The sequence below is a fragment of the Streptomyces sp. NPDC043908 genome, assembly GCF_056435525.1.
The window spans coordinates 442,291-496,973 of record NZ_JBWKEI010000003.1; the positions used below are offsets into that span (position 1 = coordinate 442,291).

Here is a 54,683-nt window from a genome sequence, read left to right on the forward strand (position 1 = left end):
CGCGAGGGGGGGTCTCGAGGGACTCTTTGTTGCGCTCGACATGTTTGGGGGTGGGGACCGGGTTGTTCTCGGTGGGGGCGGGCGGCCCCCCGCCCGGCCCCCCGCCGGGGTCCGCGTCGGGGAGCGAGGGGACGAAGTCGTCGCGGTCGAGTACGGTCTCCAGCGCGTCCCGGACCAGCGGATCGCCCCGGCCCATGAGGTCCAGGAGCGCGGTGCGGCTCGCGGGCGAGGCCAGGCGCCGGGTGACGTCGACGAAGAGCCTTCCCCCGGCCTCCTGCATCGTCGCCATGGCCGTCCGCCGCCACACCGAGAGCCCCAGCGGCGTCATGGGATCGGTCATCATCTGCTGATGTCCGACCGAGACGTAGAGGTGGTTGTCCTCGTCGTCGGCCTCGGGGATGGGGAACAGGGTCGTGATCGGGCGGCTCTGGACGACGAGGAAGTCGTCGTCGGCCAGGCACCACTCGATGTCCTGCGGGCAGCCGAAGTGCGCTTCGATCCGCCGCCCGAGCTGGACGAGCCGCAGGGCCTGAGCATCCGTCAGCGCGGGTTGCTCCTGCTGCCGGGAGTCGAGGACGACTTCCTGGGTACCGCCGGCCGGCAGGGCGTACAGGGCGCGCTGTTTGGCGGCGATCGTCCTGGCGATGATTTCGCCGTCGCGCACCGTGAAGACGTCCGGGTTCACCAGACCGGAGACCAGCGCCTCACCGAGGCCGAAGCCGGCGTCGACGGTGGCGACCTTCCGGTTGCCCGTGACGGGATCGGCCGTGAACAGGATGCCCGACGCGTCCGGGAAGACCATCCGCTGCACGACGACGGCCATGTGGACCGTGCGGTGGTCGATGCCGTTGCGCTGGCGGTAGACGACGGCCCGCTCGGTGAACAGGGAGGCCCAGCACCGGCTGATGTGCTGGAGGACCGCCTCCGGTCCCACGACGTTCAGGTACGTGTCCTGCTGGCCGGCGAAAGAGGCCGTCGGCAGGTCCTCGGCCGTCGCGCTGGACCGTACGGCGTACGCGGACTGCTCGCCGAACCGCGCGAGCGCGCCGGTGACCTCCGCCGCGAGATCGCCGGGGATGGTGACGCCCTCGATGGTCCGGCGGAGCTCCGCGCTGAGCGTACGGGTCGCCTCCCGGTCGTCCGGGCCCAGGTGCGACAACTGCTCAAGCCGCTCCGCGATCGACGGCGCCTCCGTCATGATCCGGCGGAAGGCGTCCGTCGTCACGCAGAAGCCCCCGGGCACACGGATGCCTTCGAGCCGCGAGAGCCCGCCCAGATGCGCCCCCTTGCCGCCGACGATCGCGCCCTGTGTCTCGTCGGCCGCTCGGAGATCCCACACGTACTGCTCGTTCATCGCGATACCTTCCAGGCAGCCGTGCCGCGTCGTCCCGCACGGGCCGATCCAACCACCGGTGTTTGCGGATCTGTCGTATTCCTTGTCAGGCACGTTCTCGTTCCGGGCTGCCCGTCCCGCGGCCGTCCGGCCGGTCCCACCCTTGCTCCGACGTCACCGGGTCCGCCGGACCTCGACAACAACACACGCACGTCGTGCCCTCAATTCCGCAGGTTGTGGCCTTGGCCGACGATTGTGCGATACGCCCTGGGCCTTGCGGCAAGCCCCCTGACGCGCTATATCTTGATAGTGGCAAGGAGATACATCGCTCCTTGCCTTTGTCGTTTCCCGGCCGTGGAGTTGCCGACGAGCCCGGTGGTGAGCGCGCCCACCGGACGCCGCAGGCCCCCGACCGGGCGATCCGGTCGGGGGCCTGCGCGCAGCGGGCGTGCCTGGTGCCGTGGCTCTGCGGACGGCCGCGGCGATCAGCCGAGTCGCAGCACACTCATCGTGCGCTCGGCCATGCGCCGCTCTCCCAGCGCGTTGGGGTGCACGGGCACGATGTTCTGTCCGAACAGGAGCGGCTCGATCCAGCGGGTGCCGGCGGCCTTGCAGGCGTCGTGCCCCTCGGACACCTCGGTGAAGTCCACATAGGTGGCCCCGGTCTCCTGGGCCGCGCGCCGCACGGCGTCGTTGAGGTGCTGCTGGATGTCGCGCAGGTACGGCACGTCCCCGGCGGCGATCGGGAGCTTCACGAAGCAGGACGGATCGGCGGTGGCGGGCATGATCCAGGGGTAGCCCAGCGCCGCCACGCGTGCCCCGGGCGACTTGGCGCGGATGTTCTGCAAGGCCTTCTTCAGCGCGGGATAGGTGTTCGCGTCGATCTGGTCCTGGAAGGCGGTGCCGTTCTTGTCCTTGCAGGGGCTGCCCTTCCCCCCGCTGAGGATGCCGGCCGTTCCGCAGGCCGTCACGGCGTTGATGAAGGTGTTGTTGTCGTTGCCGCCCATCGTGAAGGTCACCAGATCGGTGTCGGCGCTCAGCGCGTCCAACTGGGGTGCCACGCCCGGGTATTGGGAGGCGGTGAAGTCCTTGGTCTGGGCCGCGCCGCAGGTCACGTCCTTGAGGTGGCTGCCGGTCCGGGAGGCGAGGACGTGGGGGTAGTTCGCGGTGGAGCGCAGACACAGGAGGTTGCCGGCGTCGATGGGCAGGACGCCCGAACCGGCGCTGTAGCTGTCACCCAGGGCGACGTAGTCGAGCGGCGAGGCGGCGTGGGCGGTGGCACCGGTGAAAGCGGCGGCGAGTGCGCCTGCCATGGCTGACGCAGTCATGACAGAAACGAGCTTGGTCATGTGCTCTCTCTTCTCAGGAGCGGTGCGAGTGGGGGAGGCCGCGCCGAACGCGGCCGGGCTTCATGAGAAAGAAGCGGCTTGAGCAAGCGGAGCAGGGGGGGTGGGCGGGGCGGCCGGGCCGTGGTGTGTACGCCGACGGCAGGGCAGTAGCGGAGGCGGGATTACCGCCGGTTACTACTGATAGGTAATGTGGGCCATCGTCGGCTCGGGGTCAACACGCGTGACAGCGGTTTCTGTGGCCCGGCCGTTACGCCGCCCGCTGAGTCCTGGGCGACGGGGCGGGCCTCGGCCTGCCCGGCACCGGCCCGGACGGGGCGGACGGGTGATTCAAGCGCGAGCCCCCGGGCACCCTCAATTCCATGACCACGAGGGCCGGTTGACCCCCGCCCTTTGGCCCCGACGGCGCGCGGTCGGATCCTTCATCGCGGGAGAACCGCCACCTGATCTACGGCGCGCCGGTCCCCGGAGCAGAGCACGACGCCGCGTCACCGCGCGGATGCCGTGCCGCGCACCGGGCCCTGCTGCACCGACTCGGCACACCGAAGGGGCAGCGCGAAGTCCCCGGCCACCGGGGGGCGGGTGTGGTCCGGTCAGGCGCCGGAACGTGCTGCTTCAGGCAGTGTTCGGGGCGTGCGGGCAGGGTGTGAGGGAGGTGGTGGCGGGGATGCGCATGCGGAGCAGGAGATCGCGCGTGACGCCAGAGTCCGATGTGCTGTGCCAGGCGACATCCGGGTTGCGTGCCCGCAGATGCGAGAGCGCCCGAGTGTCCAGTCCCGTGTTGTCGAACGGCTCGTTGATGGCGACGGCGGTGATGACACCCTGCGCGCAGGGGGAGCAGATCCGGTAGCGGACCTGCCCGACGACCTGGCGGACATGGACGAGGAGCAGGCACTCTTCGTCGGAGTCCGCCGTGCCGGGGATGTGGGTGGACAGGAAATCGATCGCGCTGTAGGCGAGGATCCGGCGTTGCAGCCGGGCGGTGAGCCGGCTGGGGCGCGCGTGCTTGGCGCCAGACGGACCGGACGGCGAGGAGTGAGCCGTTCCGGCCGAACCGAACAGGGTGCTCGTGGGACGCGCGTGTCGCTGCATGGAGTTCGTGTGCCCAGACCTCACCGACGTACCCCTCCGGGTCCTGGCCGGGAATCGATCCTCAGCGTATTCGCCTGCCCGGGTGCTCGCCGTCGAGGTGAAGGTGGAGCGACCTGAGCCTGTCCCAGCACTGTTCGGGATGAGCGTCGGCTTCTCGCCGCCCGGGGTCATCGAAGAGGGCGGATGGCTGGATCAGTCTCGCCGGAGCAGCCTCCCCGCGACGCCGCGGGGAGGCTGCTCCGGCGAGAGACCGCGGCCTACGGCCGGGCTGGTGGCGGCCGCTGCTGACCCCTCCCGACGACCGGCCGCGGTCCTAGAACAGCCAGTGGCGCAGGACCACCCGCAGGGAGCGGCGGGTCGCCCAGGCGCTGGCCAGCCCGACCGCCGCCCCGGCGACCACGTCGCTGGGGTAGTGGGCGCCGCTCTGCACCCGCTCGACCGCCACCAGGGCGGCGGGCACCGCGCACGCCGCGCCGACGGCGGGCCACCGGGGTGCCACGGCGGCGGTGAACGCCACCGCGGCGGCGGTGTGGCCGGAGGGGAAGGACGAGGAGTCGGGGCGGTCGTGGACCTCGTCGTGCGGGAACCAGTCCTTGGGCGGCCGGGGCCGGCCCGCCACCTGCTTGCACACGCCGTTCGAGACCAGCTGTGCCACCACCAGGGCGGTCAGACCGGCGGCCGCCGCCCTGCGGCCGCGCCATCCGCCCAGCGCCGCCATCGCCACGGCGGTGCCGCACCACAGCTTCGTACTCTCCGCGGTCTCCTCCACCACGGAGAGCATCTTGCCGACGCGGGGAGGAATGCCGGTGGCCGTCTTCTTGGTCAGCGATCGCTCAGCGTCGCGCAACCCCACGAAATACCTCATGAACGACAAGTATCCCGAGGTCATCGACGTACACCCCAAGATCACCGATTGGCGGGTCACGCCTCGCCGAGGCGGCGACGGTCCTCCTCGTCCCACGTGCGGGTGTCGCGGGGTTCCGTGTACGGCTCGGCCTCGGGCGGCAGGCCGCCGGCGATGGCCCGCTGACGGGCGGTCTCGGCGTCGAACTCCAGCCCCAGCAGGATGGCCAGATTGGTGATCCACAGCCAGAGGAGGAAGACGATGACACCGGCCATGGTGCCGTAGGTCTTGTTGTAGCTGGCGAAGTTGGCGACGTAGAACGCGAACCCGGCGGAGGCGATCATCCAGATGACCAGGGCGAGGAAGCTGCCCGGAGTGATCCACTTGAGCCCCCTCACCTTCGCGTTCGGGGTGGCCCAGTACAGGATCGCGATCATGATGGTGACCAGGAGGACGAGCACGGGCCACTTGGCGATCGACCACGCCGTCAGCGCGGAGTCCCCGATGCCCAGCGCGGTGCCCGCCTGGTGGGCCACGCCGCCGGTGAACACGACGATCAGCGCGCTGGCGACGGCCAGCACCATCAGCACGACCGTCACTCCGACCCGGATCGGCAGGATCTTCCACACCGGGCGGCCCTCGGGCATGTCGTAGACGGCGTTCGCGGCGCGGATGAACGCGGCCACATAGCCGGAGGCCGACCACACCGCCAGGACGAGACCGACGATCGCCATGAGGGAGCCGACACCGGCGTTGCCCTGCAACTGCACCACGGCCTGGGTGATGATGTCCCTGGCCGAGCCGGGCGCGAACTTCTTGATGTTCTCGAGCACCGAGTCGGTCGCCGACTTGCCGGTGATGCCCAGCAGCGACACGAGGACCAGCAGCGCCGGGAACAGCGACAGCACGCCGTAGTACGTCAGGGCCGCCGCGCGGTCGCTCAGCTCATCGTCCTTGAACTCCCGCAGCGCGCCCTTGAGTACCGCACCCCAGGCCCGCTTGGGGAGCTTCGTCGGCGTGTCCGGCGCGCGACGCTCCACCTCCGGTCCGGGCCCGGCCTCCTCGGGCGTGATGTCGTGTTCTTTCGTCGCGTCGCTGTCGTGGCGCGCTTTCCGCCCGGGGAGATGGAGCTTCGTCATGGGCCCCGGATACCCCTCCGCGCCCTGCTCATGTCATCACTGTCCCGGCGCGCGGGGTCACGTCCCGGTGCGCGTCGTCAGGCGTCGACGGCCTCGCGGACGGTGGAGTAGCAGTCGATGATCGTGTCGAGTCCGACGAGTTGCAGGGTGCGCAGGACGGATCCGGTGGCACCGGCCAGACGCAGCCAGCCGTTCGCGCCGCAGATCGCGGAGCGCGCGGAGATGAGGATGTTGATGCCGCTGGAGTCCATGAACGTCACCCCGCTGAGATCCACCACCATCCGTGGTGCGCCCGTGCTCGCGGGGAAGCGGAGAGCCTGGCGGAGGAACTCGCAGGTGTGGTAATCGATCTCCCCGCTGACGGTGATGACCTCGACGTCGTCGACGGTCGCGGAGGTGATCGCCAAGCTGTCCGGCTCCACGATGTCCTTCTTGTCGGTCACGCTGGTCTCCACAACGCTCGGTGGCTTCGGTCGGTGACCTCGTCGGCGGCTGCCTGTCGGCCTGGTCTGGATCCTACGGGGACGTCCTCGACGGCGTTCCTGTGCCGACGGGAGGTTACAGGTGTACAAAGAGGGGTTGCGGGTACGCGCGGGCCTATGGACGGGGGACACAAGTGGTGGGGGTGGAGTCGGTCCCTCTCGGCGGGGAGGGTCCCATAGTGCGGCATCCGGAGCCTTGGCAGGTCTCGGCGGCGCTGGAGGGCGACGGTGCCTGTATCGCCGAAGCCCGCCACTTCGCGGCGGACTTCCTCGCCCGGCTCCGGAGCGAGCAGGGGATCCCCGTCTCGGCGCGCGCGATGGACCTCACGCAGCTCGTCGTCAGCGAACTCGTCACCAACGCCCGCAAGTACGCTCCCGGCCCGGTGCTCCTCGATCTGCGCGTCACCGGCACGGTGGTGGAGGTCGTGGTCTGGGACAGCGACCCGGTGCTGCCGGTGGCCCGGGCCGCCGACGCCGGCCGGGTGGGCCAGCACGGCTTGGAGATCGTCATGGCGGTGGCCCAGGGCTTCGAGGCGCGGCGCGAGCCGGTCGGCAAGCGCGTCACCGCCAGCGTGGCGCTCCTAGACGATCCGGACGGCGGCGCGGCCGGCCCCCGCGGGGCCTGACTCCGGCCGAACTCCGGCCGACTCGGCCGTCCCACGCGAAGGTCCGGTGACGGCATGGCCTGCCTGCATCGGTTCAGGTCAGCAGGCCTTTGCCCTCCGGGAAGCATGGAATGCGGCGGCCGAAGCATGCGAGAGGGCATGGAATGCGTGATCTATCAGGAGCAGACGGGTGAGTGCGAGCAGCTGGACTGCCGACAGGCGGACACGGGATGCGAGGCCGTCCTCGACCGCCTTGCCGCGCTGAAGCCGCGGGAGTTCGCCTGGATACGCATGGACGAGCCCCGCGAGGAGGAGCTGGAGCGGCTCGGCCACTCTCTGAAGCTGCACCCTCTGGCCGTCGAGGACGCGGTCCAGGCCCACCAGCATCCCAAGCAGGAGCGCTACGGTGATGTGCTGGCGGTCGCGGTGAAGACGCTGTGGTTTGTCGAGCGGACCGCGGACGTGGAGACCGGCGAGGTGATGATCTTCATCGGGCCGTCCTTCGCGCTGACCGTACGGCACGGGGCGAGCGACCCCACCGAGGAGGCGGCGCGCAGGCTCGCGGAGCAGCCCCGTATGCGGGAGTTCGGGCCGGTCAGCGTCCTGCACGCGGTGACCGATGTGATCGTCGACGCCTACGCCGAGGCCGCCGCCCAAGTACGCACGGATCTGACCGAGTTGGAGCGGTGCGTCTTCTCGCCGGCCCGCGACGACCTGACGGAGCGGATCTACTCGCTCAAGCGTGAAGTGGTGGAGTTCCGCGACGCGATCCAGCCGCTCGTCCCGGTGGTACGGCCCTTCCTCACGGCACGGGAGGAGTGGCCGCCGCAGATCGTGCCGTACTTCCGTGACGTGGTCGACCACCTCACCCGCACCGACACCGAAGTGCGCGCCCTGGACGACCTGCTCGCCTCCGTCCTGGACGCCCATCTGGCCAAGGTGGGCACCTGGCAGAACGACGACATGCGCCGCATCAGCGCGTGGGCGGCCATCCTCGCCATCCCCACCATGGTGGCCGGTATCTACGGCATGAACTTCGCCCACATGCCCGAACTGGACTGGCGCTACGGCTACCCGTCCGCGCTCGCCCTGATGGCCGTGGGAGCGGGGTTGCTGTACCGGGCCTTCCGCCGCAACGGCTGGCTGTGATGGTCGCGGGCGACCGGCGCCGGCGGTCCGTACAGGCGCCGTCAGAGGGGGAGGGTGGCGGGCCCTCCCTGTCGGCTGTGCACCGCTGGCTCCGGCCGTCACCCGTACCGGCGTACGGGTTCAGACGCGGGCCAGTTCGGCGGCGCCGAAGGACACGTCGAAGCGGTCGCACCAGATGGTGACACTGCGGTACCGGTCCAGGTCGAGGTCGGCGGGGAGCGTGTAGTTCTGGTCGCCCTTGTTGCCCTTGAGCTTGCCGAGGCTGACGTGCCGGCCGTCGTCGAAGACGCGCCAGCCGTCCTTGCCCGGCTTCACCTCCGCGTCGGTGAGCCAGACCCGCAGATCGGGCCCGTTGCTCGTGTCCAGGTCCATCAACCGCAGGATGCGGGTCCCGTCCGGGAGGCGCAGGACGCGCACCGCCCCGCTCGTCTCGTGCTCGTGGCTGACAAGCTCCCCCTTGGCCAGGTCCTGCGGCTTGCTCGGCGCGCGGATTTCGCCGGCGACCGGCGTCGAGGGCGGCGCGGAGGCGGCGAGGGGGATCTGCTCGCGCACGGTCTCGTCCACCCACAGCTTCCACGGCTGGAACCAGAAGAGCCCCGCGCCCACCGCGACCACTCCGAAGAGCAGGACGGTGATGAACCACGGCCTGTCAAACGCCTTGCGTACGCGTTCCATGTCATGCCTCCACCTCGCCGATGTGTCCCTGCCCCCATAGGACGGCTGGACGGAGGCGCGGCGCTCCCGGATCCGTATGACGAAAGTCTTACGGCCACCGAGTCACCCCTCCCGCGCGCCACGGCCCTGACGGCGTGATCAGGCGGTGTCGGGAAGCGGGGTCTCCTCGGGGCGCCCCTGTGTCCCGTCGGCCGTGTGGTCGGCCGTGTGGTGGGCAGGGCGGCGGGTGCGTTCCGCCCATGCGGCCACCGGCGGGCCCGCCGCGCCCAGCGCCATGAAGAACACGCCGAGCAGCAGCCACCCCGCGTGCCCCAGGCCCAGGACCGCCGTCGTGAGGACGACCGGGGCCAGGGCCTGCCCGGCGTCGAAGCCGACGCCGAACAGGCCCTGGTACTGGCCCTGGGCGTGGTCGGGGGCGAGACCGAAGCCGAGGGCGTAGCCGCCCGAGGACTCCCACACCTCTCCGAGGCTGTGCACGGCGACGGCGAGGACGGCGAGGCCCGGTGCGATCCAGGCCGGGACGTCGGCGGTCAGCGCCATCAAGGGGCAGCTGACCAGGAAGAACAACCCCGCGAGACGGAACGCCCGGCCGCCTTGGCGCGCTGTCTCCACCCGGGAGCCGATCCTGCTCTGGAGCAGCACGCACACGCCGCTGTTGACCGCGTACACCGCAGCCACGGTCCAGCGGGGCGCGTCGGTGTGGGCGGAGAGCCAGATCGGCAGCAGCAGCGACACGGTCTGGTACTGCAAGCCCATCGCGCCGTAGAGCGCGACGAAGGTGACGTACGGCCGGTCGGACAGCACGGCCACGCGGTGGTGCTCCGTGGGCCGGGGGAGTGGTCGGTAATCGGGGACGCCGGCCAGGGCGATCAGACCGGCACACGCGAAGCTGGCGGCGTTGGCGAGGATGAGCACGGTGTAGGCCGAGCGCGTGTCGACCGAGACGGCGAAGGCGGCGCCCAGGGTGCCCAGAACGACGCCGAGGTTGACGAATGTACGGAGTTTCGCCCGGAAGGCGGCCGGGCGTTCACCGCCGGCGCGGGCGACGAGCGCACCGCCCGCGGCGCCGCTCGCGGTCGCCGCCAGCCGGTCCAGGGTGGCGATGAGCGTGAACGTGAGCCAGCCGTGGATGAAGACGAACGCGGCCATCGTCACAGCCTGCATCGCGAGGGCCGCCAGCCAGACCGTGCGCGGCCCGTACCGGTCGGCCAGGTTCCCCGCCGGGATCCCGGCCACCAGCCCGACCAGCCCGGCGATCGTCAGACCGGCGCCGACCCGCGCGGCGGGCAGGTGCACCACCAGCGTGAAGTAGAGCACCGCGGCGGTGTTGAACAGCCCGTTGCCCACCCGGCTGACGAAGGCGGCGACGATGAGAGCGCGCTGGGGACCCTCGGGCGCCGGCAGACGGGATATCCGTGGCGCGCCGCTCTTCTCGATCATGCGGTGAGGCTAACAGCGGCCCCGCCGGACCCTTCCGTGTTGGTCCGGGTGGCCGTTCACGCGCCGACGCGCAGCCACCAAGTGCCGGTCAACCTCCAAAGGATGTACCGATTTCCCTGCAGAGTACGGCCCCGCCGGTGGTCCGGCGGGGCCGCACGGGATCGCAGGGGCTGGGCCCTGACGGCCTCGGTGACGGTGTCTCAGGTGCAGGCGCTTCCGTTGAGGGTGAAGCCGGTGGGGGACGGGTTGGTTCCGGTGTACGTCCCCTGGACTCCGAAGCTCGCCGTGGCGCCGGGTGCGATCGTCCGGTTCCAGCCGGCGTCGCGGGCGCTGACGGAGGTACCGTTCTGGGTGACGGTCGCGTTCCAGGCGCCCGTGGTCCGCTGGCCGGCCGGGTAGGTCCAGGTGAGCTGCCAGCCGTTCACGGCGGCCGGGGCCGTGTTCTTGACGGTGACCGTCGCCGTGAAACCGGTGTTCCACACGCTGTCCACCTTGTACGTCACGGCGCAGGCCGCGGTGGGCGGTTCACCGGAGGAGTCCCCCTCGGCGGCGTAGGCGGCGAGCCAGGCCAGCGGGGCGTTCCAGTTGACCGCCACCTCGTTGGTGGAGTACGAGCCGATGTCGTCGATGTAGCACGCGGCGGGCGCGCAGCCCGGGAGTTTCGCCTGGGCCACCGGGTCCTGGAGCGCGCTGTCGGGACCACCCGCGAGCGACCCGGCCGGGGGGTGCGGCAGCGAGGCGTCCAACTGGTGCGCCCAGAAGCGGTGGTGCTGGTTCTGCGAGGACGTCTCGCCGTAGCCGGAGACGTAGGACTGGCCGAGCGCGTTGCGGCCGAGCAGGTAGTCCATCGCCTCCAGCGCGCCGGTGCGGTAGCGGGCGTCGCCCGTCAGCTCCCCGGCGACGGCCAGGATGATCGCGTTGTCCGCGACCTCGCTGTTCGAGCCCCAGAAGTACCCGTCCGCCGGGACCGGCACCGCGTAACCCTGGGCACCCATCCTGGACAGGTGGCTGTCGGCGGCCGCGGTCACCGACGCACGTACGCGGGCCAGATCCGAGGCGGGCAGCCCGTTGGGCACCGTGGCCAGGGTGAGGCGGCCGAGCGCGGCGGTGTCCGCCCAGCCGAAGCCGTAGGGCGAGAAGGCGGCGGCCGAGGTGTGCCAGGACGAGGACGTCACCGCGTCCCGGAATGTGCTCTCGCCGGTCGTCGCGTACAGCTCGGCGGCCGCCCAGTAGAACTCGTCGCCTACCTGCGCGTCGCCGTAGGCGCCACCTCCCGTACTGTCCGAATCCGGGGCGAGCAGGGCCGGGTTGGCCTGTGCGGCGGCCCAGGCGCGGCGGGCCGCGGAGAGGCAGCGGTCGGCGAACGCGGCGTCGTAGGGCCGGAAGACCCGGGCGCACTGCGCCCCGGCCGCCGCCAGGTTCAGGGTCGCCGCGGTGGACGGCCGGTGCAGCTCGCGGGGCTGGGTGTCCTGGTCGGGCCTGGTCGGCATCCCGGTCCAGGCCGCGTCATGGACCTTGTGGAACGCCATGCCCGCGTACGGCTTGCCCGCGGGTACCTGCATCCGCATCAGGAAGTCGAGCTCCCAGCGCGCCTCGTCCAGGACGTCCGGAACACTGTTGCCGCGCTCGGGGACGCGCAGGGTCGAGTCGCCCAGTGCCGCATCCGTGCCCGCCCGCTTGGCGCGCTCGAAGGAGCCGACGACCAGCCAGGTGGAAATACCGCCGTTGACCACGTACTTGCCGTGGTCGCCCGCGTCGTACCAGCCGCCCCTGACGTCCTGGGTGTAGTCGCACACCCCCGCTTGGCAGGGGACCGAGACATCGCCCTTGTTGGGCGCCACGTTCAGGTGCCCGGCCGGGCGCGCGTAGGAGGAGCCCACCAGGGAGGCGTCGATGGCGACGCCGCTGCGCTGGTGGTAGAAGAAGGCCATCGAGTCGGAGCGCAGCCCGTCGTAGAGGCCGGCGCGGACGTCGAAGGGCACGCTGCTGCTGCCGTCCACCGACAGGACGTATCCCGAGCCCGTCCCCTGGTACGAGGAGAAGTCGGCCACGTGGACGGACTGCCCGGAGGGGGCGTCCGCGCCGCGCGGGGCGGTGGCTCCGGAGGCGACCACGGTCCCGGACGCGTCGCGCAGTTGCCAGGTGAGGGGCTGGGTCGCGGTGGTGACGACGGTGGCGCGCTTGGGTCCGTCCGGCAGGTAGCCGACCTGGTTGACGCGGACGGCCGTCGTAGCGGCCGCCGAGGGGGCCGACGCGGCGGGTGTGGCCAGGACGCCGCCGCCGAGGAGGCAGCCTGCCAGCAGGGCGGCGGCGAGGCTTCTGGCCCGGCCGGGCGACGGGGTGGGGGGCATGAGCGGCTCCTGGGAGGTCGGTGGGAGGTCAGACGGGTGGAGTGGGCCGGGTGAGCGGGGCCGTGCGCCGGGGGAGGTGACGTGACGTCGGCACGGTCCGCGGAGGGTCCTTTCCGGGAGGGCACGGAGCGGGAGCGCTCCCACGCGGCGAAATATCGAACATCGGTCGATGGTTCGGGATTTCGAGGCGGACAGTAATGAGGCGAGGGGCAGTCGTCAACAGGTGAGGATATGTACGCGAGTTGAGGAGCGGTACGGCCGGGACCCGTGCGAGCGGCCGCACTTGTGCCGTTGCCCGCCCCCGGGAGGCTTCCGGAGGCGGGCAACGGCACAAGCGGTCAGGGCGGGGCGTCGGTCGTCGTACACCACGGACGGGCACGCGAGCGCGTCACGGCGGCCCCGATCCCCGAGCGGACGGCGGAACCAGCCGGGTTCAGTCGGCGCACGCGCACCCGGCGGCGCTCTTCGCCTCGGCGGGAGTCCGGGCCGGGTCGAGGGCCTGCTCGCCGGGGGTGCAGCAGGCGGTGGTGCCGCAGCAGGCGTCCGGGGCGGTGCCGGCCTTCTCGCGGGTGTCGACGTCGGCCTTGACGACATAGACCTCCCACGGCTCCTTGCCGGGACCGGTGACCCACACCTTGTCCTGCACGGCGTAGCAGCAGGAGGTGTCGTTCTCCTCGAAGGTCGCCAGGCCCGTGTCCTTGAGCCGCCCGGCAGCCGCGGTGACCTCGTCGGTCGACGTCACCTCGACGCCGAGGTGGTCCAGGCGGGTGTCCTCGCCCCTCTCGCCCTCGATGAGGACGAGCTTGAGCGGGGGTTCGGCGATGGCGAAGTTGGCGTATCCCTCGCGGCGCTTGGCCGGGGCGGTCCCGAAGAGCTTGGAGTAGAAGGCGACCGAGCCTTCCAGGTCGGCGACGCGGAGGGCGAGCTGAACACGGGACATGGCGGATTCCCATCCGTGAGAACTGCTTGTATCGACGGCTGTCGATACAAGCGAGGTTGTCACCGGATTAGATGGCTGTCAACATAGAGGCATGTCGAAACAAGCTGGTCTGCCGATGCTCGGGCAGGACGACGAGGCGTGCTGCGCCCCGATGGTGCGCGAGCCACTGGGGGAGGAGACCGCGGCCGAGCTGTCGCGGATGTTCAAGGCGCTGTCGGACCCGATCCGGCTGCGGCTGCTGTCACTGATCGCCTCCCATGAGGGCGGCGAGGCCTGCGTGTGCGACCTCGTGGGCCCGTTCGACGTGTCCCAGCCGACGATCTCCCACCATCTGAAGGTGCTCCGCGAGGCCGGCCTGGTCGGCTCCGAGCGGCGGGGGACCTGGGTGTACTACTGGGTGCTGCCCGAGGCCCTGGCGAAGCTGTCCGCCCTGCTCCAGATCCCCGTCGCGTCCTCGGCGGTTCCGGCGTGAGCGTGCCCGCGCCGCTGGTGCGGCGGGTGGCCGCCGAGGCGCTCGGCACGGCAGCGCTGGTCGCGGTGGTGGTCGGCTCCGGGATCCAGGCCACCGCGCTGACCCACGACATCGGGGTGCGACTGCTGGCCAACTCCCTCGCCACCGTCTTCGGCCTCGGAGTGCTGATCGCCCTGCTCGGGCCGGTGTCGGGAGCGCACTTCAACCCGGTGGTCAGCCTCGCGGCCTGGTTCACCGGTCGCCGTGCCGGGGGCGAGGCCACTCCTCTGCGCGACGTCATCGCCTACGTACCCGCCCAGATCGCCGGGGCGGTCGCCGGTGCGATGCTGGCCGACGCCATGTTCGCCGAGCCGCTGGTGCGTTTCTCCACCCACGACCGGTCGGCCGGACACCTCTGGCTGGGCGAGGTCGTGGCCACCGCCGGGCTGGTCTGGCTCGTCTTCGGCCTGGCCCGCGCGGGCCGCGCACACCAGGCGCCGCTGCTGGTCGCCTCGTACATCGGAGCGGCGTACTGGTTCACGTCCTCCACGAGCTTCGCCAACCCGGCCGTGACGGTCGGCAGGGCGTTCACCGACACCTTCGCCGGCATCGCCCCCGCGTCCGTGCTGCCGTTCCTCGCCGCCCAACTCGTCGGAGCCGCCGTCGGTCTGGGCCTGGTCGCGCTCTGCTTCGGCCGCCCGGCTCCCGCGAGCGAGGACGAGGTGGTCGTCCCCCACGACGGACGGCAGACCTCCATCCCCACCCCCTCCGCCGAAGAAAGCGCACTGACGTGATGAGCACCTCCGACGTACCTTCCGTGCTGTTCGTGTGCGTGCACAACGCCGGACGGTCCCAGATGGCCGCCGCCTTCCTCGCCCACCTCGGCGCGGACCGCGTCCAGGTCCGCTCCGCCGGATCCGCCCCCGCCGACGCGGTGAACCCGGCCGTGCTGGAGGCCATGAAGGAGGTCGGCATCGATCTGTCGGACCGGACCCCCAAGGTCCTCACCACCGAGGCGGTGCGGTCCTCGGACGTGGTGATCACCATGGGCTGCGGCGACGCCTGCCCGTACTTCCCCGGCAAGCGGTACCTCGACTGGCAGCTCGACGACCCGGCCGGCCAGGGCGTCGCGGCGGTCCGCCCGATCCGCGACGAGATCGAGCGGCGCGTCCGCGTCCTCCTCACGGAACTCGGCATCAGGGCGACGGCGTGACGAGGACTGACCCCGGCCTACGCATCGCTCCGCTGCGGCCGGAACACGCTGAGCAGGTCCTGGCGGTCTACCAGTTGGGTCTCGACGAAGGCCAGGCCTCCTTCGAGACCACGGCCCCCACCTGGGAGGCGTTCGACGCGGCCAAACTCCCCGCCCACCGCCTGGTCGCCCTCGCCGGGGACCGGGTCCTCGGCTGGGCGGCGGTGGTGCCGGTCTCGGACCGCTGTGCGTACGCCGGTGTCGTCGAGCACTCCGTCTACGTCCACCCCGACGCGCGCGGTCGCGGAGTCGGCATGGCCCTGCTGAACGCCTTGCTGGCCTCCACCGACGCCGCCGGGATCTGGACGGTGCAGTCCGGCGTCTTCCCGGAGAACACCGCGAGCCTTGCCCTGCACGGGCGGGCCGGGTTCCGGGTCGTCGGCACGCGTGAGCGCATCGGCCGCCATCACGGCGTATGGCGCGACGTTGTCCTCGTGGAGCGCCGCAGCCCCACGATCACCTGATCCGGCCGAGGCGCCCGCCCCGATTGCGAGCCTCGATCGCTCTTCCGGGGCTCAGGACGGCCATGGGCTCATGGATGTGCAGGCTCATGGATGTGCGGAGCCGACCTGGGGGCGGCCGAAGAGAAGGTCGTAGCCGGCCGGCAACTGGAGCAGGATCTGCTCCATGAGCTGGTCGCCCGCCGCGTCGGCGGCGGTGCTGAGGACGGCGCTGACGTCCCAGGTGGCGGTCGTCTCGGTAGCCCCTTCGATCCAGGCCGCCGTGGCGCGTACGAATCGTTCGGGCGAGAGCGGTTCGGCGCTCTGCAAGGGGTTGAGGAGGATCAGGGCGAAGGCTTCCGGCAGACACGCGGCCAGCTCGGCACGGACCCGGCCGACCAGGTGGGCCCCGAGCAGGGCGAGAACGACGCGGGCCGCCCGTTCGGCTTCCTGGACGTTCTTGTACTCGCCGCGTTCCTTCACCTGGTCGAGGAACGCTTCCCTTCGCAGGGACACGTCAGCCACCGCCTCTCTGGACTGAGGAGAGCGCAGGACGGGCGGAGGGGGGGAGATCAGGGGCCCGTCCTGCGCCGCTGTTTCGGCTCAGGTCGCCGTGTTCAGCTGGAGATCTCCTTGCGGGAGGAGTCCCCGCTGATGGTGATCTTGCGGGGCTTGGCGCGCTCGGCGATCGGGATGCGCAGGGTCAGCACGCCGGCCTCGTAGTCCGCCTTGATGCGTTCGGTGTCGAGCGTGTCGGCCAGCACGAGCTGACGGGAGAAGACACCCAGCGGCCGTTCCGACAGTTCCATCTGTACGTTCTCGGCCTTGGCGACGGGGCGGCGCTCGGCCTTGACGGTCAGCATGTTCCGCTCGACGTCGATGTCGATCGCCTCCGCGCTGACGCCCGGAAGGTCGAAGGCCACCACGTACTCGTCGCCCTCGCGGTAGGCGTCCATCGCCATCGCGGCAGGTCGCGTCCAGGTACCGGTGCCTGTGCCGGTCAGCTGCTGGGCGAGGCGGTCGAGTTCACGGAAGGGGTCGGTGCGCATCAACATCGTGAAACACCTCCAGAAGGTTCGGGCTGTACCCGCCAATGCGCTTCAACACGTCCGTTGTAGCACGTCATCCAATGGATGACAAACATGTCGTCGTCGAAAGGACGACGGTGTGGGAGGCCGGGACGGTGCCGCTGATCAGCACGAGGCCCTGCTGTGTTCGAGGCCGATAGCTCCCCTGTCGAACGCAAGAAAATCTATGTCGGCCGGAGTAGACATTGGGTGCTGGTGTGGCTATGGTTTCTCTTGTAGCTCAGATCGACAAGGCCCGGCAGAGACGAACTGCCGGGCAGCAGTAGCCGCAGTTCGCAGGACGGTGCGGTGGTGGAGTTCCGAAGCCAGAGCAGGTGCAGGACGGTGACGGGACTGACCATCGGACCGGGTGGCCCGCAGTGATCAGGGGCCGCCACAGCAGTACCGCAGTGAGCAGTACCAGCAGTACGCAAGTGATTGATCCCAGAGGGAAGGACGGAGGAGCCCAGCGCCATCAGGATCGCCCGGGCGGATGGCTGAGCCCGGGTACCGCAGGACATCGATAGTGAGGTGGTCTCCGGTCAAGCAACCGCGATCCCCGCATCTCCGACAGCAACCGGGTCGGAACGGCGGAAACAGAAGGCCGGCGCAGTACCAGGGCCGGCAGATGGTGTAGCAGTTCCTTCGGGGCCCTGGTGCCATATGGCACCAGGGCCCCTCAACGCGTGCCACAGAGAGGTGCAAATGACAGTAGAGGACTCCAACAGTCGTCTCGACGACGACGACTATCCGGCCTACACCATGGGCCGGGCCGCCGAGATGATCGGCACCACCCAGGGCTTCCTCCGCGCCATCGGCGAAGCCCGGCTCATCACGCCGCTCCGCTCCGCCGGCGGCCACCGCCGCTACTCCCGCTACCAGCTGCGCATCGCGGCCCGCGCGCGTGAACTCGTCGACCAGGGCACGCCCATCGAGGCCGCCTGTCGCATCGTCATCCTTGAGGACCAGCTCGAAGAAGCCCAGCGCATCAACGCCGAATACCGTCGCGCCGCCGAATCGACGAACCCGTAGGCAGGTCCGGTGCCACGACGCTGAAGAGCTTTCCCCGGCGCCGGGCCGGGCGGGTCACGCCCCGCCGAGGCGGCCGGGGTGCCCGGTGGTTGTCGCCGCCGCCGGGACTTCGAAGACGACCGTGAGTCCGTCGCCTTCGTCTCCCTGCTCACCGACGCGTGTGAAGCCGAACCCCGCGATGGTGGCCAGGGAAGCCGCGTTGTCGGAGCCGATCCTGGCGCGCACGGTCGTGACACCGGGTTCGGCGGCCGCCCGCTGGAGCAGCGCCGTCAGCATGGCCCGGGCATAGCCCCGGCGCCGGAACCCGGGCACCACGGTGTAGCCGACCTCGACCATTCCGGCCGCGTCCGGCGGACCGTGGAACCCGGCGTCGCCGACGACGACCCCGTCCGGCTCGGACACCACGGCACGGGTGATCCACGGCGCGGCGGAGGGTTCCCTGACGAGTTGGTCGGCGCGGTAGCCGAAGATCGAGCGGGCCCGGTCGCTGATGAAGTGCTCGTCGAGGGCGACCCCGGCCTCGGCGTCGGCGGCGGGGAGGTCCCCGTCCGCAAGCGCGCGCAGTGCCTTGGCGTTGAGCTCGACGAAGCGGAGGCGCTTGGGGCCGGGAAGAGGTTGGTTGTTCATCGCGGGAGATGCTCGCCCAGCGCTGGACGACTGTCCACTGCTTTAACGGTCGCGGCGGACACGGGTATCGACCCCGGTGAGGTCGCCGCTTGACCGTCCCTGGGGGTGCGCCTAAATTTAGAGGGCTCTCTAACTTCCCAGGAGAGGGGCGCGCGTATGCAGCCAGTCGAAGGGGGACTGCGCGAGCACCACAAGGCCCAGCGACGGATCCGCATCCTCGAGGCGACGCGCCGGCTCCTGCGCGAGAGCCCCGAGTCGGCGCTCAGTACGGAGCGGATCGCCGAGCGAGCGGGGGTCGCCCCGGCCACGGTGTACAACCTCATCGGCCCCCGCGACAAGGTCTGGGAGGCACTCGCCACCGGGTTCATGGACGAACTGGAGCGCTGTCTGGGGGAGTTGGCGAACTGCGGCCCGCAGGACGTCGTCCGGTCGACCGTCCAACTCTTCGTGGCCGACCCCGTCGTATCGCGTCGCCTGGTGCGCGAATGGGAGGCAAGCGGCCTCGTGTTCGCCCGCAGCCCGCTGACCCAGCTCCGCCGGGCCCTGGCGGACGCGCGGTCGCAGGGCCTCCTCCGCGCCGACATCGACACCGACGGCCTGGCCACCGTCGTCGCCACCGCGTGCGTCGGCGCGCTGCACCAGTGGGTGGCGGCCCTGATCGACGATGACCGGTTCCTGGCGCGTGCCCTGTTCGCGCTGGACGTCGCACTCGCCGCGGCGGCCGCGGATCCCCATCGCGAGCAGTTGCTCACGCCGCTGCGCGACCGGGGCGCGGTATGACCGCCGACGCTCTGCCACGCCAGCGCGGCTTCCTCGGCCAGGGCGGGATCCGGCTCGTGGCGGACGAATGGGGTGAGGCGGCTTCGCCGCCGCTCGTCCTGCTGCACGCGGGCGGTCAGACGCGACACGCCTGGCGTCGGACCGGCCCCCGGCTTGCCGCGCTGGGATGGCGCGTCGTCGCCCCGGACCTGCGGGGACACGGCGCCAGCGCATGGTCGCCCGACGGTGACTACGACCTCCGCCTGTTCGCCGACGACGTCCGGGCGTTGGTTGCCCAACTCGACGCGCGGCCGGTGCTGGTCGGTGCATCGCTCGGCGGCCTGGGCTCGCTGCTCGCCGCCGGGGAGGCACCTGAAGCGGCGATCCGCGCTCTGGTACTCGTCGACGTCGCCCATCGGCCGGACCCGCGCGGGATGCGCCGCGTCGTCGAACTCATGCGCCGTCGGCCCGACGGCTTCGCCAGTGTGCGGGAAGCGGCTGCGGCCCTCTCCTCGCCCGCACCGCAACGCCCGCGTCGGGATGACGGCGAAGGGCTACGGACCTCCCTGCGCCGCCAGGGCGATCGCTGGTTCTGGCACTGGGACCCGAGCCTGCTGGACAGCTTCGCGGGCCGGATGGACCCGCCGGGCATGGCGGACCGCCTCCTCGACGCCGCACGCCACGCCGACGTGCCGATCCTGCTGGTGCGCGGCGGGATCAGTGACCTCGTGCGCGAAGACGTCGCCGAGGAGTTCTGCGCGAGGGTTCCCCGGGCGCGGTGCGTCGAGGTGGCCGGCGCGGGACACATGGTGGTGGGCGACCGGAACGAGCACTTCATCGATGCGATCGTCCCGTTCCTGGACGAGGTCGGGTGAACTGGGCGCGCGTACGCGGTAGGTGCCCCTTGCGAGCACGGCCGACAGCCGGACCCACGCCGACGCGATCCGCCGAAGAGACGAAGAGGCGAAGAGCCGAAGAAGCCGAAGAAGCCGAGCAACCGGAAGAAGCCGAGGAACCCGAAAGAAGAGGGCCAAAGAGCCTTTTTCCGGGGGGACTTCTGTAACCGTCTCTTCCCAGGTCGCGTCGCGCCGTACTGGACACGCCGCGCCTGAATAATGCCCCCTGTGCTCTTCAATTCCCTGCTGGTCATGCTCGTTGCCGCGTTCTCGGTCGTTCTGACCGCTTATCTCATGTCGCGAAGAAGCGATAAAAAGACCACCGATCTCCCGAAGGGGGTCGAGATGGCCATCGGGGCCATCAGCGGTCTCTTCGTGTTCTCCTTCGCCTTCCTCGCCGTGAACGCCCAGTCGGAACTGACCGCCGCCCGGAAAGCCGGCCTCTCCGAGGCGAGTGCCCTCAAGGATGCCTACTTCGCCGCACAAGGGCTGCCGGCGGCGGACCGGGACCGGGTCCGCCGGGAACTCGTCGGGTACACCCGTTCGGTCATCAGCGCGGAGTGGCCGGCGATGAGCGAGGGCCGGGCGGACCCGGCCACCGTGCGGGGGCTCGACATGCTGCGGTCCTACGTCTACCGCAGTGCCAGCCCGGACCGCGACGCCCGGGCGGCCAAGTCGGAAGTGAACCAGCGGCTTCGGGAGGTGTACGTGGCACGGCGTGAGCGACTGGCGGAGAAGGACGCGCAGGTGCCCCTGCCGATTCTGTCCCTCATGATCGGCGCGGGCGTCGCCACCCTCGCCGTCATCGCGTTCTTCGGGCACCCCGTCACCAAGGTCCACTACGTGTTGCTCGGGTTCGGGGCCGCCGGCTTCGGCTACATGATCTACCTCGTTCTGGCCCTCAACCACCCTTACGGTGGCGGGGTGAGCGTCGGCCCGGACGCCTATCAAGAGGCACTCGCGCGCTATCCGGATCTCCTGCGCTGAACGCCTGTTCCGCCGGGGCCGTGCGCGACCGGCTCCGTGCCGAAGGGGAACGGGTCGCCGTCGAAGGCCGGACGGAGCTGCTCGAACCAGGTCGCCTCCGCGTTCCACCGGGCGAAGAAGGGGCGCCCGAGCATCGTCTCGTCGCGGGCTTGCAGGAACTGGCAGACGAACACCCGCTCGCCCTGGACGGACGCCTCGCCCGCGAGGTGGACCTTCCCGGGAGTCGCGGACATGACGGGGCCGCGGGCCGTGCGGGCGAGCCCGGAGACCTTGCGGACCGCGGAATGGTAGATGTCCAAGGCCCGCGCCAGGGGTACGGCGAAGTAGTTCTCGGCGCCCGTGTCGCGCTCCACGAACATGTAGTACGGCTGAATGCCCAGGCGCACCATCTCCCGCCACATGTCGGCCCAGGCGTCCGGGTCGTCGTTGACGTACCGGACGAGAGGTGCCTGGGCGCGTACCACCGCGCCGGTCGCCCGGATGCGGGCGACGGCCTCGCGGGCGGCGGCGGTGCCCAGCTCCCTGGTGTGGGAGAAATGGGCCATGACGGAGACCGAGCGTCCGGCCGCGACGCACTCTTCCAGCAGACGCAGGACGTCGTCGGCGTCCCGGTCCGTCAGGAAGCGGTAGGGCCAGTAGCTGAGTGCCTTGGTGCCGATCCGGATGTTCTGGAGGTGGGCGAGGTCCGGCGCGAGCAGGGGGGCGATGGTGGTGCGCAGCCGGTCGGCGGACATGATCATGGGGTCTCCGCCGGTGATGAGGACGTCCGACACCTCGGGGTGCGCCCGCAGATACGCCACGGAGTCCTCGGCCTGGCGCAGACTCTGCTTCCATTCGGGCACCCCGACGAACTGGGCCCAGCGGAAGCAGTACCCGCAGTAGGCGTGGCAGGTCTGCCCCGCCGCGGGGAAGAGCAGGACGGTGTGCCGGTACTTGTGCTGGAGGCCTGGGACGGGCCGCCCGCCGAGCGTCGGGATGTTGTACTCGATCTGGCCGGACGGATGCGGGTTGAGCTGCCGTCGCAGCTTGAGCGCGACCTCGCGAAGGTCACGGCTCGTCGCCCCGGATCCCTGGAGCATGTCCATTTCGGTGAACATCGCGGCGGGAAGCATGTCCCGGTGGGGGAAGGTGAGCCGGTAGAGGGGATCGTCGGGGACCCTGTCCCAGTCGATCAGTTCTTCGAGGACATAGCGGTTGACCTTGAACGGCAGTACGGCGGCGACGACCTTCATGTCCCGGCGCGTTCTCTCGTCGAGCCCCTGGAGCTGCGGCAGGTCCGCCAGGCGCTCGCCCGGCACGGACTGCAAGGTCGGTCGGTCCACGCGGGTCGCTCACTCTCGGTCAGACCTTGAGGGAAGGATGCGGAAGCCATTCGAGTCTCACACCGCTGCTCCCGCCCCGCATCCCACCCCGAGCCGGGTGACTCCGTGCCGAGCCTCGCGGCGACACCCCCGCGCACCTGTCCGTGGAAGGATTCACCGCGTGTAGCGGGCGGCCAGGGCGCGTACCGTCTCGGCGACACGGGCGCGGAGTTCTTCCGGGGCGAGGACCTCGACATCGGTGCCCAGCCGCAGGAACTCCTGGTGGGCGTGGTCGAGGGATTCGATGGGCACCCGGGCCTGGGTCCACTCGCCCTCCCCGGGCGTGACACCGAGGCGTCGGGCTCCCTCCCCGGTGAGTCGCACCAGGGCCTCCCCGGTGTGCAGCCGGGCGCGGAAGTCGGCCAGATAGCCCTTCCAGTGCGCGGCCAGGCCGAATCCGTCCGGGACGGTGAACTCCTCCTCCAGCGGCCGCAGTTCGTCGATCTGGTCGACCCGGTAGGTGCGGATACCGGACGGCCCGGCGGCGACCAGATACCAGCGGCCCGCCTTCAGGACGAGCCCGTACGGCTCCACCCGTCGCTCGATCTCCTCCGGCGCCCGCCAGCGCCGGTACCGCAGGACCACGGCCCGCCGCGTCCACACCGCGGTGGCGACCGCCGCCAGGTGAGGCGTACGGTCGCCGTCGCCGTACCAGCCGGGGGCGTCGAGCAGGAACCGCTCCTGGATCCGCCCGGCGTGTTCGCGCAGCTCCGCCGGCAGGGCGGCCCGCAGTTTGAGCTGGGCGGTGGCGAGCGCCTCGCCGAGACCGAGCTCGGCGGCGGTGCCGGGGAGCGCGGCGAGGAACGCGGCCTGCGCCTCGTCCGCGGTCAGTCCGGTGAGCCGGGTCCGGTAGCCGTCGACCAGCCGGTAACCGCCCGCGTGCCCCGCCTCGCCGTACAGCGGGATACCGGCGGCGCCGAGCGCCTCGACGTCCCGGTAGACCGTACGGACGGAGACCTGAAGCTCCTCGGCCAGTTGCCGGGCCGTCATCCGGCCCCGGTTCTGGAGCAGGAGAAGCAGGGTGACCAACCGGCTCGCGCGCATACGGCCCAGTATTCACCTATCCACTGACACAGGATGTCAGGTGAGTGTCCCTAGCCTGCGGGTATGAACGACTTCGGCTTCCCGCACCACTTCGACTTCCTGCACGGCACCTGGGACGTGGCCAACCGCCGTCCCACCGCACCGCTCGGCCCGGACACCGCCCGCTGGGAGCAGGAGTTCTCCGCGGACGAGGGTCGCACCTGGGAGCTCAACTGGACGATGGACTTCACCCGCACCGGAGCGAGCGCCGTATGAGCATCGTCGAGCTTCGGCAGTACACCCTGCGTCCCGGCACCCGGGAGACCCTGATCGAACTGTTCGAGCGCGCCTTCGTGACCGGTCAGCAGGCGGTCGGCATCACCGTGGGCGGCCGGTTCCGCGACCTCGACGACCCGGACCGTTTCGTGTGGCTGCGTGCCTTCCCCGACATGGCGCACCGCCGACGCGCACTGGAGGCGTTCTACACCGGCCCCGTCTGGCGGGAGCACCGTGAGGCGGCCAACGCCACCATGATCGACAGTGACGACGTCCTGCTGCTGCGCGGCCCCGGTTTCGCCCCGGCGCCGGGCACCCGCGAGGTGATCGCGACCATCTGTCACCCGTCCGACGCGGCTGCCTTCGACACGTACGCCGCCCTGCACCTGGAACCGGGTCACGCACTGCACCGCACGGAGCACGCCGAGAACGACTACCCCCTGTTGCCCGTCCGGGCCGGGGAGGACGTCCGGGTCTGGTTCGGCCCGGCCGAGGCCCCGCCCTGGCCGGTCCGGCGGCTGCGGCTGGAACCCGTGCGGCCCTGGCCGCACCCTGTCATGCGACGGGCGGGGTGAGGTATCTCCACGCACGGGGTCCGGGGGACAACTGCCCGCCTCAGTGGATGTCGTGGTCGGGGTGCGCCTGGTCGTAGGCGTGCCGCGACTCGGCGATGACGGGGCGGTGGGCGAGGGACCAGTCGGCGAGTGCCTTGACCAGGTGGGTCAGGCCCGCCCCGGTCTCGGTCAGACGGTAGTCGACCTGGGCCGGGACGGTGGGGTACACGGTGCGCAGCACAAGACCGTCGCGTTCGAGCCTGCGCACGGTGAGGGTGAGCATGCGCTGGGAGATGCCGTCGATGGCGCGCTGGAGTTCACGGAAGCGACGTGGCCCGCCGGCGAGTTCGACGATCACGAGCACCGACCACTTGTCACCGATGCGGTCCAGGAGATCGCGGATGCCGCAGTCGGGGTGGTCTTCGCTTCCGCACGGGTCGAGTTCGGCGGGGGTGGTGGTTACCCCGGTGTGCGTGAGTGACATCGAACTGCCTTCTTGTGGCCGGTTGGCGTGCGTCCGAGGATCAAGCGTAGTCACTGGTGGGCACGACGACGGAAGACTGTGATTGATCATGATTTTGGTGACCGGAGCGAACGGGAACCTCGGCTCGGCCACCCTCGCGGCGTTGCACACCCGTGGTGCTCTCGCAGTGGGCGGCAGCCGGGTTCCGGGCGAGGGCATGCGGCGTGTGGACTTCGACGACCGAGCCGGTCTCGACCTCACCGGTGTGTCGACTCTGGTGCTCGTCTCCGCCGGTTACGGAGAGGACGACCAGGTCGTCGCCCGGCACGCGGCGGTCCTGGACGCCGCCGTGCGTGACGGCGTCGGCCACGTCGTCTACACGAGCCTGACGACCGCCGGTGACCACCTCGGTTTCGCCCTCGCGCACCGCGCGACCGAACACCTGGTGCGGGAGAGCGACTTGCCGTGGACGATCCTGCGCAACGGCCTGTACGCCGAACTCTTCGGCGGTTTGCTGATGTGGGCCGGTGACGGTGTGGAGTCCGCGTTCGGGGACGGCGCCCTGGCCGCGGTCGCGCGCGAGGACCTGGCGGAGGCCGCGGCGGTGGTGGCGTCGGACCCCGCACCCCATCGCGGACGCGTCTACGACCTCGTCGGCACGCCGATCACGGCCGGACAGGTGGCCGACGCACTCGGCGTCACCCACGGCCCCATCAGCCTCGGCGAGTACCGGCGCAGGCTCCTTGAGGACACACCGGGGCTGCTGCCGTTCCAGCCGCCGATGCTCGCCTCGATCGCCACCGGCATCCGGCACGGCTTCCTGGACGGCACCGCACCCGACCTCACCGACCTCCTCGGCCGAGCGCCCCGCGATCCACTGACGACGGCTCACGCGGCCGCAGCCGCTGCCAGGCCGCACCTGAACGTGTAGCAGCGCCGACGGCACGCGGGCCCGCCCCTGCCCCTGCACCCGCCTCCCAGGGTGGCGTGGGCGGAGCAACGTACGATCAAGCGGTTTCCGCCCCATGAGGAGTACTCGTCCGTGACCGCCGTTGTTCCGCCACGACCTGCCGCCGCGGCCCTGCCGGTGCGGCAGCTGTCCCGCTTGGAGGACGGTGAACGACTGCACAGCCTGCTGTGGCGGGCCGGTGACGGCTGGCGGATGATCAGCAGTGCGGTGCTCGGCGGCGGTATCGGGGAACGCTCCTGGGTCCTCAACGCCCAGGTGTCCCACGGCTATCAGCGCCGCGACCCCGACCGCCACCTCGCCGAGCTGGCCCGCCAGGCGGGCGCCCGCGGGCCGGGGGTCGGGCTGATGACGGCCGCCGACGTCCGGGCGTACGGTCACGGGGACGACGAGGGGGTGGACGCGGTGGCCACCGCGGGCCTCGGAGTACGCGGCTGGGCGGCCGCCGCGACGCCGGCCCCGGCCATGACCCCGCGGCCCGGCACGATCAACATCGTGGTCGCGGTTCCGGTGGCCATGACCGACGCGGCGCTGGTCAACGCCGTGGCCACGGCCACCGAAGCCAAGGTGCAGGCTCTGCTCGACACCGGCTACGACTGCTCGGGCACCCCCACGGACGCCGTGTGCGTCGCCGCCCGGTCGCCCGTGGACGGGGCGGAGGTGCACGCCTTCGCCGGCCCGCGCTCGCTGTGGGGCGCCCGCCTGGCCCGCGCTGTCCACCAAGCCGTACGCGGGGCCGCCGGGCCGATGCCATGAGCGCGGGACCTGCGCCCAGCAGGCACGAGCCTGCCGTCATCCGCCCGTGTGGACCTCCAAGGAAGCACGCACGGCAGACTCCACGGCTCCCTCGATCCAGGCCGGCTTGACGGACGTGTGGTCCCCGGCGAAGTGCAACGGCCCTTCGGGCAGGGGGATGCAGGGCAGCAACTCCGTGTGCTGCCCGGGCAGGAGCACGGACGCCTCGCCGAAGGCGTACGGGTCGCGCGCCCAGCTCTGCGTACGGCCCGCGCCGGTGTAGAAGACCTCGATGCGCTGCCCGTAGACCTGCTGGAGGCCGCACAGGGCGTACGGGTAGCGCGCCTCGTCGTCCAGGGCGTCCCAGCGCCGTGCGTCGTCCGACCAGCTGTAGGAGGCCAGGACCACCCCGCCGGCGCTGTGGGGGACCGGGTGGGAGGGGTGGAACATGAAGCGGTTGGCGTTGTCCGACACCGAGCCGCCGCCCACGACGTCGACCGCCTCCGGCTGGTCCCGCACCACCGCGCGGTTGGCGGCGTAGTGGGTGCGCTGGTCCGCGGTGATGTGGCCGCCGGGCACGGAGGGGTGGGCGCCGAGCAGACTGCCGTCCGCGACGGCGCGGCCGGTGCGGTAGTCGTCGTACAGGCCGGCGTCGATCGCGCGCAGCTCGCGCTTCCAGTCGGCCTCGTCGAACTCCCACCACCGGCGGCTGAACTCCAGCAGGACCTTGGTCGCGCTGTCGTAGTGGAGTTCGCAGACCGCGCGGCGCTTGGCGTACGACATGGGCGGGTCGATCTGCACGTGGCGCAGTCCGGCGAACGGCACCGTGACCACGGCGGCGTCCGCGGTGAACTGCTCGCGGACGACGGGACCGTCGCGGCCCTCGGAGACGGTGTCCATCCAGACCCGCGGGCCCTTGCCCCGCACGTGCCCGGCGTCCGGTGAGGAACGGTCGGCGTGGTGGTACTCGATGCGCGTGACCCGGCGGTCGAACCGCACGTCCTCGCGCACGCGCTTCAGAAGGGCGTCCGGCAGTACGGCCGTGCCGCCCTCCAGCTCGTAGAAGGGTGTGTCGGGGCTGATCAGGGAGGAGCCGATGAAACTGTGGATGAAGGACAGCGGCAGCCGTGAGGTGAGGTTCTCCACGGTGCCGATCAGGTCGATGGTCCGCTCGTCGAAGCCCGCGTGCTCGGTCAGGAAGCGGAACATCGACCAGTCGCCGAACCGCTGCACCACGCGCGCCCAGCCCCGCAACCGCTCCGGGAGCGGCTTCTCGACGCGCTTGCCGTCACGGCCGAGATAGCTGAACTCGTTGCGCACCGGGTCGAGTACGGAGCGCAGGATGGCCGCGGCGGGGGTGTCCCAGTGCGCCTGGGGGACGCCGAAGGACCGGTTGATGCGCCGGGGCGCACGGGCGTAGTCGGCGCGCCGCATGCGGATGCCGTTGACGTGGATCCAGGTGCGGTTGGCGGGACGCCCCTCGTGGTCGATGTCGACGTAGTGGAACGGCCGCTTCTTCAGGCCGAACCGGTCGATCAGCTCCATCACCAGCGTATGGCTGCCGGGCAGGCGCATCGCGCCCGCCTCGGCGTACTGGCGGGGATCGGCGAAGGGCTGCTCGGCGTGTTCGTGGCCGCCCGTGCGGAAGGTCTTGACGCGTCCGCCGACGCGGTTGCCGTTGGCCTCCAGGACCGTCACCCGGTGCCCCGCCCGCTTCAGCAACCAGGCGGTGACCAGCCCGGCGGGCCCGGCGCCGACGACCAGGACGTTCTTGGGGCCGGTGCGCCGCTGAGCAGGCAGGCCCTCGCGGAGGACGTGCTGGTAGCGCGGGACGAGAGGGTGGTCGTCGGAGTCCAGTACGAGCAGGGCGCGAGCGACGGCGAGGCACCGGTCGAAGTCGGCGCCATGGCTGCGGACCGGAGTGTCCGCTGTCGGCGGGGCCGCGGCGGCCGAGCCGGTGAGGGCCGTCGCGACCGTGGCCGTGCCGGCCACCGCCGCGAAGCTCCGCCGGGAGAGACCGCCCTCTGAGCGCACCGCGTGATCTTCAGTCATGGCGCCCATTTGTAACGGCTGCCGTGGCCGGTAACCCGCACATACAGCGGCATTGACTCGAAGGAGCGACGCGGTGACAAAGCCTGACGTCACGGCAGCCGGGCCGTCGGGGGAGAGGCCCGGGGGCCGGTCGGCAGACCCGAAGGGGTGAATGCCGAGCGATCCGGGGCCGCCGCCGCGGTCGATCCCGCACACTGCCATAGGCATATCCACATCCGTCCTCTCCAGCGAGCCCGCGCGGCGCATCCCGTACCCGGCGCCGAGAGGGCCGCACGAGAGCGCGGGCGACGGAGGGACAAGCGTGGCGCAGCGGCGTACGCGGCTGGCGGAACGGGCCCGTTACTGGTTCGACAGCACGCTGACCCGCGGCGCCGTCGCCCTGGTCGGATGGATGGCCGTGCTGTGTCTGGCCATCGTGGTCCCCGCCAGCGCGGTCATGGTGTGGACCGACCCGCACGCGCCGGCGTCCCTGACCGACCGGCTGGTGCAGGTGTGGCATGTCACCGGGGAGACGCTGCGGCTGGGGGGCGCCACGGGCAGGCCGCTGCGGGTGGCCTTGTCGGTGCTGCTCGCCCTGGTCGCCCTGCTGTACGTCTCGACCCTCGTCAGCCTGATCACGGCGACCCTCACGGAGCGGCTCAACGCGCTGCGGCGCGGCCGTTCCACCGTGCTCGAACAGGGGCACGCCGTGGTCCTCGGGTGGTCGGAGCAGGTGTTCACCGTGGTGAGCGAGCTGGTGGCCGCCAACGCGAACCAGCGGCGCGCGGCCGTGGTGGTGCTCGCCGACCGGGACAAGAGCGCGATGGAGGAGGCCCTGAAGACGAAGGTGGGCCCCTTCGGGCGTACGCGGCTGATCTGCCGCAGCGGTCCCCCCACCGACCCGGCGGTGCTCGCCCTGACGAGCGCGGTCACGGCCGACGTCGTGCTGGTGCTGCCCCACGACGAACCCGAAGCAGACCCCGAGGTGGTCAAGACACTGCTGGCGCTCAGGGCCGCGCTGGCCGGGGAGAAGACCCGTCCACCCGTCGTCGCCGCCGTCCGGGACGACCGGTACCGCCTGGCCGCCCGTCTGGCCGCCGGGCCGGACGGCGTCGTCCTGGAGAGCGACACCATCACCGCCCGGCTGATCGTCCAGGCCGCCCGCCGCCCCGGGCTCTCCCTCGTCCACCAGGAACTCATCGACTTCGCCGGCGACGAGTTCTACCTGGTCAACGAACCGAGCCTCACCGGCCGCACGTTCGGCGACGCACTGCTGTCCTTCCGGACGTCAAGCGTCGTCGGGGTCATACGAGACAACACCCCGCTGCTGAATCCGCCACCGCAGACGCCGCTCGCTCCCGGCGACCTGCTCATCGTCATCTCCCGTGACGACGACACGACCGTGCTGGACGACTGCGCGCGGTCGGTCGAGGACGCGGCGATCGCCTCCGGTCCGTCGACACCCGCACGCGCGGAGCGGGTGCTTCTGCTGGGCTGGAACCGCCGAGCGCCGCTCCTGGTCGACCAACTGCGCCGCTGTGCCCGGCCCGGATCGGCCATCGACGTGGTGACCGGGGGCGGCGGAGCGACAGCCCGGCAGGTGGACGAGGCCGACGCGCGCAGCGGCACCAATCTGACCGTGTCCCTGCACGACGCGGACATCACCCGTCCCGAAACCCTGGAACGCCTGGACGTCCACTCCTACGACAGCATCATCGTGCTCGGCCAGGACCCGGCCCCGGGAGCGCCGCCGGACGACCCCGACAACCGTACGCTCGTGACCCTGCTGCTGCTGCGGCAGCTGGAGGAGACCACCGGGCGCGAACTGCCGGTCGTCACCGAACTGGTCGACGACCGCAACCGCGCGCTGGCACCCATCAACCCCGGCGCCGATGTGATCATCAGTGGCAAGCTCATCGGCCTGCTCATGGCGCAGATCTCCCAGAACCGGCACCTGGCAGCGGTGTTCGAGGAACTGTTCTCCGCCGACGGCACCGGGGTACGCCTGCGGCCGGCCCCCGACTACGTACGCCCGGGCCTGGAGACGTCCTTCGCCACCGTCGTGGCGGCGGCACGTCTGCGCGGTGAATGCGCCATCGGATACCGGAGCCACGACGGCTCGTCGACGCGTCTGGGGTACGGCGTGCGGATCAACCCGCCCAAGGACGAGCGGCGCTCCTGGGCGGCCAGGGACGAAGTGGTCGTCGTCAGCAAGGAATGACGGACGCCTGTCGACGGGCTTCGGCCTGCGGGCGCTCAGAGACAGTGACCGCGCCCGCGGCGCCGCGGGTGGCATGTCATCCGTCCCTCCCACCTCGGGGGTTTGAGGCCGCAGGATGCGAGCAGGAGCCTGTCACGACCAAACCGGTACTTTACGAGGAGGTCCCCGATGTCGGGCGAGCAGAAGACCAAGGCGCACGTCGAGCAGGCCAAGGGCAAGGCCAAGGAGGCTGTCGGCCGCGCGGTCGGCAACGAACGCATGACCGCCGAAGGCCGTGCCGACCAGGCCAAGGGCGATGCCCGCCAGGCCAAGGAGAAGACGAAGGACGCGTTCCGCCACTAGAGCACGCGTTCCGCCACTGGACGGCCAGACCGCCGGACGGTTGCACGGCCGGACGGCAGGCGTCTGTTGTAGCGCCCGGCCCCCGACCCCCTCGCGGGGCCGGGGGCCGGGTCGCGTTCCCCGGCGCTAGCGGCGCAGCGCCTCCGCGCCCGCGTACTGGGCGCTGGCGCCCAACTGCTCCTCGATACGGATGAGTTGGTTGTACTTGGCGGTGCGGTCGGAGCGGGACAGGGAGCCGGTCTTGATCTGGCCGCACCCGGTGGCCACCGCCAGGTCGGCGATCGTGGTGTCCTCCGTCTCGCCCGAGCGGTGCGACATGACGACGGTGTAGCCCGCCCGGTGGGCCGCGTCGACGGTCGCCAGCGCCTCCGTGAGGGTGCCGATCTGGTTGACCTTGACCAGGACCGAGTTGGCGACGCCGGAGGAGATGCCCTCGCGAAGGAGGGTCTCGTTCGTGCAGAACACGTCGTCACCGGTGAGCTGGCAGCGCGCACCGACCCGCGCGGTCAGGTCCCGCCATCCCGCCAGGTCGTCCTCGGCCATCGGGTCCTCAATCGACACGATCGGATAGGCGTCGATCAGCTTGACCAGGTAGTCGGCGTGTTCGGCGGGTGTACGCCGCACTCCTTCCCCGGTGTAGTCGTAGACACCGTCGCGGAAGAACTCGGACGACGCCGGATCCATGACCAGACCGATGTCCGTGCCGGGCCGGTACCCTGTGCGCTCGACGGCGGTCACCACGAAGTCGAGGGCCTCCTCCGCGGTGCGCAGGGCGGGTGCGAAACCGCCCTCGTCACCCACTCCCGTGGAGTGCCCGGCGGCCAGCAGGTCGCGGCGCAGGGTGTGGAAGATCTCGGACCCCATCCGTACGGCCTCGGCGAAGGTCTCCGCGCCGATCGGGGCGATCATGAACTCCTGGAAGTCCAGCGGATTGTCGGCGTGGGCGCCCCCGTTGACGATGTTCATCATCGGTACGGGCAGCAGCCGGGCGCCGGAACCGCCGAGGTAGCGGTAGAGCGGCAGTCGGTGGGCCGCGGCGGCGGCCTTGGCGGCGGCGAGTGACACCCCGAGGAGCGCGTTGGCGCCGAGCCGGGACTTGGTGGGGGTGCCGTCCGTGGTGACGAGGGCCGCGTCGAGCCCGGCCTGGTCCTCGGCCTCGCGTCCGGTGACGGCCTCCGCGAGTTCCGTGTTGACGTGGTGCACCGCGCGGTCGACGCCCTTGCCGTGCCAGCGGGCCGGGTCGCCGTCGCGGAGTTCGACGGCCTCGCGGGCGCCGGTCGAAGCGCCGGAGGGGACCGCGGCGCGGCCGATGGATCCGTCCGCCAGTTCCACGTCCACCTCGACGGTGGGGTTGCCCCTGCTGTCGAGGACGCGGCGGCCGGTTACGGAGGTGATGACGGTCATGGGAAGCCTTCCCGTTGTCGCGTGCCGGGGTTCGGCTGCGGCGACGGTGGCGCTGAACCCGGCATCCGCGACTCTACAGCAGTGCTGTGCAGTTTCGCTGTTCAGTTGCCCTGTGCAGTTGTGCTGTTCAGTTCAGGTGTGCAGGAAGGCTGCACAGCCGGGCTGCGGTAAAATCGGGTATGCCCCTTCCGGAATCCACTGCCGTCGCGGCCGAACTGCGCACCGCGATGGGCAAGCTCACGCGACGCGTGAAGCTCGAGGACCAGATGCCGCTCGGCCAGGTGGCCGTCCTCGGTGCGCTGGACCGCAGCGGTGCGATGACGACCAGCGAACTGGCGGCGGACCAGCGGGTGCGCCCGCAGTCCATGGCCCGGGCCGTCGGACTGCTCATGGAACAGGGGCTGATCACGCGCCGCGCGCACCCCACCGACGGCCGCAAGAGTCTGGTCGAGCTCTCCTCCGCGGGCGAGGCGCTGCTGGCGGAGGCGCGGGGGCGTCGGGCGGACTGGCTCGCGCGGGCGATCGAGGCGGAGCTGACGGCGGAGGAGCGGGAGGCGCTGGCGCGGGCGGTCGAGCTGGTGGAGAGGCTGGCAGCGCACTAGGGGAGCCCGCGTACCAGGCGGTATGCGGCCTGGTGGCGCGCGGCGCGTGGCAAGCAGACGTCCCCGGCAGTCGCCGTCACAGGCACTCGGGGGTCAGCCAGGTCCGCTCGTAGTTCACCCCGTTCACCGTGACCCGTCCGAAGAAGTGGACGCACTTGGTCGCGGCGCCGTACACGTCGATGTACCCGGCATAGTCGTTGTAGGTGCCCGAGTCGGACCAGGACGTCTGCCAGTCCCCGCGGCGGACGACGATCTCCATGTGGTGCGCCCCGGAGATCGACTCGCCGGCCCGTGCGCAGTAGGTGCCTCCCTTGTAGCTGCCGGAGTACCAGATCTGCATGTACCCGAGTTCCCTGGTTCCGTTACGCAGGGTCACCGTTTTCCATGTCTGGCCGGGGCAGGAGCTGAACGGTCCGCCGTAGCCGGGAGGCGCGGCTGCCGTGTCGCTCGCGGACGCGGCCGGTGCTTGCAGCAGGCTCGCGAGCACCACGAGGATCCCCAGCACGAACGCCCTGGGCCTCGGCTTCGGCCTTCTGAGAATCTTCATCACGTTTCCCCCGTTTCCCCCCACCCGGGCCCTGATGCCGGGCGGCGTCGGTTCCGACGATGGCAGTCGCCGGCCACGCGGACAAGACGCACGGCGCAGTCGGTCACCGGGCCGCGCAACGGACCTGGTCCGCGCCGTTGTTGTGCGCCTGGCGCACCTTCGCGCCCCCCGTATAGCCACGAGATCTTGCCCACAAGGGGTAAGGCGTGTGGCGACAGGGGGTACACGAACGCCGTGTGAGAGAGTGGCGGAGAGTGAATAGTTGCCTTCTGGCAACTGTGGAGGAAGGCAACCAAGAGGCCGTGCGGACCGTGCACGGGAAAGGACCTGGAATGTTCCGGTGGGCGGACGCCGTTCCGTGCGCTGATCGTCGGCAGTCGGCGGCGATCAGGGATGTCGCGCTGCCGCGCGACGCTCAGGCCGTGCGGCTGTCGGAGTCCGCGGAGCCGTCGTGTATCTGCGCCTCCGCGGCGACGCAGAACGCCTCCAGACCCCGCAGCAGTGCGGCCCGCTCGGCGTTCGGCATCTGTTCGAGGACTGCCTGCACGGCTTGTTCCCGGCGGGCCCGCAGATCGGTGATGAAGGCCTGGCCCCGGCCGCTGAGGTGCAGGCGCACCTCGCGCCGGTCGACCGGGCTCACTTCGCGCTCCACGAAGCCCGCGGCCTGGAGGCGGTCGCACAGGCGGCTCGTCGAGGGCGGGGTGGAGGCCAGGAAGTCGGCGAGGGTGCGCAGGTTGATGCCGCTGTTGTGCTCCAGGATGAGCAGGACGCGCAGCTGGGACGCGGACGCCGGTGCCGTGGAGGCCCTGCCCCACAGGACTTCCAGCAGCTCCGCGGCCGTGGAGGTCACGCGCGCGACCTCGTTCGGCACGGGGCGGGGGCGGAAGTCGGTCACGGTCACACTCTCGCAGGCACTGGGACGGCTGCCAGCCTACTAGGCGCGGGCGTCGGCGCAGATGCCGTGGCAATACCGGCGTGGTCGAACCGGACGGCTACGCCGCTTGAGGGCGGTACATGACCCTCCGGTAAGGGATTGGTGATTTCCATCGTGAACAGATATATGGCAGCAGAGCGTGCTTTGCGCACGGCGGCGCCCCACGAGGTGCTCGACGCTGTCCGTCGTGTGCTGATCGAGCAGTACGCGGCGGACTCCGTCGAGCTCTTCATGGCCGACTACGGCCTGTCGGTGCTCCAGCCGGTGTCCGTGCTTCCGCACACCCTGGAGCCTGTGTCGGTGCACAACAGCCCGGCCGGCCGGGCCTTCGGTGCCCAGGAGCCCTTCATCGAGGGGCCGGACGGCGGACCGGTGCGGGTGCATCTGCCCGTCACTGTGCGCGGCGACCGGCTCGGTGTGCTGACGGTGGCGTACGCGAGCCGGGAGCCGGTCGCCGACTGCCTGACGGAGCTGACGCAGATCGCGGAGATGCTCGGGCACGAGGTGATCGTCGCCGAGCGGGACACCGATCTGTACTTGCAGGCGCGGCGCAAGGACCGGCTCACCCTGGCCGCGGAGATGCAGTGGCAGCTCCTGCCGGGCAGGTCCTGCGCGCGCCCGGAGTACGAGCTGGGCGCGCAGCTGGAGCCGGCGTACGGGATCTTCGGCGACAACTTCGACTGGTCGGCGACGGCCGACCGGTTCATGCTGTACGTCTCCAACGGCATGGGCGAGGGGATAGAGGCCTCCCTGCTGACGAACCTCGCCGTCAACGCCCTGCGCAACGCGCGGCGGGCGGGGATCGCGCTCGCCGACCAGGCCGCCCTCGCCGACCAGGCGGTCTACGCCCACTACCGGGGGCGCTGTTACCTGTCGGTGCTCATGTTCGACTTCGACCTCGCCTCGGGCCGGGCGCGGGTGGTGGACGCCGGTTCGCCGCAGATGCTGCGGCTGCGCGACGGGGTGGTGGAACGCGTCCACTTCGAGGCGCAGCTTCCGCTGGGCATGTTCGAGGAGACGGACTACGTGGCCCAGGACTTCCAGGCGGAGCCGGGGGACCGGTTCATCTTCGTGAGCGACGGGGTGTACTCGGTCGCCTCGCCGGCCGGTGAGGCGTACGGGAGTGCTGCCCTCTCCCGGGCGATCACGGCGACCCGTCTGCTGCCGGCGGCCGAGGTGCCCCGCGCGATCCTGCGCGAGCTGGCCGGTTACCGCGGCGACCCCACGCCGAACGACGACGCGCTGGTGATCTGTCTGGACTGGCGGGGGCGGTCGACGTGACCGGGCTCTCCGCCCGGGCGCGGCCTGCGGCGATCACACGGTTGTCCGCGCCGCACCCCGCCGCTAATGTTTGTCATGCTGCAACAATTGTCGGAAGGTCTGCCGTGCGGCGGGCCGAAGAGCCCCAGAGCACGAAGGAGACGTATGCGGGTGTCGGAACAGGACGCGGCCCAGGAGTCGGCGGCGAAGCAGACAGCCGACTTCCTCGAGCGCCGGCAGGAGCAGATCGCCCAGCGGTGGGCCGACGCGGCCCTGTTCCGCACGGTGTTCACCCTGTCCCGTGACGAGGCCGTGGAAGCGGGCAAGGCCGTCGTGGACGCGCTGTCCACGGTGGCCGCCTCCCGGCGCCTTGAGGACATCATGGCGCCCGGCTTCGACTCCGTACGCGAACAGCTCCAGCGGATGGCCGCCTCCCTGACGCGTACGGGAGCCACCGCCGCGCAGATCGCCGACGAGGTCGCGGCGCTGCGTGACCCAGTCGCCGCCCTGCTGCGCGACGAGTTCGAGGATCCCTCCGGCGAAGAGGCGCAGGAGTGCGCGCTGGCGCTGGCCGTGCTCATGGGCACACTGCGCCTGGTGGTGATGGAGACCGCGCTCAGCTCCGGGCAGGAGCTGATCGAGCGGCAGCGCCAGCAGCTGATGGAAGTCGCCACGCCCGTCATCCAGTTGTGGGAGAGCGTCGTCGCGGTTCCGCTGATCGGCACCCTCGACAGCGCGCGCAGCCAGGTCGTGATGGAGAACCTGCTGGACGCGATCGTCGCGCAGCGGGCCCGGTACGCCATCCTCGACATCACCGGCGTGCCCACCGTCGACTCCCTGGTGGCGCAGCACCTGATGAAGACGGTGGCGGCGGCCCGCCTGATGGGCGCCGAATGCCTGGTGTCCGGTATCCGGCCGGCCATCGCGCAGACCATCGTCCACCTCGGCATCGACCTCGGCACCGTCGTCACCCACGCCACCCTCGCCGACGCCCTGGCCTACGCGCTGCGCCAGCAGGGCGTCGCGGTCAGCGGCGGCACACCCGGTGGAGCGAGCCTGCGATGAACGGACCGCCCATGGGCTCCTCGGCTCAGGTGCCGGTCCTGGCTCTGGGCAGTCTCCTCCTGGTCACGCTCCACGGCGAGCTGTACGACGGGGCGGCCGAGCAGCTCCAGCACGACCTCACCGAGCGCATCGCCCGCAGTCCGGTGACCGGCGTGGTGATCGACCTGTCCGCAGTGGAGTTCGTCGACTCGTTCCTGGGCCGGGTCCTGGCCGAGATCGCCTCCAGCGCCCGCCTCCTCGCGGCACGGACCGTGCTGGCGGGGATGCGTCCCGCCGTGGCCATCACGCTCGTCGAGCTCGGACTGACCCTGCCCGGTCTGGAGACCGCCCTCGACGTCGAGCGCGCCCTGGCCCTGCTGGGGCACGACCCGGCGACCGCCCTGCCCGTGGGGGAGGACGCGTGACGCACGCCTCCCGCCACACCGGCACCACCTGCCTGCCGATCGGCTCGGACGCGGACCTGGCCTGGGTCAGGCAGGAGGTGCGGCAGGCGGCGGCCGAGCTCGGCTTCGGACTCGTGCAGCAGACCAAGCTGGTGACCGCGGCCAGCGAGCTGGCCCGCAACACCCTCATCCACGGGGGCGGCGGGCACGCGGAGGTGACCCCGCTGACCGGCGGTCCCGTACGCGGGCTGCGGGTGACCTTCTCCGACTCCGGACCCGGAATCCGCGACCTGGAACAGGCGATGACCGACGGCTACACCTCCGGCGGCGGCCTGGGCCTGGGGCTGAGCGGAGCCAAACGCCTCGTCCAGGAGTTCACCATCGACAGCCGCCCGGGCCAGGGCACCACCGTCACCGTCATCGCCTGGGCCACGCCCCTGGCCCGGCCGCGGACGGGACCGGAATGAGCCGGGTGTGGGACATCCCCGTGCAGGACTCGACCCGGGTGCGGGACGTACGGGTCGCCGCCGAGGCCGCCTGCGCCCGGGCGGGGCTCGCGCCGCGCCGTACCGCGGCCGCCGCCCTGGTGGCGACCGAGCTGGCGACCAACCTCCTCAAGCACGCGGGCGGCGGCCGTATCACGATCAGCGTGGTCGACGGCGTGGACACCTCGGCAGCGCCGGGCGAACCCCTCGTACAGATGGTGTCCCTGGACCACGGCCGGGGCATCCCCGACGTCGCGACCGCCCTGACCGACGGCTACACCACCAGCCGGTCCTCCCTCGGTGCCGGACTGGGCACGTGCCGGCGCATATCCGACGACTTCGATCTGCACAGCACCCCCGGACGCGGGACGGTCGCGGTCGCCCGGATCGGCGGCCTGCCCCGGCCGACGCCCCCGGAGGACGACCGGCGTGCACTCCGGCTGCGGGCGGGCGGGATCAACGTCCCCCTGGCGGAGGCGGATTGCTCCGGCGACGCCTGGCACTGGGCACGCTCCGACACACATCTGACCCTGCTGCTCGCCGACGGGCTCGGCCACGGCCCCGAAGCCGCCCGGGCCTCCATCGCCGCGACCGGGGAGCTGCGCACGAGCGCCCATCTGCCGCCCGCCGACCTCCTGCGCCGCCTGGACACCGCGCTGCGACCCACCCGCGGCGCGGCCGTCGCGGTGGCCCGACTGGACCTGGACCAGCTCCAGTTGTCCTTCGCCGGGATCGGCAACATCGGCGCCCGTCTGTACACCGAGGGCACCTGGCGCCCGCTCCTGTCCCGTCCCGGCATCGTCGGCGCCCAGCGCCCCGCCACCGTGCCCGTACACCAGGTGCCGTGGCGGCCCGACAGCCTCCTCGTCCTGCACAGCGACGGTCTGCCCAGCCGCTGGACACCGCCGCACGACCCCTACCTGCTCACCCGCGACCCGGCGGTGGTGGCCGCGGCCATCCTGCGGGACGCCGGCAGCGCCGCCAGCCCCCTGCGCGACGACACCAGCGTGGCCGTACTGGCCCCCGACCGCCGGACAGGCGACCATGACCGACACCACTGACCTCTGGAAGATCACCTCGGCCCAGGACGCGGCCCGCGCCCGGGTGGCGCTGGCCCGCCTGGCGGTGGACGCCGGCGCGCCCCCGCTCCGGCGTGCGCGCTTCCTGACCGACCTCGCTGCCCACCTGCGCCACTGCCTCAGCCAGGGCGGTGTCTGGGAACTGCTCGTCCACGCACCGCGGCCCGCGCCCGGGCACCGCCCGCGCCTGCGGATCACGCTCCGTCCGGCCGGTCATCAGCAGGGGGACGGCGCGCCCTGGCAGCGCTCGCTCGACTGCGCCGAGACACCGCGCCTCTCCCGCGCACACCCCACGTCCCTGGACGACGACGCCTTCGCCGAGGCGGTCCTGGCCTCCGACGAGGACACCGCCGCCCTCCTGGACCGGCTGGAGGAGGCGGAGAGCCTGCTCGCCTTCCACCGCGAGGAACTGCACCAGACCAATCAGGGCGTCGTGGCGATCCACGCCGACCTGGAGGCCGCGGCCCGCGTCCAGAAGGACCTCCTGGCCGCCGAACAGGCCGCCCGGGCGGAGGCGGAGAACGCCCGACGCCTGCTGACGTTCCTGGCTGACGCCAGCGACGCCGTGGCCGCCTCCCTCGACCACGAGGACATTCTGGGCCGGCTGCCCGACCTGCTCGTCCCCGGCTACGCCGCCCGCGTCGACGTCTGGCTCTTCGACGAGGACGAGCACACCCCGCACCACGACCACCACCCGGCCGCCGCGGTCGCCGCAGCCCGCACCGGCCGTCCGCAACACGCCGCCGCCCACCCCGGCGGCCTGCCCGGCGTCGACGACCTGCCGCCGTCGGCCCTGGCCCCCGGCCAGGCCGTGCTCTGCATCCCCCTCACCGCGCGCCGGCTCCTGGGCGTGCTCATCCTCACCGCCGACCGCCGCTTCGCACCCGACGAGAGCGTCATGCTCGTCGAGCTCGCCCGCCGCACCGCGACCGCCCTGGACAACGCCCGCCGCTACGAGCAGCACCGCGACACCGCCGAAGCACTCCAGCGCGCCCAGCTCACCGACCTGCCCGCCAGCTCCCACCTCCACCTCGCCGCCCGCTATCTGCCCGCCACCCATGGCCTGAACATCGGCGGCGACTGGTATGACGCCTTCCTCCAGCCCGACGGCAGTCTGCTGGCCGTCATCGGCGACGTCACCGGCCACGGTCTGCGCGCGGCCGTCATGATGGGGCAACTGCGCACCGCCCTGCGCGCCTACGCCTTCGAAGGCGACGGGCCCGGCCGGATCCTCACCCGGCTGCACGGCATGCTCCGCCACCTCCAGCCCGAGCTGTACGCCACGGCCGCCGTCGTCCGTTTCCGCCCCGGCGACCCCCACATCTTGTGGGCCGCCGCCGGACACCCCCCGCCGGTCGTGCGCGCCCCCGACGGTTCGGTGCGGATCCTGGACTCCCGTCCGGGGATCATGCTCGGTATCCCGATGGCGTACGAGTACCAGGACCACACCGCCCACCTGGCGCCCGGCTCGACGCTCGCCCTGTACACGGACGGGCTGGTCGAGCGCCGCAGCGCGGGCATCGACGTCGGCATCGACCGTCTCACCCGGGCCCTGGCCTCGCTGGCCCCCACGGACCTGCGACAGGATCTGGACGCGGCGGCCGAAACCCTGCTGGAGCCGATGCTGTGCGACTCCGAACGCGACGACGACGTATGCCTGCTGCTGTGCCACACCCGTGTCGACGCGCCGGCGGCCATGGGCTGCGCAGTGCCCGCACCCCGCACACGACCCGCCGGCGTGGAAGCCGCCGGCGGGGAGGGCGGACGCTGGTGAGCCCCGGCGCACCAGCACCTTCCGTGCTCGGCTAGGCATGCTCCGAATCGTCGGGGCGCGCCCGTGCGACATCCCGTACGGCGAGGAAGGCACGCAGTCCGCGACTCAGGGCCAGACGTTCGGCCCGGGTCATCTGCTCCAACGCGCCCACCAGCGCCTGGATCCGCCGGTCGGCCACGTCCCGCAACACGTGTCCGCCGTGCGGGGTGAGACTCAGCCGCACCTCGCGACGGCTGTGCGGATGAAGCGTCCGCTCCAGCAGGCCGGCCGCCTCCAGCCGGTCGCACAGGCGGCTGGCGGTGGGCAGCCCTATGTCCAGCCGGTCCGCCAGCCCCGTCAGGTTCAGCTCCGGGGCCGCCTGGAGGACGCGCAGGGCCCGCAACTGGTGCAGGGAGAGCCGTACGGGAGCCTCGTGGGCGGCCAGTGACCACAGGCTGGTCAGCTGGTCCACGGCATCAGCGATGTCCCGCGCGACGGCATCAGCGCCGTCGTCCGCTCCCTTCGCAGCGTCGTCGCCGGGGCCGCCGAGATGGGTCACAACGCGTCTCTTTCAGTAATCTCCGGGCTGCGCGGATGTCCCGCTCATTCAGACGCCCTACCCGAAGCACCGACGCGCAAGCCGCCTCGTGGCGGATCTCTGCCTCTTCCGCCCAGCGATCCCCACTTACCCCGGGCGGGCGTGCGATAACGCGGGCAGAGCCGTGGCCCGGCCGACACCGGGCCGCCCGACGCGCGGGGCGGCCGCGGCACAGGGATCACGGGGTCCGGCCCTCCCGGGTGTACGCGGCGATCAGGTCGTTGACCGCGTTGTGGTCGGCGTCACTCGCGTTTCCTTCGGCGTGCGTGAAGAGGCCCGCCTCGGCGCTGCGGCGAAACAGAGCCTGTTCGTACACGGTGAGCGCGGTCTCGACGTCGTCGGGATGCGCGGCGAGGGCCTCGGCGAGTTCGGCACCGTCGAGCATGGCCACGTTGGCGCCTTCGCCGTTCGGGGCCGAGAGGTGTGCGGCGTCGCCGAGGAGGGTCACCCCGGGTACCCGCTCCCACCGGTGCCCGGTCGGCAGTGCGTAGAGCGGCCGCAGGACGGGCGCGGTGTCGCTGTCGGTGATCAGTGAGATGAGCTCCGGCGCCCAGCCGTCGAATTCCTGGGCGATACGTGCGGTGGCCGCGGCGGCATCGGTGAAGTCGACGGCGGCGAACCACTCCTGCGGTTCGGACACTCCCACGTAGGCGTGCAGGGTGTCGTCCTTCTCCCGGTGGGCGAAGATCTCCCGGCCCGGCGCGTGCGCGATCATCGCGCCGCCGCCGACGGTTCCGGCGGCGGTGGGGTGGCGGGTGTCGGCGTGGAACAGGTAGGTCTCGACGACCGACTTGCCGATGTACTCCGGCGTGGCGGGGGAGAGCAGCGGCCGGATCCGTGACCAGGCGCCGTCCGCGCCGACCAGCAGACCGCTGACCACCGTGGTGCCGTCGGCGAACGTCACCTCGTGACGTCCGTCGCCGCGGGTGCGGCTGCCGGTGACTTTCCGCCCCCACCGGACGGTGCCGGGCGGGAGCGAGTCGAGCAGGATCTGGCGCAGTTCACCGCGCTGCACCTCGGGGCGTCCCCCTGTGCCGTCGTCGGCCTCGTCCAGAACGACGGTCCCGTCCGGTTCGAGGACCCTCATCGCCTGGCGGCCCTCGATGATGATCGCGCGGAACTCGTCCATCAAGGAGGCCGCTTCGAGAGCGAGTTGTCCGTTGTAGTCGTGGATGTCGAGCATGCCGCCCTGCGAGCGCGCGGCTGGGGAGGGCTCCGCCTCGTAGACCGTGGCCGGTATCCCGTGGACATGCAGGACGCGGGCGAGCGTGAGGCCGCCGAGTCCGGCGCCGATGATGGTGATGTCGGTGGTCATCTGGGGTCCTCCGTGAGCGTGGACTCCGGGGCGTGCGCCCGGCCGGTCATACCGGGGCAACCGCTCCAGGGAGTCGGGACATCGAGCTGCCGGCGCCGATGTCGTCGTGGCCGGCGCCGGCCACGACCAATGTCCCCCCGGCCGTCGACAAACCACCGACACGGCACCGACAGGGCATCGACGGGCGCCGGCGGACGCGCGCCTCAAAGAGTCACCACCACGGGCAAAGAAGTCGCCGCCACGGATTGACCGCCCCGCTTCCCCTCCGACCGGCCGCCCCGCTACTCCTCCGGCCGGCCGCCGCGCAGGAAGGCACCGGGCGCGACCGGTCTCCCTCTCCCGTTCGTCCGGAATTCCCGGCAGCCCTTGCAACCCCCATACGCCCCAGGGATATTGATCTCCGCTGGTACCACACCGTGGTGGTACCCAACCGTGGGGTAGGGGGGCCGATGCCGCGGGAGTGGGCGGGGCAGTCCGAGCGCGACCGGCTGGTGCAGGGGTACGTCGAGGCGCAGTTGCTGCCCGGCGAGGGCGGCGGCCGCGCGGCCGAGCAGCACCCGGTCACGCTGCTGCTCGGCCCGCGTGGCAGCGGCAAGACGACCCTGCTGCGGGCGCTCGGCGCCTGGGCGGCGGCGGGCCCGGTGGTCCGGCTCGACCTGGCCGAACTGGCCCGCCACGAGCAGCGGCCCGTCGACGTCCTGCGGGCGCTCGCCTACGGCATCGAGCCGCGCAAGAAGCACGTACCGCGCATGTCCCTGCCCGCCTTCCACTTGATGTGCGCGGCGCTCGCGCTGGAACTCGACACCCAGGACCGGGCGGTGGCCCGTCGGCAGCTGGCCCAGGAGCTGTCCGGGCCGCCGTCGGCCTGGCTGCCCCACATCGTCCAGGTCGGCCAGGCGGCGGGGTCCATGGCCGGGCTGCCGTCCCCGTTCACGGAACTGTTCCGGGTGCTGCCCACCATCGAACGGGTGCTGCGGCACGGCCAGATGCTCCGCAGGCTCTCCCGGATCCGGCGGGCCTCCGCCGTCGCCTCGGCCCTGGACATCCTCGTCGAGCTCAACCACGCCTACCACGGCGCCGCCCCGGAGGACCGCGCCACCACCGAGCGCATCGTCTGCGGTCTCTTCCTCCAGGAACTGCGCCGCTGCTACACCAGGAAGGGATGGGCGGTCCGCTGCCTGGTCCTGCTGGACAACGCCGACAACCAGCTCGGCGGCGAGGTGCTGCGCCTGCTCGTCCAGGAGCGCCGGACCACCGACCACGACCCGCTGGTCGCCGTGGCCATGGCGGGCAGCTACCCGAAGGCGCTCCAGGACGTCGACTTCGGTTGGCAGTACGCGGCCGACGGCTATCCGGTCCCCTGGCCGCCCGGCACGGCCTTCGCCCCGCAGGAGGTCACGGCCGGTCTGCGGATCGGCCGGCTGCGCGATCTGACCCGCGGCGAGGTGGAGCAGCAGGCCAAGGACGTCTTCCAGTCCGCCACCGCGCCCCCGCCCCGCAGCCACGCGGGAGCGCGATGGCTCGGCTGGGCGGTGTACGAGATCACCCGCGGGCAGCCCGAGGCGACCGCCCGTGTCCTGGCCGCGCTGCACGGGGGCGAGCCCACGGAGCCCTGGGAGGAACGGCTGCGCCGCATCCTGGAGCCGATGGGCGACTTCAGCACCGCCCTCCTGGACCGGCTGCTGCCCATCGACCCGCCGCAGGGGCTGCGCGGCGCGCTGGCCAGGGCCGCCGCCGCACCGGACCTCGCCCAGGCCACCGTCGCCCACTGGCTGCAGTCCGAGATCGAGGCCAGGGCCCACCTCGGCCAGGAGTTCCACGCCTTCACCAGGGACCGGCTGCGCACCATGCACCTCGACACCGGCGCCCCGCTCACCGACGGCCCCCCGGGCACCCCGCACCCCCTCCTGCGCCGCCTGCTCCTGAACACCGTGGCGGACCCGGCCGCCCTGCACGCCGGGCTGCGCGCGGAGGCGGAGGCACGGGGCGAGCCGGACCTGGCGGCCTACCACGCCCTGGCCGGCGGCGACCTGCCCGCCGCCTCGGCCCATCTGGACGCGGCCTTCGAGCAGGACACCCCCGAGCAGTGGTGCGCCCAACTCTGCCGACTGCGCCGGGCACCGCTGCCCCACTCCGTCTCCGGCCCGGGAAGCGATCCCTGGGAGCGCTACGAGGCCCTGGTACGGCATCTGCGCGACGACACGGCGCCCCGGCTGCGTACCGTCACACGCCTGCTCGCCGCGAGCTGGATCGCCCCGGAGCCCGCCGAGGACCCGGCCACCGACCTGGTCGGGGACCCCTACCGGGACCTGCTCGGCGACCCGTACGCCTCGCTCTACCGCGAGGTCTACGCCCGCTTCCACACCCTCGCCGCAGCCCACACCCAGCGCGTCTCCTGGGCCAACGTGCTGCAGGACAAGGCACAGCAGTACACCGAGGAGCCCTGGCGATGAGCACACCGACCCTCACCCTGCCCCGACCGCCCAGCCGCAAGGTGCTGTGGTCGGTCCTCGGCGTCGCACTCGTGGCGCTGCTCACCCTCTTCCTGGTCAGGGCCTGCGCACCCGAGACGGACTGCGCCCGGGGCGTCGCCAGGAAGTCCGGCGGCGAGTGTGTCGGGGTGACCGACGGGTCGTTCGCCTTCCCCGCCGTCGGCGACCTCAGCGCGAGGATCCACGACGAGAACCGCGAGGTGGAGAAGTCCCACGAGAGGTCGGTGACCCTCGCCTACCTGGAGTCGATGTCCGGCGGCTCCGAGGACCGCGGCCCCGAAGGCACCCGCCAGTCGGTCACCGGTGCGCTCGTCGCCCAGCAGGAGATCAACGACGAGCGCGGCACCCTGCCGCGGGTACGCCTGCTGCTCGCCAACACCGGCCGCAACGACGCGTACGCGGCCGAAGTGGTGGACCAGCTCCTGCGGATGAAGGACGAGCAGCGCCTCGTGGCGGTCGCCGGGATCGGGCAGAGCAACGCCCGTACGCTCGCGGCGGTCGAGAAGCTGCGGGCCGCCGGGGTGCCGGTCGTGGGGGCGACGGTCGCCGGGGACGAGATGAGGTCGGCCACGCCCGGGTTCTTCCGCGTGTCGTTCCCCGCCGGAGAGCAGGCCTCGGCCGCGGCCCGCTACTTCAAGCAGCAGCAGGACAGACGGCCCGGATACCGCCTCCAGGTCGTGAAGGACAACAAGGCGGGGGACATCTACAACGCCTCGCTCTACTCGGGGTTCATGGCCGCCGCGCGGCGCACGGGCCTCAAGGTCGAGACGGTGGTGCCGTTCACCTCGGGCGCGGCGCCGGGCAGCGGCAACGCCCTGCGGGTGGTCGCCGAGAAGATCTGCGTCCCCGGCGCCACTCCGGACGGCGTCTACTTCGCCGCGCGGGGGCGGGAGCTCCGCAGCTTCGTGGAGGCGGCGGGGGAGAACCGGCGCAGCTGCCCGGTCACCGTCCTCTCCGGCTCCAGCGCCGTGGGCATGTACTTCGGCACCAGCGGCCGTACGGAGACGGCCGGACTCGACGAGCTGGGTCGGCGCTGGAAGGCCAGCGGCCTGCGGGCGTACTACACGGCGTACGCCCACCCCGACGCCTCCGCACGGATATACGGGGGCCAGGAGCGCGGCCCGTTCCCCGACTTCCGGCGCCGCTACCTGGCGCTGCGCGGCGGCAGCGCGGGCGAACTCGCCAACGGGCAGGCCATGGTGGGCCACGACGCGGTGTACACGGCCGGTATCGCGGCCCGCCGGGCCGTGGACACCTACGGCCTGGACAAGGCCACCGCGAGCACGGTCCTCGACCTGCTCGGCCAGACCAACGGGACGTACAAGGTGCGGGGCGTCAGCGGTGAGATCGCGTTCACACCGGACACGGGTGAACCGTCCGACCGCCCGATGGCCCTGGTCGAACTCGGACCCCCCGCGGCACGCGACGACGGGGGCGGGCGGTACCGGTTCGTCGACACGCTGAAGCCCTGAGACCGGGGTGGGGCAGGTCCGGGGACGTCCGCGGTGCCCGTCGCCGTACGCGGAAGGTTGTACGCGTCGGAATATCGATCGCATGCAGGTGAGGTTGCGCTGTCGTCACGATCAGGCCGCTGCGAAGGCGGCCGCCCCTTGGCGGGCCAGGTCGCGCATAGATTGATCTTTACACGATGTTTCCGCAGGTCCACGCGTCAGTGGGCGGTCCGCGGGAGGGTCGTCGTCCCCCAATGCGAAGGAAGCTGTTTCAGTCATGCGCCGCACCACTGTCCGCCGTACCGCCCTCGCCGCGTCCACGCTCTCGCTCGCCCTGCTCGTCAGCGCCTGCGGCTCGGACGGGTCGTCGGCGAAGGATGAGCCGAAGGGCAAGGCGTCGTCGGGCACGCCCGCGACCGGCGGCCAGAAGGCCCTGTCCCAGGGCGAGCTGGACAAGCTCGCCCTGACCGAGGCCGACCTGAAGGACCACAAGGTCACCAAGCCCACCGCGGCGGACGTCGCGTCCAGCAAGACCGTCACCACGGACAAGGCCGCCTGCAAGCCGCTCAACGACGTCATGTCGCTGCGCACGGTCGGCGCCCCGGCCGCGTCCGCGATCCGCAAGGTCATCGCGGTGCCGAAGGGCCCGGCCGCGGGCGCTTCCGCCGAGGAGAAGGCGAAGGCCGGTCTCGCCGCGCTGGGGACGACGATGACCTCCGACACACTGGCCTCCTACGACGGCACTGGCGCCGCCGATGCCCTGGCCACGCTGAAGAAGGCGGGGACGGACTGCGCGGGCGGCTTCAGCGTGATCGCCGAAGGCGACAAGAGCGCCATCACCAAGGTCGCTCCCGCCGCCTACACCGGGGGCGACGAGGCGGCTGCCTACACGCTGACCGCCGACATGGACGGCACCCCCAGCACGTTCCACCTGGTGGCCATCCGCAAGGGCGCCACGCTCGCCACGTTCTACGCCTGGAGCCTGGCCGGCAAGGCGGAGCAGCCGAAGGCCGTGATCGACGCCCAGATGAAGAAGCTCGGCTGATCCGATCCGAAGCCCCCTCGCCCAGCGGGGAAGTGTTGTCGCGGCGACCGTGACCGGCCCGGCCCCTGGTGGTCCTGGGCCGGTCGCGGACGGCGATGGCAAGGGCGAGGGCAGTCCCGATGAGGGCGGAGTGAGCAGCACCCCGCACGGGACGACGGCACCGCACGACAGGGGTGAATCCTTCCGCGCCCCGCGTGCCTCTCATAGGTGTACGGACGAACGGGTCCGCACACACCCCACCGGGAGGACACCATGACCACCGTCGTCATCGCCGCGGCTGCCGCCGCGTTGCTGCTGTGCGCGTGCACCGTCACGCTGCTGCGCCGCCGGAGCCGTCGGCGTGGCTGAGCACACCTGGCCCGGCGGGACCCTGGTCGCGGCGGCACAACGCGGCGACGTCGAAGCGCTCACCGCTCTGGTGTACGGCTCCTACCCGCATGTGCAGCGGTTCGCCCACACACTGTGCGCCACACCGCAGGACGCGGAGGACGCCGCCCAGGAAGCGCTGATCATTCTCTACCGGAAGATCGGCATGCTGCGCGCCTCCGGGGCGCTGGCGTCGTGGATGTTCCGGATCGTACGCAACGAGTGCCTGCGTCGTACCCGCGCATTGCTCCGTCACGCGCCGGTCCACGAGCCCGACCACTGCGACACGAAGACCGACTCCGACGCGGTGGGCGGAGCGGTGCGGTCCGCGGAGGAGGACGTCCTGCTGCGCCTGGAGGCCGAACGCGTCGCGGCCGCCGTCGCCGCCCTGCCCGAGGACCAGCGGCAGGTGCTGGTCATGCGGGACATCCAGGGCCTTCCCGGCCGTATGGTCGCCGACCGGCTCGGGCTGAGCACCGCCGCGATGAAGTCCCGACTGCACCGGGCCCGTTCGACGGTACGCGAGGTACTGCGCGACGAACCCGCCGGAACGAGGGAGGCCGACCATGAGGCATGACGTGCGGAATGACACGCCCCCGGCGACCCGCACCTCCGCGCCGGATCCCGCCGACGCACACGCCGCGCCGACGAGCGCCGGCTTCGCCAGTGTCACCGTTCCACGCCATCTGGCCCGCGGGGCCATCGGCTTCGGCGCGCTCGCCGCTTCCCTGGCCCTGCTGCCGGTCATCGGGCCGGTGAGTCTGCTGCTCGCCCCGGTCGGCCTGATCGCGCTGCGCGGTTGCCCGATGTGCTGGATCATCGGCCTCGTCGAGACCGTCTCGGGTGCGCGGCTGCGCCGGTCGTGCGCGAACGGAAGGTGCGAACTGACCCGCGCCGGGTCCTAGCCCGTGGGCACACGGTGTCGCCGCAGCCGCCGACGACGTGGCTGCGGCGGCGCAGCCCGCTGAACAGGCCGCCCCGCACGCTCTCTTCGCCGACCGTTCACGGGTCATGAGGTCAGGAGGTCAGGAGGTCAGCACGCGGTATTCCGTGACGAAGTAGTCGGCCTCGTCGTCGATGGCTTTCTTCAGCCAGTCGATGTGGACCTCCGTGGGGTGTCCGTCCGTGGCGAGCATCGTGCGCGCCACGTCGGCGTGGGCCGCACGGGCCTCTGCGACCCGGGTGAGAAGACCGCTCAGCGTCGGGATGTCGCGGGGGTTCCGCTCGACGGTGTGCCGGTGTCCGTCGTCCAGGCCGAGTGCCTTGACGACCTTTCCCCGGTCCACGGTGACCTGGAAGTCGCCGGTGCCCGGTCGGTCCCCGGACGTGGAGAGCAGCCGGTAGGTGTACCGGTCCGGCTCGGACCAGGACGTTGGCTCGGGGGCAGGACGCGTCTCGGCCGCGGTGCAGCCGGGGGCGGCGGCAAGGAGGAGTCCGGCGGATGCGAGGAACAGGGACGTGCGCGGGCTTCTCATGGCAGGGCGGGCCTCTCGGTAGCGAGTTGCCCCTGGGACGGTGCGGCCGGGAATACGGTTCCGGCCCGCGGCAACGGCCGCGCCGCCCGTCCGTTGGGGGAGAGGCGCGAGGAGCGGATCACCTAGCTCGACGTCGCCAGCAGCACGGCCGAGACCATCGCGCACCTGAGGAGAACGGCCCAGTGCCGCCGAACACGCCTACGGGTGCTCGGCGGCAGGCTCGACGAACACCAGAACAGACGCCACCTGTGCGCCCTGCTTGTCCTCGCCGTGCTGGCCGATCCCGTAATGCGTCTCGACGCGGGTCACGATCAGGGGGTTGCCGGTGATCCAGAGCGTCACCGGCTGACCCACGGTGGGGATGGGCAAGGGACCTTCGAAGAGGCCGAGGTCGATCGCCTCGTCGCCCCGCTGGTAGAGGAAGGTCATGACCTGGCGCGTGTGGTCGTAGGGCCGCGCCTCGCTCATGTGGTTGCGGGCGACGAGCGTCTGCTCGATGGCGGCGGGAAGCTGCTTGTCCATCTGGTCATCATGCCTTTCTGGGGCGGGCGCACGGCTGACCCGCCCGCCCGTACCGGTGTTCCGCCGCTCACGCCTTCTCGAAGCGCCACGTCCGGTGCAGACCCGGACCCGTGGCCTTCTTGTGGATCAGCGCGGGCCGGTATTCGCCGGTGTTGGGCAACTCGTAGATGACGACCTGCTGGTCCGGCTTGTCCTCCAGGACCAGCGCCCCGTCGTGGGCCGCCCACTTCGACACGGGGGACGTATCGGCCCCCACCAGCCCGACACCGCCCAGCAGGTGAGCCACGTCCTGCGGGAGGAGGTCCAGACCCCGCGCCAGACGGAGCTGGGCGCGCAGCGCTCCCAGACCCACGAAGCCGACCGTTTCGCGCAGATCCTCCAGCTCTTCGTCGGCGGCCAGCTCCTGAAGCCGCCGTACGGCCTCTTCCTCCTTCTCCGGATCCGTGGTCATCGCCTCCAGCCTGGCCTGCTCCTCCTCCGCCTGGATGAGCCGGCTCAGCGTGTCGGCCCGGGCCTCGTCCTTCTCCGTGGCATACAGACCGGCCTGCCCGGCGTCGAGGGCGTACTGGCCGCCGGACGCGTGCGTGGGCGCGCAGACCAGCTGGTTGGCCGGGGCCATGCCTTCCCGGTCACGGCGCGTGTCGAAGCACCACTTCTCGTCCTCTGTTCCCTGCGGCTCGCGGATGGCGAGCTCGGGGGTGGGGCCGGTGGCCGGTTCCCGACGGGGGGTTGCCTGGCCGGTCAGCATCTCAGGGGCGGCGGGAGTATCGCGGGTGTCACGGGCATCACGGGTGTCACGGGCATCCCGGGGGTCGCCAAGAGCCCTCTGTTCCTCGGGGGTCTCGCGCGGGGCGTACAGGCACAGGCCGGTTTCGACGTTGATGATCCGGAAGTCCCCGCTCGGAAATCCGTTGTCCATGGGTCCTCTTCCTCGGGTCCTTGGGGCGGCGTGTTTCGGACGCTCTCAGCCCCCGTGCCCCGATGTGATCACCACACACGTACAGGATCGCGCCATGCGAGGGCCGGTGTCGTCTCACGCGAATCCGGCTCCGGTTCCGGTTCCGCGTCGCACCGCGTCCGCGATGACTGCCGTCACGAGTCTGCTGACGGCCGCCGTGGTGGGCGGCCCGGAATCCCGGTCCGCGAAGAGGAGATGCCCGCCGCCGACCAGGGAGAGGGTGAGGGAATCAATGTCGGCGTCGGCCGCGATGCGCCCCAGGTGACGCTCGGCGGTCAGATAGGCGGAGAGTTCGCTCGCTGCCTGGGCCAGGATCGCGATGCCGCCTCCCGGTATCGCTCTCCGCAGACGTGCGCGCAGCTCATCCCGAAAGGTGATGAGCGGGATGAGCGCTACCGGAACGGGCCCGAACAGGGTGGTCAGCGCGGTGGTGAGGTTGTCGACCACCGCCCCGCTCCCGGCGGACCCGCGCAGCGCGCCCACCTGCTTTTCCAGGTGCGCGGCCCGGTCGAGCACGAGGTCGGTGAGGAAGGCGTCGAAGTCGCTGAAGTGGCGGTGCAGAACGCCCTTTGCGCAGCCTGCCTCGTCGGTGACGGCCCGGCTGGTCAGCCCGTTCGGCCCGTCCCGCAGAAGTACGCGTTCGGCAGCGTCGAACAGTTGCTGCCGCGCGTCGCGCAGGTGTACCCCGGTCGGCAAGGGACAGGTCCTTTCGTGTGTCGGCCACTGGCATCCATTGCCCAGTGGGCATGCGCCCATTAAGGTGGGCGCATGCCCACTTTACGGCAGGAGCAGCCGGAACCGTCCTCGAACGAGCCGCACAGGGCCCGGCGGACAGCTGAGTCGTTCGGCACCGACGCGCAGCGCTACGACCGGTCCCGGCCCGGCTACCCCGATACGTTGGTGGCGCGGGTCATCGCCGGAAGCCCCGGGCCCGAGGTGCTCGACGTCGGCTGCGGGACCGGCATCGCGGCCCGTCAGTTCCGGGCCGCGGGTTGCGCCGTGCTCGGTGTCGAGCCCGACGCGCGGATGGCCGACTGCGCCCGGGCCCACGGCCTGGAGGTGGAGGTGGCGGGCTTCGAGACCTGGGAGTCGGCCGGTCGGAGGTTCGACACCGTCATCGCCGCCCAGTCGTGGCACTGGGTGGACCCGGTCGCAGGCGCCGTGAAGGCGGCACACGTGCTGCGTCCAGGGGGACGGCTGGCGATCTTCGGTCACGTGTACGAGCCGCCTGCTGAAGTGGCCGAGCCGTTCGCCGCCGCATACCGACGGGCGGCGCCGGATTCCCCGCTCAACGTCCGGCCGGCCCGACGTCCGCTCGGCCTCTACCAGGCGGCGTACGCGAAGTTCGCCGACAGGATCCGCGAGACCGGGCGGTTCGACGAGCCCGAGCAGTGGCGGTACGACTGGGAGCAGTCCTACACACGTGACCAATGGCTGGACCTGCTCCCCACGACCGGTGGCCTCACCGGACTCCGTCCCGAACAACTGACCGGGATCCTGGACGCGGTCGGCGGCGCCATCGATTCCCTGGGCGGACGCTTCACGATGACCTACACCACCCTGGCGACGACTGCCGTACTTGTCGGCGGCTCCTGAGTCCACCCGCCGAGGCTCGCCCGCCCCGGGCTCCGCGCGGTCCGCCTCACTCATACATCCTCCGCGTCATCCGCGTCATCCTCGGGCAGATAGTTGCCGTCCTCGTCCAAGGGCACGTGGATCGGGCAGGGAGCTTCGCCCCTCGGGTCGGAAGGGCGGGGACTTTCGGGGCCGTCAGGGCCCCAGCGCAGCATGCGGCGTGTCCGGGCGATGCGGTAGACGATGCCCCGGACCTTGAGTTCGTTGAGCGATCCGGCCCGGAGGCGGTCGGCGGCCGCCACGTATACGGCCAGCTCCGCGGCGGTCCGCGGATCGCAGTCCTTTGCGGCCAGTACGGTACGGGCGTCGGCGTGTACGTCCTTGACGAGCCCCCGCTGGCGTGGCCGCCATTGCAGCAGGGTGAACTCCAGGGTCCTGCGGGCGTCGTGAGCGGTGGGGTGCAGCGAGCTGGAGGGCGTCCACCCCTCTCTCCCTCGCTCTACGACCGTGAAGGCCACGGGCATCAGGACGACATCCGGGTGAGTGGCCAGTGCCCGGCGCGAGTCGTCCAGGACGGACCGGGGGAACCGCGTGCCGGAGTAGGACAGTTGCCGTAGGGCCAGCCTTTCCGCGGCCTGGGCCGGGGTGACCGCCGCGTCCGGGTCCAGGACCAGGCCGTCGTCGGTCCGCGCCGCCGGGATGGCCGGACTCCAGTCGGGCACGGCCGGCTCGGGGTCGGTCGGACGCGGCAGCTCCAGGCCGTCGTTGCCCATGCCCGCGTACTCCTCGGCACGTACGACGCGGTAGCGGGTCCCCAGGACCGTGAGTTCGGTGACCCGCTCACGGTCGAGGCGAGCGACCGCCGCCAGCAGCGCGCGGCGCTCCGCCCTGTCCTCGGCGCGGTCCTTCGCGCGGAACCACAGCCGCGAGTTCAGGGTGTCGCGGGCCTCCTGGGGGTTGTCGGCCGTCACCGGGACCACCACCCGCCACCGCGGTCCGTCCTGCGCGCTCTGTGCCGCGATGCCGAACAGCGGACCGCGCACCGCCAGGCTCTCCGTCCGCAGCGCGTCCACCGCGTCTGCCTCCATGACGGCTTCCACCGGTTCCACGGGGACCCGCACGACCAGTCGCCGTGCCCTGTTCGGCCCCTTACGCCCATGGCTCATGACCCCATAGTGCCGACGACCCCGTGGCCTCCTCAGGGGTTCGGGGACTTTCCCCCGGCCGTCACCGCCCGCCCGGCTGTGAACCCGGACCAGAAGCCCGATTCCCGCGGGGCGGGCCGGGGCGCGCCGCGCGGGCTCGGGTGACCGGTGACCCGCGGCCGTGACCTGGGAGTCCGTCCAGTACGGCGGCCGTTACCGTGCTCCGGAGGCCGTCCGCCCGGTGGGGCGTGCGCGGGTGCGAGGGGACGGCGCTCGCCGCACGTGCTCGCGTCTCACGCGCCGCAGAACTCGGCTTCGACGAGCCGCTGTTCGTGGACGTTCCAGTCGCCGTTGAAGTTCAGCGACAGTACGTGGCCGCCGTCCGCAGTCGCCATGGTCTGCGAGACGGACCCCTGGATGCCGCCGTTGTGCCCCCAGACGTCGACGCCGCAGGAAAGCTTGATCTTCATCAGGCCCAGCCCGTAGGAGACGGTCGGCATCTCCTTGATCGGCTCGGTCGTGGTCATCTTCGCCAGCTGACGCCTGTCGAGGAGTCGACCGGAGAGCAGGGCCTGGTAGAACCGGTTGAGATCACGGGTGCTGGAGATGATCTCCCCCGCGGCGCCCGCGAGGGAGGGGTTGAACTCCGTGACGTCGTATGTGGGGCTGTTCGGTTCGCCCGGCCCGGCGAGTTCCCCGGTCAGCTTGGAGTAGGCGCGTCCGCTGGGGCCCGGTACGCGGGTCCGCGTGCCCGGCATGGTGGTGGCGTCCATGTGCAGGGGGCGCAGGATCCGCCGCTCGATCTCGCGGGCGTACGGATGCCCGGTGGCCTTCTCGATCACCATGGCGGCGAGGACGTAGTTGGTGTCGGAGTAGCTCCACCCGGCGCCGGGGCGGAAGGCCGGCTGATGGGACATGGCGAGGTGGACGATCTGCCGCGGCGTCCAGGTGTCGTAGCGGTGCCGGAGGAAGTCGGTGCTGAACTCCCTGCGCTTGAAGTCCGCGTCGTCGGTGTAGCTGTAGATGCCGCTGGTGTGGTTGAGGAGCCGGCGCAGGGTGATCTTCGAGCCGTCGTGGCCGTTGCCCTGGACCAGGCCCGGCAGCCAGTGGTCCACGGTGTCGTCCAGGCTGAGCCGGCCCTCGGCTTCGAGCTGGAGGACGACGGTGGCCACGAACGTCTTCGTGATCGACCCCGCCCGGAAGCGGTCATCGGGGCGTGCCGGGCGTCCGGTTGCCAGATCGGCGGTGCCCGCACGGCCCGCCCAGACGTCGTGCCCGCGCTGGGCGAGCGCGATCCCGCCGGGCGGCCCGCCCTGGACCACCCCGTCCAAGGCCGCCTGCGTGGCATC

Annotated in this window: 57 protein-coding genes (1 of these 57 running past the window's edge); 29 read left to right on the forward strand and 28 right to left on the reverse strand. The window is 71.6% G+C overall.

All coding sequences use genetic code 11. The annotated features are described in order from the left end of the window. The 6 genes from AC069K_RS10055 to AC069K_RS10080 form a co-directional block, all read right to left on the reverse strand. Window positions 1–1,354 (reverse strand): PEP/pyruvate-binding domain-containing protein (locus tag AC069K_RS10055; protein ID WP_478614170.1); only part of this gene is annotated, 1,354 nt, incomplete at its 3' end. Between the two features lie 464 nt (window positions 1,355–1,818). Continuing rightward, on the reverse strand, window positions 1,819–2,682 hold the full coding sequence (locus AC069K_RS10060; protein ID WP_478614173.1) for an SGNH/GDSL hydrolase family protein: 864 nt from the start codon (window positions 2,680–2,682) through the stop codon (window positions 1,819–1,821). Between the two features lie 612 nt (window positions 2,683–3,294). Further along, complete coding sequence (locus AC069K_RS10065) at window positions 3,295–3,771, reverse strand: hypothetical protein (RefSeq protein ID WP_478614176.1); 477 nt, start codon at window positions 3,769–3,771, stop codon at window positions 3,295–3,297. Between the two features lie 313 nt (window positions 3,772–4,084). Beyond that, window positions 4,085–4,636, reverse strand: a complete 552-nt coding sequence (locus AC069K_RS10070; RefSeq protein ID WP_365105307.1) for a phosphatase PAP2 family protein — start codon at window positions 4,634–4,636, stop codon at window positions 4,085–4,087. A gap of 56 nt (window positions 4,637–4,692) precedes the next feature. Beyond that, window positions 4,693–5,754 (reverse strand): YihY/virulence factor BrkB family protein, encoded by a 1,062-nt coding sequence (locus tag AC069K_RS10075; RefSeq protein WP_365105310.1) that lies wholly within the window; start codon window positions 5,752–5,754, stop codon window positions 4,693–4,695. A gap of 77 nt (window positions 5,755–5,831) precedes the next feature. After that, window positions 5,832–6,197: an STAS domain-containing protein gene (locus AC069K_RS10080; RefSeq protein WP_365105313.1), complete on the reverse strand. Its 366-nt coding sequence runs from the start codon at window positions 6,195–6,197 to the stop codon at window positions 5,832–5,834. 218 nt (window positions 6,198–6,415) lie between these two features. Between AC069K_RS10080 and AC069K_RS10085 the strand changes: the two genes are divergently transcribed. Both AC069K_RS10085 and AC069K_RS10090 read left to right on the forward strand, forming a co-directional pair. Further along, complete coding sequence (locus AC069K_RS10085; protein WP_365105315.1) at window positions 6,416–6,862, forward strand: ATP-binding protein; 447 nt, start codon at window positions 6,416–6,418, stop codon at window positions 6,860–6,862. Window positions 6,863–7,000: 138 nt separating this feature from the next. After that, the gene (locus AC069K_RS10090; protein ID WP_365105579.1) at window positions 7,001–7,990 is read left to right on the forward strand and encodes a magnesium and cobalt transport protein CorA; all 990 of its coding nucleotides are present in this window, start codon (window positions 7,001–7,003) and stop codon (window positions 7,988–7,990) included. A 120-nt stretch (window positions 7,991–8,110) separates the two neighbouring features. Here AC069K_RS10090 and AC069K_RS10095 read toward each other — a convergent pair whose 3' ends face one another. The 4 genes from AC069K_RS10095 to AC069K_RS10110 form a co-directional block, all read right to left on the reverse strand. Continuing rightward, on the reverse strand, window positions 8,111–8,665 hold the full coding sequence (locus tag AC069K_RS10095) for a DM13 domain-containing protein (protein WP_478614185.1): 555 nt from the start codon (window positions 8,663–8,665) through the stop codon (window positions 8,111–8,113). Between the two features lie 138 nt (window positions 8,666–8,803). Further along, complete coding sequence (locus tag AC069K_RS10100; protein ID WP_478614188.1) at window positions 8,804–10,105, reverse strand: MFS transporter; 1,302 nt, start codon at window positions 10,103–10,105, stop codon at window positions 8,804–8,806. A 200-nt stretch (window positions 10,106–10,305) separates the two neighbouring features. Continuing rightward, window positions 10,306–12,456, reverse strand: a complete 2,151-nt coding sequence (locus tag AC069K_RS10105) for a glycoside hydrolase family 9 protein (protein WP_478614191.1) — start codon at window positions 12,454–12,456, stop codon at window positions 10,306–10,308. 433 nt (window positions 12,457–12,889) lie between these two features. Further along, on the reverse strand, window positions 12,890–13,396 hold the full coding sequence (locus AC069K_RS10110) for an ArsI/CadI family heavy metal resistance metalloenzyme (RefSeq protein ID WP_478614194.1): 507 nt from the start codon (window positions 13,394–13,396) through the stop codon (window positions 12,890–12,892). A 91-nt stretch (window positions 13,397–13,487) separates the two neighbouring features. On the opposite strand from AC069K_RS10110, the gene AC069K_RS10115 reads away from it, so the two are divergent. Genes AC069K_RS10115 through AC069K_RS10130 form a run of 4 tightly spaced genes read left to right on the forward strand, consistent with a single transcriptional unit; the run spans window position 13,488 to window position 15,563 of the window. Further along, the gene (locus AC069K_RS10115) at window positions 13,488–13,868 is read left to right on the forward strand and encodes an ArsR/SmtB family transcription factor (RefSeq protein ID WP_478614197.1); all 381 of its coding nucleotides are present in this window, start codon (window positions 13,488–13,490) and stop codon (window positions 13,866–13,868) included. Next, window positions 13,865–14,641: an aquaporin gene (locus tag AC069K_RS10120; protein WP_478614200.1), complete on the forward strand. Its 777-nt coding sequence runs from the start codon at window positions 13,865–13,867 to the stop codon at window positions 14,639–14,641. The genes AC069K_RS10115 and AC069K_RS10120 overlap by 4 nt, the downstream gene beginning before the upstream one ends. Beyond that, window positions 14,641–15,060, forward strand: coding sequence for an arsenate reductase ArsC (locus tag AC069K_RS10125; protein ID WP_478614203.1), 420 nt, complete (start codon window positions 14,641–14,643; stop codon window positions 15,058–15,060). The genes AC069K_RS10120 and AC069K_RS10125 overlap by 1 nt, the downstream gene beginning before the upstream one ends. Beyond that, window positions 15,057–15,563, forward strand: a complete 507-nt coding sequence (locus AC069K_RS10130) for an N-acetyltransferase family protein (protein ID WP_478614206.1) — start codon at window positions 15,057–15,059, stop codon at window positions 15,561–15,563. The genes AC069K_RS10125 and AC069K_RS10130 overlap by 4 nt, the downstream gene beginning before the upstream one ends. 84 nt (window positions 15,564–15,647) lie before the next feature. Here AC069K_RS10130 and AC069K_RS10135 read toward each other — a convergent pair whose 3' ends face one another. Continuing rightward, the gene (locus AC069K_RS10135) at window positions 15,648–16,055 is read right to left on the reverse strand and encodes a DUF2267 domain-containing protein (RefSeq protein WP_478614455.1); all 408 of its coding nucleotides are present in this window, start codon (window positions 16,053–16,055) and stop codon (window positions 15,648–15,650) included. Window positions 16,056–16,156: 101 nt separating this feature from the next. Then, entirely contained in the window at window positions 16,157–16,594 is a 438-nt protein-coding gene (locus AC069K_RS10140; protein ID WP_478614209.1) for an Hsp20/alpha crystallin family protein, read from the reverse strand. A gap of 717 nt (window positions 16,595–17,311) precedes the next feature. Between AC069K_RS10140 and AC069K_RS10145 the strand changes: the two genes are divergently transcribed. Continuing rightward, window positions 17,312–17,638, forward strand: a complete 327-nt coding sequence (locus AC069K_RS10145) for a MerR family transcriptional regulator (RefSeq protein WP_358832085.1) — start codon at window positions 17,312–17,314, stop codon at window positions 17,636–17,638. 54 nt (window positions 17,639–17,692) lie between these two features. On the opposite strand, the gene AC069K_RS10150 is transcribed toward AC069K_RS10145, so the two are convergent. Continuing rightward, complete coding sequence (locus AC069K_RS10150; protein ID WP_478614212.1) at window positions 17,693–18,265, reverse strand: GNAT family N-acetyltransferase; 573 nt, start codon at window positions 18,263–18,265, stop codon at window positions 17,693–17,695. A 156-nt stretch (window positions 18,266–18,421) separates the two neighbouring features. Here AC069K_RS10150 and AC069K_RS10155 point away from each other — a divergent pair, with 156 nt between their 5' ends. The 3 genes from AC069K_RS10155 (at window position 18,422) to AC069K_RS10165 (ending at window position 20,907) form a co-directional block, all read left to right on the forward strand. After that, window positions 18,422–19,045, forward strand: coding sequence for a TetR/AcrR family transcriptional regulator (locus AC069K_RS10155; RefSeq protein WP_478614215.1), 624 nt, complete (start codon window positions 18,422–18,424; stop codon window positions 19,043–19,045). Then, entirely contained in the window at window positions 19,042–19,899 is an 858-nt protein-coding gene (locus AC069K_RS10160) for an alpha/beta fold hydrolase (RefSeq protein ID WP_478614218.1), read from the forward strand. Before AC069K_RS10155 ends, AC069K_RS10160 begins: the two co-directional genes overlap by 4 nt. A 249-nt stretch (window positions 19,900–20,148) precedes the next feature. Next, window positions 20,149–20,907 carry a bestrophin-like domain gene (locus AC069K_RS10165; RefSeq protein WP_365105353.1) on the forward strand — a complete coding sequence of 253 codons (759 nt, stop codon included), beginning with the start codon at window positions 20,149–20,151 and terminating at the stop codon, window positions 20,905–20,907. Here the strand turns inward: AC069K_RS10165 and AC069K_RS10170 are convergent. Both AC069K_RS10170 and AC069K_RS10175 read right to left on the reverse strand, forming a co-directional pair. Continuing rightward, window positions 20,886–22,229 (reverse strand): KamA family radical SAM protein, encoded by a 1,344-nt coding sequence (locus AC069K_RS10170; RefSeq protein ID WP_478614221.1) that lies wholly within the window; start codon window positions 22,227–22,229, stop codon window positions 20,886–20,888. The genes AC069K_RS10165 and AC069K_RS10170 overlap by 22 nt on opposite strands. Before the next feature lie 153 nt (window positions 22,230–22,382). Continuing rightward, window positions 22,383–23,312 carry a helix-turn-helix transcriptional regulator gene (locus tag AC069K_RS10175; RefSeq protein WP_478614224.1) on the reverse strand — a complete coding sequence of 310 codons (930 nt, stop codon included), beginning with the start codon at window positions 23,310–23,312 and terminating at the stop codon, window positions 22,383–22,385. Between the two features lie 63 nt (window positions 23,313–23,375). Between AC069K_RS10175 and AC069K_RS10180 the strand changes: the two genes are divergently transcribed. Together AC069K_RS10180 and AC069K_RS10185 are read left to right on the forward strand one after the other, a co-directional pair. After that, window positions 23,376–23,567: a hypothetical protein gene (locus AC069K_RS10180; protein WP_478614227.1), complete on the forward strand. Its 192-nt coding sequence runs from the start codon at window positions 23,376–23,378 to the stop codon at window positions 23,565–23,567. Then, entirely contained in the window at window positions 23,564–24,142 is a 579-nt protein-coding gene (locus tag AC069K_RS10185) for an NIPSNAP family protein (protein WP_478614229.1), read from the forward strand. Before AC069K_RS10180 ends, AC069K_RS10185 begins: the two co-directional genes overlap by 4 nt. Before the next feature lie 40 nt (window positions 24,143–24,182). Here AC069K_RS10185 and AC069K_RS10190 read toward each other — a convergent pair whose 3' ends face one another. After that, the gene (locus AC069K_RS10190) at window positions 24,183–24,605 is read right to left on the reverse strand and encodes a winged helix-turn-helix transcriptional regulator (protein WP_478614232.1); all 423 of its coding nucleotides are present in this window, start codon (window positions 24,603–24,605) and stop codon (window positions 24,183–24,185) included. 88 nt (window positions 24,606–24,693) lie between these two features. Here AC069K_RS10190 and AC069K_RS10195 point away from each other — a divergent pair, with 88 nt between their 5' ends. Next, window positions 24,694–25,515, forward strand: coding sequence for a Rossmann-fold NAD(P)-binding domain-containing protein (locus tag AC069K_RS10195; RefSeq protein WP_478614235.1), 822 nt, complete (start codon window positions 24,694–24,696; stop codon window positions 25,513–25,515). A gap of 111 nt (window positions 25,516–25,626) precedes the next feature. After that, window positions 25,627–26,307, forward strand: coding sequence for an adenosylcobinamide amidohydrolase (locus AC069K_RS10200; protein WP_478614237.1), 681 nt, complete (start codon window positions 25,627–25,629; stop codon window positions 26,305–26,307). Between the two features lie 36 nt (window positions 26,308–26,343). Here the strand turns inward: AC069K_RS10200 and AC069K_RS10205 are convergent, their stop codons facing one another. Continuing rightward, on the reverse strand, window positions 26,344–28,338 hold the full coding sequence (locus AC069K_RS10205; protein ID WP_365105377.1) for a flavin monoamine oxidase family protein: 1,995 nt from the start codon (window positions 28,336–28,338) through the stop codon (window positions 26,344–26,346). A 301-nt stretch (window positions 28,339–28,639) separates the two neighbouring features. Between AC069K_RS10205 and AC069K_RS10210 the strand changes: the two genes are divergently transcribed. Both AC069K_RS10210 and AC069K_RS10215 read left to right on the forward strand, forming a co-directional pair. Continuing rightward, complete coding sequence (locus tag AC069K_RS10210; protein WP_478614240.1) at window positions 28,640–30,538, forward strand: CASTOR/POLLUX-related putative ion channel; 1,899 nt, start codon at window positions 28,640–28,642, stop codon at window positions 30,536–30,538. Between the two features lie 168 nt (window positions 30,539–30,706). After that, a complete protein-coding gene (locus AC069K_RS10215) occupies window positions 30,707–30,880 on the forward strand; it encodes a CsbD family protein (protein ID WP_365105383.1) in 174 nt (57 codons plus the stop codon). A gap of 126 nt (window positions 30,881–31,006) precedes the next feature. Here AC069K_RS10215 and eno read toward each other — a convergent pair whose 3' ends face one another. Next, a complete protein-coding gene (gene eno, locus AC069K_RS10220; protein ID WP_478614243.1) occupies window positions 31,007–32,284 on the reverse strand; it encodes a phosphopyruvate hydratase in 1,278 nt (425 codons plus the stop codon). A gap of 179 nt (window positions 32,285–32,463) precedes the next feature. On the opposite strand from eno, the gene AC069K_RS10225 reads away from it, so the two are divergent. Further along, window positions 32,464–32,886: a MarR family winged helix-turn-helix transcriptional regulator gene (locus AC069K_RS10225; protein ID WP_478614246.1), complete on the forward strand. Its 423-nt coding sequence runs from the start codon at window positions 32,464–32,466 to the stop codon at window positions 32,884–32,886. Window positions 32,887–32,962: 76 nt separating this feature from the next. Here AC069K_RS10225 and AC069K_RS10230 read toward each other — a convergent pair whose 3' ends face one another. Then, window positions 32,963–33,433: a hypothetical protein gene (locus AC069K_RS10230; RefSeq protein ID WP_478614249.1), complete on the reverse strand. Its 471-nt coding sequence runs from the start codon at window positions 33,431–33,433 to the stop codon at window positions 32,963–32,965. A gap of 415 nt (window positions 33,434–33,848) precedes the next feature. Further along, a complete protein-coding gene (locus tag AC069K_RS10235) occupies window positions 33,849–34,334 on the reverse strand; it encodes a MarR family winged helix-turn-helix transcriptional regulator (RefSeq protein ID WP_478614252.1) in 486 nt (161 codons plus the stop codon). A gap of 159 nt (window positions 34,335–34,493) precedes the next feature. Between AC069K_RS10235 and AC069K_RS10240 the strand changes: the two genes are divergently transcribed. The 6 genes from AC069K_RS10240 (at window position 34,494) to AC069K_RS10265 (ending at window position 40,413) form a co-directional block, all read left to right on the forward strand. Further along, a complete protein-coding gene (locus AC069K_RS10240; RefSeq protein WP_365105398.1) occupies window positions 34,494–35,648 on the forward strand; it encodes a PP2C family protein-serine/threonine phosphatase in 1,155 nt (384 codons plus the stop codon). Between the two features lie 144 nt (window positions 35,649–35,792). Then, entirely contained in the window at window positions 35,793–36,692 is a 900-nt protein-coding gene (locus tag AC069K_RS10245; protein WP_478614255.1) for an STAS domain-containing protein, read from the forward strand. Continuing rightward, window positions 36,689–37,096 (forward strand): STAS domain-containing protein, encoded by a 408-nt coding sequence (locus AC069K_RS10250; protein ID WP_478614258.1) that lies wholly within the window; start codon window positions 36,689–36,691, stop codon window positions 37,094–37,096. Before AC069K_RS10245 ends, AC069K_RS10250 begins: the two co-directional genes overlap by 4 nt. Beyond that, window positions 37,093–37,542, forward strand: coding sequence for an anti-sigma regulatory factor (locus tag AC069K_RS10255; protein ID WP_365105407.1), 450 nt, complete (start codon window positions 37,093–37,095; stop codon window positions 37,540–37,542). Before AC069K_RS10250 ends, AC069K_RS10255 begins: the two co-directional genes overlap by 4 nt. Next, on the forward strand, window positions 37,539–38,621 hold the full coding sequence (locus AC069K_RS10260) for a SpoIIE family protein phosphatase (protein WP_478614262.1): 1,083 nt from the start codon (window positions 37,539–37,541) through the stop codon (window positions 38,619–38,621). The genes AC069K_RS10255 and AC069K_RS10260 overlap by 4 nt, the downstream gene beginning before the upstream one ends. Next, window positions 38,605–40,413, forward strand: a complete 1,809-nt coding sequence (locus AC069K_RS10265) for a PP2C family protein-serine/threonine phosphatase (RefSeq protein WP_478614265.1) — start codon at window positions 38,605–38,607, stop codon at window positions 40,411–40,413. The genes AC069K_RS10260 and AC069K_RS10265 overlap by 17 nt, the downstream gene beginning before the upstream one ends. Window positions 40,414–40,444: 31 nt before the next feature. On the opposite strand, the gene AC069K_RS10270 is transcribed toward AC069K_RS10265, so the two are convergent. Both AC069K_RS10270 and AC069K_RS10275 read right to left on the reverse strand, forming a co-directional pair. Continuing rightward, window positions 40,445–40,951, reverse strand: coding sequence for a MarR family winged helix-turn-helix transcriptional regulator (locus tag AC069K_RS10270; protein ID WP_365105416.1), 507 nt, complete (start codon window positions 40,949–40,951; stop codon window positions 40,445–40,447). Between the two features lie 217 nt (window positions 40,952–41,168). Then, window positions 41,169–42,305: an FAD-dependent oxidoreductase gene (locus tag AC069K_RS10275; RefSeq protein WP_478614268.1), complete on the reverse strand. Its 1,137-nt coding sequence runs from the start codon at window positions 42,303–42,305 to the stop codon at window positions 41,169–41,171. A 449-nt stretch (window positions 42,306–42,754) separates the two neighbouring features. Between AC069K_RS10275 and AC069K_RS10280 the strand changes: the two genes are divergently transcribed. The 5 genes from AC069K_RS10280 to AC069K_RS10300 all read left to right on the forward strand — a co-directional run bounded on the left by AC069K_RS10280 (window position 42,755) and on the right by AC069K_RS10300 (window position 48,564). Further along, entirely contained in the window at window positions 42,755–44,758 is a 2,004-nt protein-coding gene (locus AC069K_RS10280) for an ATP-binding protein (RefSeq protein ID WP_478614271.1), read from the forward strand. Continuing rightward, window positions 44,755–46,269, forward strand: a complete 1,515-nt coding sequence (locus tag AC069K_RS10285; RefSeq protein WP_365105425.1) for an ABC transporter substrate-binding protein — start codon at window positions 44,755–44,757, stop codon at window positions 46,267–46,269. Before AC069K_RS10280 ends, AC069K_RS10285 begins: the two co-directional genes overlap by 4 nt. 256 nt (window positions 46,270–46,525) lie before the next feature. Further along, complete coding sequence (locus tag AC069K_RS10290; protein WP_478614274.1) at window positions 46,526–47,293, forward strand: hypothetical protein; 768 nt, start codon at window positions 46,526–46,528, stop codon at window positions 47,291–47,293. Window positions 47,294–47,633: 340 nt separating this feature from the next. Next, complete coding sequence (locus AC069K_RS10295) at window positions 47,634–48,236, forward strand: RNA polymerase sigma factor (RefSeq protein ID WP_478614277.1); 603 nt, start codon at window positions 47,634–47,636, stop codon at window positions 48,234–48,236. Then, entirely contained in the window at window positions 48,226–48,564 is a 339-nt protein-coding gene (locus AC069K_RS10300) for a hypothetical protein (RefSeq protein ID WP_478614280.1), read from the forward strand. The genes AC069K_RS10295 and AC069K_RS10300 overlap by 11 nt, the downstream gene beginning before the upstream one ends. A 120-nt stretch (window positions 48,565–48,684) precedes the next feature. Here the strand turns inward: AC069K_RS10300 and AC069K_RS10305 are convergent, their stop codons facing one another. From AC069K_RS10305 to AC069K_RS10320, 4 genes are all read right to left on the reverse strand, one after another. Beyond that, window positions 48,685–49,134: a DUF6174 domain-containing protein gene (locus AC069K_RS10305; protein WP_478614283.1), complete on the reverse strand. Its 450-nt coding sequence runs from the start codon at window positions 49,132–49,134 to the stop codon at window positions 48,685–48,687. A 198-nt stretch (window positions 49,135–49,332) separates the two neighbouring features. Beyond that, a complete protein-coding gene (locus AC069K_RS10310) occupies window positions 49,333–49,656 on the reverse strand; it encodes a hypothetical protein (RefSeq protein WP_365105438.1) in 324 nt (107 codons plus the stop codon). 67 nt (window positions 49,657–49,723) lie between these two features. Further along, window positions 49,724–50,575, reverse strand: a complete 852-nt coding sequence (locus AC069K_RS10315; RefSeq protein WP_478614286.1) for a hypothetical protein — start codon at window positions 50,573–50,575, stop codon at window positions 49,724–49,726. A 114-nt stretch (window positions 50,576–50,689) separates the two neighbouring features. Next, on the reverse strand, window positions 50,690–51,310 hold the full coding sequence (locus AC069K_RS10320) for a TetR/AcrR family transcriptional regulator (RefSeq protein ID WP_365105446.1): 621 nt from the start codon (window positions 51,308–51,310) through the stop codon (window positions 50,690–50,692). 72 nt (window positions 51,311–51,382) lie between these two features. On the opposite strand from AC069K_RS10320, the gene AC069K_RS10325 reads away from it, so the two are divergent. After that, window positions 51,383–52,210, forward strand: a complete 828-nt coding sequence (locus AC069K_RS10325; RefSeq protein WP_478614289.1) for a class I SAM-dependent methyltransferase — start codon at window positions 51,383–51,385, stop codon at window positions 52,208–52,210. 50 nt (window positions 52,211–52,260) lie between these two features. Here AC069K_RS10325 and AC069K_RS10330 read toward each other — a convergent pair whose 3' ends face one another. Further along, window positions 52,261–53,355, reverse strand: coding sequence for a DUF5954 family protein (locus tag AC069K_RS10330; RefSeq protein WP_478614292.1), 1,095 nt, complete (start codon window positions 53,353–53,355; stop codon window positions 52,261–52,263). 272 nt (window positions 53,356–53,627) lie between these two features. Continuing rightward, a protein-coding gene (locus tag AC069K_RS10335; protein ID WP_478614295.1) for a serine hydrolase domain-containing protein crosses the window boundary here: on the reverse strand, window positions 53,628–54,683 show its 3' portion. Its footprint extends 114 nt past the window's final position; only the last 1,056 of its 1,170 coding nucleotides appear in the window; its start codon lies beyond the right edge, outside the window — the gene reads right to left on this strand; it ends in the stop codon at window positions 53,628–53,630.

Bases quoted from the DNA above. Each gene is read 5' to 3' on its own strand.
- AC069K_RS10095 (WP_478614185.1), bottom strand. From the start codon at position 8,665: ATGGAACGCGTACGCAAGGCGTTTGACAGGCCGTGGTTCATCACCGTC.
- eno (WP_478614243.1), bottom strand. From the start codon at position 32,284: ATGACCGTCATCACCTCCGTAACCGGCCGCCGCGTCCTCGACAGCAGG.
- AC069K_RS10140 (WP_478614209.1), bottom strand. From the start codon at position 16,594: ATGTTGATGCGCACCGACCCCTTCCGTGAACTCGACCGCCTCGCCCAG.
- AC069K_RS10205 (WP_365105377.1), bottom strand. From the start codon at position 28,338: ATGACTGAAGATCACGCGGTGCGCTCAGAGGGCGGTCTCTCCCGGCGG.
- AC069K_RS10190 (WP_478614232.1), bottom strand. From the start codon at position 24,605: ATGTCACTCACGCACACCGGGGTAACCACCACCCCCGCCGAACTCGAC.
- AC069K_RS10245 (WP_478614255.1), top strand. From the start codon at position 35,793: ATGCGGGTGTCGGAACAGGACGCGGCCCAGGAGTCGGCGGCGAAGCAG.
- AC069K_RS10185 (WP_478614229.1), top strand. From the start codon at position 23,564: ATGAGCATCGTCGAGCTTCGGCAGTACACCCTGCGTCCCGGCACCCGG.
- AC069K_RS10105 (WP_478614191.1), bottom strand. From the start codon at position 12,456: ATGCCCCCCACCCCGTCGCCCGGCCGGGCCAGAAGCCTCGCCGCCGCC.
- AC069K_RS10275 (WP_478614268.1), bottom strand. From the start codon at position 42,305: ATGACCACCGACATCACCATCATCGGCGCCGGACTCGGCGGCCTCACG.
- AC069K_RS10250 (WP_478614258.1), top strand. From the start codon at position 36,689: ATGAACGGACCGCCCATGGGCTCCTCGGCTCAGGTGCCGGTCCTGGCT.
- AC069K_RS10310 (WP_365105438.1), bottom strand. From the start codon at position 49,656: ATGGACAAGCAGCTTCCCGCCGCCATCGAGCAGACGCTCGTCGCCCGC.
- AC069K_RS10070 (WP_365105307.1), bottom strand. From the start codon at position 4,636: ATGAGGTATTTCGTGGGGTTGCGCGACGCTGAGCGATCGCTGACCAAG.
- AC069K_RS10315 (WP_478614286.1), bottom strand. From the start codon at position 50,575: ATGGACAACGGATTTCCGAGCGGGGACTTCCGGATCATCAACGTCGAA.
- AC069K_RS10285 (WP_365105425.1), top strand. From the start codon at position 44,755: ATGAGCACACCGACCCTCACCCTGCCCCGACCGCCCAGCCGCAAGGTG.
- AC069K_RS10145 (WP_358832085.1), top strand. From the start codon at position 17,312: ATGACAGTAGAGGACTCCAACAGTCGTCTCGACGACGACGACTATCCG.
- AC069K_RS10180 (WP_478614227.1), top strand. From the start codon at position 23,376: ATGAACGACTTCGGCTTCCCGCACCACTTCGACTTCCTGCACGGCACC.
- AC069K_RS10065 (WP_478614176.1), bottom strand. From the start codon at position 3,771: ATGCAGCGACACGCGCGTCCCACGAGCACCCTGTTCGGTTCGGCCGGA.
- AC069K_RS10100 (WP_478614188.1), bottom strand. From the start codon at position 10,105: ATGATCGAGAAGAGCGGCGCGCCACGGATATCCCGTCTGCCGGCGCCC.
- AC069K_RS10330 (WP_478614292.1), bottom strand. From the start codon at position 53,355: ATGAGCCATGGGCGTAAGGGGCCGAACAGGGCACGGCGACTGGTCGTG.
- AC069K_RS10115 (WP_478614197.1), top strand. From the start codon at position 13,488: ATGTCGAAACAAGCTGGTCTGCCGATGCTCGGGCAGGACGACGAGGCG.
- AC069K_RS10280 (WP_478614271.1), top strand. From the start codon at position 42,755: ATGCCGCGGGAGTGGGCGGGGCAGTCCGAGCGCGACCGGCTGGTGCAG.
- AC069K_RS10225 (WP_478614246.1), top strand. From the start codon at position 32,464: ATGCCCCTTCCGGAATCCACTGCCGTCGCGGCCGAACTGCGCACCGCG.
- AC069K_RS10075 (WP_365105310.1), bottom strand. From the start codon at position 5,754: ATGACGAAGCTCCATCTCCCCGGGCGGAAAGCGCGCCACGACAGCGAC.
- AC069K_RS10265 (WP_478614265.1), top strand. From the start codon at position 38,605: ATGACCGACACCACTGACCTCTGGAAGATCACCTCGGCCCAGGACGCG.
- AC069K_RS10160 (WP_478614218.1), top strand. From the start codon at position 19,042: ATGACCGCCGACGCTCTGCCACGCCAGCGCGGCTTCCTCGGCCAGGGC.
- AC069K_RS10155 (WP_478614215.1), top strand. From the start codon at position 18,422: ATGCAGCCAGTCGAAGGGGGACTGCGCGAGCACCACAAGGCCCAGCGA.
- AC069K_RS10290 (WP_478614274.1), top strand. From the start codon at position 46,526: ATGCGCCGCACCACTGTCCGCCGTACCGCCCTCGCCGCGTCCACGCTC.
- AC069K_RS10195 (WP_478614235.1), top strand. From the start codon at position 24,694: ATGATTTTGGTGACCGGAGCGAACGGGAACCTCGGCTCGGCCACCCTC.
- AC069K_RS10325 (WP_478614289.1), top strand. From the start codon at position 51,383: ATGCCCACTTTACGGCAGGAGCAGCCGGAACCGTCCTCGAACGAGCCG.
- AC069K_RS10215 (WP_365105383.1), top strand. From the start codon at position 30,707: ATGTCGGGCGAGCAGAAGACCAAGGCGCACGTCGAGCAGGCCAAGGGC.
- AC069K_RS10300 (WP_478614280.1), top strand. From the start codon at position 48,226: ATGAGGCATGACGTGCGGAATGACACGCCCCCGGCGACCCGCACCTCC.
- AC069K_RS10240 (WP_365105398.1), top strand. From the start codon at position 34,494: ATGGCAGCAGAGCGTGCTTTGCGCACGGCGGCGCCCCACGAGGTGCTC.
- AC069K_RS10230 (WP_478614249.1), bottom strand. From the start codon at position 33,433: ATGAAGATTCTCAGAAGGCCGAAGCCGAGGCCCAGGGCGTTCGTGCTG.
- AC069K_RS10090 (WP_365105579.1), top strand. From the start codon at position 7,001: ATGGAATGCGTGATCTATCAGGAGCAGACGGGTGAGTGCGAGCAGCTG.
- AC069K_RS10260 (WP_478614262.1), top strand. From the start codon at position 37,539: ATGAGCCGGGTGTGGGACATCCCCGTGCAGGACTCGACCCGGGTGCGG.
- AC069K_RS10150 (WP_478614212.1), bottom strand. From the start codon at position 18,265: ATGAACAACCAACCTCTTCCCGGCCCCAAGCGCCTCCGCTTCGTCGAG.
- AC069K_RS10110 (WP_478614194.1), bottom strand. From the start codon at position 13,396: ATGTCCCGTGTTCAGCTCGCCCTCCGCGTCGCCGACCTGGAAGGCTCG.
- AC069K_RS10060 (WP_478614173.1), bottom strand. From the start codon at position 2,682: ATGACCAAGCTCGTTTCTGTCATGACTGCGTCAGCCATGGCAGGCGCA.
- AC069K_RS10125 (WP_478614203.1), top strand. From the start codon at position 14,641: ATGAGCACCTCCGACGTACCTTCCGTGCTGTTCGTGTGCGTGCACAAC.
- AC069K_RS10175 (WP_478614224.1), bottom strand. From the start codon at position 23,312: ATGCGCGCGAGCCGGTTGGTCACCCTGCTTCTCCTGCTCCAGAACCGG.
- AC069K_RS10305 (WP_478614283.1), bottom strand. From the start codon at position 49,134: ATGAGAAGCCCGCGCACGTCCCTGTTCCTCGCATCCGCCGGACTCCTC.